A 55,492-nucleotide genomic window follows, 5' to 3' on the forward strand; every position below is an offset into this window, starting at 1 on the left:
CAGCACACAGCGGAACCCTTGGGTGCGCAGCGCGGCCACATCGGGGTAGAAGCTGTTGATGACATCGCAGCGATCCTTGGGCAGGGCCCGAAGGTCGCTATCGGCGCGCGGCTGGAACAGCGCAATGCGTCCCTCGGCAGGCAGCGTCAGTTCTGCGCTTTCAAGCGCGTGAGTCAGTCGGGATGAGGCCATGACACTGGGCGTGGACCACGCAAGCGCGTCCGACGCCTATTCCTTTTCCATGGTGCATTGCAGCGGATGTTGGTGACGGCGGGCGAAATCCATCACCTGCGCCACCTTCGTTTCGGCAATTTCGTGGGAGTACACGCCAACAACGGCGAGCCCCTTCTTGTGGACCGTCAGCATGATCTCGAAGGCTTGGCCGTGGGTCTTGCCGAAGAACCGTTCCAGCACATGCACGACAAATTCCATCGGCGTGTAGTCGTCGTTCAGCAACATCACCTTGTAAAGCGGTGGGCGTTTTGTCTTGGGCTTTGTCTCGACAACGACATCACTGTCGGACCCGCCGCCGGGGGCGTCGGGGTGATTGCTGGCCAGTCTCGTGGCGAAGATGAAGTTCTGCCCGGTCATTGCGCTCATCTGGCTTTGCTTGTGCGGTCCTGACCGCTCTATATAACCTCATTCACGCAAGTGAAAAGAGGTGCCGGGCGAACGAGGGGAAACATGGCGCGAAATCTTCTGACAATCGGCTTCGATGCGGATGACACGCTTTGGCATAACGAGCGGTTCTTTCAGATGACCCAGGAGCGATTCGCGGAGCTTCTGGCCGCCTATGCAGAACCTGACCATCTCATGGCGCGATTGTTGGATGCAGAGCGGCGCAACCTTGGTCAGTATGGATTCGGCGTCAAAGGCTTTGTTCTGTCGATGATAGAAACCGCGATCGAGGTGACCGAGGAGCGCGTCCCGGCCTCGGTGATCCGGCAGTTGGTCGATGCTGGCCAGGATATGCTGCGCCACCCGATCGAGCTTTTGCCCGCAGCGCGACAGGCTGTCGAAACGCTGGCACCTGATCATCATGTTGTGTTGATCACCAAAGGCGACCTGCTGGATCAAGAGCGTAAGCTGGCCCAATCAGGCTTGGGCGATCTGTTTGATTCAGTCGAGATCGTGTCGGACAAGACCAGGCAGGTCTATTCGCGGATATTCGACGCCGCAGGCGGGGCCGACCGGGCGCTCATGGTCGGAAACTCGCTGAAATCCGACGTGCTGCCCGCGATAGAGGCCGGTGCCCACGGGGTGCATGTGCCACATATGCTGACCTGGGCGTTGGAACATGCCGCCCCCCCGGCGACAGAGCAGAGGTTTCACCATCTCGATGACCTCAGCGGATTGGTGCCCTTGGTCGAAGAAATCGGCTGAACATCATCATTTCGGACTTGATCGTCTCCATGGTGTTGCGACTCACTTGGCCCGCAATATATCGTGTCGCGTTGCGTCGAGTATTAATAATTTCTTTATAATTGAACGCTTTATTCGCAGCAGTTGATGTGTTATGAATTAACGATAAAATAAAAAATGTTCACCGGAAAAATCCGGGAACGAGAGGCAGTAAAAGGCAGAAATCGTGACAGGACGGTGCAGGCAGCCGGGCCTATATGGCCTGTTCATACTCACTCTGATTTGGTTTGCGGTCCTTGTGCCGCTCAGCGCGGTGGCCGCACCCTATGCGGCCTTCGTCATAGATGCGCGAAACGGCGAGGTGCTTCATTCGCGCAATGCAGACACGCGGTTGCATCCCGCGTCTCTGACAAAGATGATGACGCTCTACATTGCATTCGAGGCCGTCAAACACGGCGAGATCAGCATGGATACGGAAGTGCGAATCTCGCGCCATGCCGCATCCGAACCGCCGTCGAAGCTGGGCCTGCGCGAAGGTCAGAAGATCAAGCTGCGCTACCTTGTGCGTGCCGCAGCGGTAAAATCGGCCAATGACGCAGCGACCGCCATAGGCGAGGCGATTTCCGGGTCCGAAGCGGCCTTTGCGCGGCGGATGAACCGCACCGCCAGCGCCATGGGCATGACCCGGACGACCTTCAAGAACGCGCATGGGCTGACGGAAAGCGGACATTTGTCCACCGCGCGGGACATGACCCTGCTGGGGCAGCATCTGCTTTATGATTATTCCGAATATTATAACCTGTTTTCCCGGCAGACCGCCGATGCGGGCATAAAGACCGTGTCGCATACCAATCGGCGTTTGTTGCAGTCCTACAGGGGCGCGGACGGGATCAAGACAGGATATACGCGTGCGGCTGGCTTCAATCTTGTTGCGTCGGCCCGGCGGGGCAACGAACGGGTGATCGCCACGGTGTTCGGCGGACGCTCGACGCTGACCCGCAACGCCAGAGTGGCCGAGCTTCTGGATATGGGATTCAAGCGCGCCCCGACCCGCGTCGCAATGCGCACCCCGCCGCGGCCTCCTTACAAGGGTGGTGTGGCCGAAAGCACGGCGGTTGCTTCTGTCGCTGCGTCAGGTGACCAGCAAGGCAAGTCGATCCGGATTGTCGCAGCAGCCGTCAAACGCAGCTTGCGTCCGAAATTACGCCCCGGCGTCGCGCCTGTTCTGGTGGCCAAGGCGGATATCGAGAATGCGTTGAAAGAAGCGCAGGCCGTCCGTCTGGACAATGGCTCTGCCACGGCACCGAAAAGATCGCCGAAACCTGTGACCCGCCCCGCCAATCTGGTCGTGGCATCGGTTGAGGATACTGTGGCCGTGGCCGCGCTGACGGCAAAGGCAGAAACGGACACAGAGGTTGTCACGCGTCTTTCTACGTCCGGCGGGCGTCATTGGGGGATCAATGTCGGCCGCTATCCCAGCCGCTATCAGGCGGAGCGCGTTCTGTTGAAGACCGCGCTGGCCGAGATGTCGACGCTGGATGGCTCATTGCGCAAGGTTGTCAGCAAATCAAGCGGACATGACGCCAATTTCATGGGGCTCACCCGCGAGATGGCCGATCTGGCGTGCCGCCGGTTGCAGGCGCGTCAGGTGACATGCTTCATGATCGGGCCGAACTGATTATTTGTTAGGCGTCTGCCTGCAAACAAAGCTGGCCGCGGGGCAGGGATTGCGCCGCGGCTTTTTCGTGTCGACGGGTGACAGGCGCGCAGCGGACAGTCTAGGCAATTCCCGGTTGCGCCGTGGCGTTCAGGGGTGCGCATCAAGGCCGCAACACGAGCGCCGACATCAGTCCTGCTTTGGTTGATCGTCATATTCGTCCGACAGGATACGGCGGGCATCGCCTTCGGGGTCGTCATATTGCCGGGATTTCACCGTATAGACAAAGAAGACGAGGCCGATTCCTCCCAACACCAGCGAAATCGGGATAAGATAGGCGAGAATGTTCATGGACGGCTCCGAAGCCTGAGGGCGTTGAGGCTGACGATGATCGACGATGTGGACATGGCCAATGCCGCGATCAGGGGCGTGGCAAGGCCCGCGACGGCCAATGGCACGGCGATGATATTGTACCAGGTCGCGATGCTGAAATTCTGACGAATCCGCTTTGTCGCAGTCCGGGCGGTGTGGATCGCCTCGGACAGCGGCGACAGATCCGTGCCCAGCAACACGATGTCTGAGGCCGCACGGGCCGCGTCCAGCGCCGATGCGGGCGAGATCGACACATGCGCGGCGGCAAGGGCCGCGGTGTCATTCAGCCCGTCGCCCACCATCAGAACCTTCGCGCCAGCCTTTGTCAGGGCCGCGATGCGCCCGGATTTCTCCTGCGGCAGACAGTTGGCCTGCCAAGTGTCTATACCCAGCCTGTGGGCAAGTCGCGCGACCGCGCCTTCGGTGTCCCCCGACATGACCATCACGCGCATGCCTTTGACCTTCAGCGCGGCCACCGCCTCTGCCGCGCCCGGCCGCAAGCGGTCTGTGAAGGTGACGGGTTGCGCCGGGGCGTCACCGATGCGAAGCCAAGCAGCCGTGCGATCAAGATCCTCGCCACCGGTCCAGCCTGCGCGACCCAGACGCACCGTTTGGCCATTCCAGACCGCTTGAGTGCCAAAGCCCGGCACTTCTGACAGGTTCTCGATCTGTGCGGGGACAATGCCTGCGGCCCGCGCCGCTGCGGTCAGCGCGACGGACAGGGGATGGCCGGACCCCTCGGCGAGGGCCAGCGCGACGCTTTGATCCGACGCAGGCAAACTCTCAAGGTTGGTCGGCTCGGGCGTGCCAGCGGTCAGCGTGCCGGTCTTGTCGAACACGACGGTATCGACCTCTGCCAGACGTTCCAGCGCCGTGGCGTCCTTGATCAGCAAGCCGCGACGGAACAGGCGGCCAGAGGCAGCGGTGGTCACGGCGGGAACGGCAAGCCCCAAGGCGCAGGGACAAGTGATGATCAGCACCGCAGCGGCGATGTTCAGCGCGGTGCGCGGGTCGAAGGTGGCCAGATACCAGCCTACAAAAGCCAGCGCCGACAGAATGTGCACACCCGGCGCATAAAGCTTCGCCGCCTTGTCGGCGAGCGAGGTATAGCGCGAGCGCCCCGATTCCGCGACCGCCACCAGATCGGCCATCCGGTGCAGCGAGGTGTCACGCCCCACGGCTGTGGCGCGGATCGTCAGCGGGCCGGTCAGGTTGACCTCTCCGGCACTGACGGCCTGTCCGGGTTCGGCGTAGATCGGCAGCGTCTCGCCGGTCAACAGGGATCGGTCAAGCTCGGACGTTCCCGCAGTGATCTCGCCGTCCACGGGCATCCGGCCACCGGGCCGCACACGGATCAGATCGCCCAAGCGCAACTCTGCCACCGGCACCTCTGTCTCGCTGCCATCAGGCCAGATTCGGCGGGCGCGGGGCACTTCAAGCGCCGCGAGTTCCTCGGCGGCGGAGCGGGCAATCGCGCGGGTCCGGTGGTCCAGATAACGCCCGGTCAGCAGAAAAAACGTCAGCGCGACAGCGGCGTCGAAATAGGCATGTTCGCCCGAAAGCGAGGTTTCCCACAGTGACGTAACAACCGCGAGCGCGATGGCCAGCGAAATCGGCACATCCATGTTCAGCCGCCCGACGCGCAGCGCACCCCATGCGTTGACAAAGAACGGTTTGGCGGAAAAGACGATGACTGGCAGGGCAATCGCCGCGGAAATCCAGTGGAACATGTCGCGGGTCGCGCCCTCGGCACCGGACCAGACGGCGACGGATAGCAGCATGACGTTCATCATCGCAAAGCCCGCCACGGCCATGCGCATCAGCAGATCGCGTCCCGCCCGGTCGGTCTGTGTGGCATGCAGGGCGGTGGCGTCCAGTTCATGGGCTTCATAGCCCGCGCTTTCAAGGCGGGCGATCAGATCCGGGGCGGTGATTTCCGGCTCGGCCACGATTTGGGCGCGCTTCAGCGTCAGGTTCACCCGCGCCTTGTGCACGCCGGGTGTGCCGTTCAGCACCTTTTCCACGGTCGAGATACAGGCCGCGCAATGGATCGTGGGCAAGGACAGCGCCAGATCGGCCTCCCTGACCGCGCCGTGATCGGCCAATGCCTCTGCCGCCGGGGCAGCGGCGCAGGCGGGACAGGCAGAGATCTGGGGACGCATGGCGGCGGTCATGTGTGTCAGCCCTTGACGTGGAGGATAACGCGCTGGGTGAACTCTGTCCCGTCAAGCGCGGTGGCTTTCATGCGGATGTTCCAATTGCCACCCGGCAGTGCCTCCGACGCGACATAGGCGGTGCCGTCGAACCGGAAATCGGGCGTGCGGTCATCCTTCACCTGGGTGGCACGGCCCAATGTGGCCTCCAGCGCGCTCAACTGCACGGGTTGGCCATCGGCATCGGTGATCGCCAGGATCACACGGTCACCTTCGGCATCGGCGCGCACGGTCCAGCCAAGCGCCTGCTGACTGGTGCGGCGGGTGTCGAAGGTCTGGCTGGCAACGTAAGAGTTCTTCACCTCCAGCCCCGGAAAGGTCCGCACCGCGTTCCATGCCAGCGCCAGATTGACAGCGATGATGACCCCGAAGGCACCACCGAAGATCGCCAGAACATGCCATCCGGTCAGTTTTGCTCCGCTCACCTGATCCTGCATCCCCATCAGTTTGTCCTTCCGTTGAAAACAGTGCCTTTACTGGCCGTGTCGCCGCTTGTCACATCCTCGACCCAGAAGCGAAATTCCGTGCGGTCCGCCTGTGCCGGGGCAGAGGCTTCGGGTGCGATCACATAGACCCGTTGCAAATAGGTGCTGTCGGCTGGCACCGTGATGGTCTGGGCCGATGCGCCTTCCAGTTCCACTTGCAGGGACGGCGCGCCGGTGGCCGTGATGCGGAGCGGTCGGGCTTCGCCCTGCTTGTTCAGCAACCTTACGTCATAAGTGTTGCGGATTGAACCATCGGACAAAATTACAAAGGTCGGATTGCGCACGGGTGCGACGGTCATTTCAATATCCGCCCGGATGAACAGCGCAAAGACAAGGCCAAGCCCGACCAGCGCCCAAAGCGCCGTATACAGGATGGTGCGCGGCCGGAAGATGTGCTTCCAGACCGGACGGGGTGCCTCGCCCGCCCGTTCGCGGTCCTCGTCCGACAATGCCAGATAGTCGATCAGCCCGCGCGGCTTGCCGATCTTGGCCATGACATCATCGCAGGCGTCGATGCAAAGCGCGCAGGTGATACATTCCATCTGCTGGCCGTCACGAATGTCGATCCCCATCGGGCAGACATTCACGCAGGCCATGCAGTCGATGCAATCGCCTGGGCCGTCCTGAAACTGTGCTGCATCCACCGGGGCGGCAGAGGCCTTGTCCGCCACGCCGGGATAGGGGGTCGGGGCGTATTTGGCCTGTCCGATCCCGGCCCCCGGCCCGCCTGCCTGACTGGCGGCTTCGGCGGCCATGACATCGGCCTTCTTCTTGCGACGGACATTGCCCTTGCCGCGCGGTTCGCCGCGCCAGACCCGGTAGCCGACGGTCAGCGTGTCCTCGTCCATCATCGCCGCCTGAATGCGCGGCCAGGGGCAGGCGTAGATGCAGATTTGTTCCCGCGCGAAGCCGCCGAAGAAGAAGGTGGTGACGGTCAGCACCAGCATGGTCGTGTAGGCCACGGGATGCGCGCTGAACGTCACGAGATCGCGCAGCAGCGTCGGCGCGTCGGTGAAATAGAACACCCAGGCACCGCCGGTGGCGAGACCGATCAGCAACCACAAGACCCATTTGGTCAGGCGCAATCTGATCTTGCGGAAATCCAGTTTCTTCTGGCGGTGCAGACGCAGGCGGGCATTCCGGTCGCCCTCGACCCAGCGTTCGACAAGAATGAAAAGGTCGGTCCAGACGGTTTGTGGGCAGGCATAACCACACCAGACCCGCCCAAGGGCAGAGGTGAACAGGAACAGCCCCAGCCCCGCCATGATCAACAGGCCCGCGATGAAGTAGAACTCATGCGGCCAGATCTCGATCCAGAAGAAGAAGAAACGCCGGTTGGCCAAATCCACCAAAACCGCCTGATCGGGCAGGATCGGGCCGCGATCCCAGCGAAGCCACGGCGTCAGGTAGTAGATCCCCAGCGTGAAGATCAGGATCACCCATTTGAGATTGCGGAACTTGCCTGAAACGCGGCGCGGAAAGATCGGTTCGCGCGCGGCATAAAGGCTTGGGGGGGCGTCGGGTTGAGTATCGGACACGGAATCACTCCGGCAAAGGGCGTATTTTCGTGCCCTTGTGTCAGCCTGGGCACGGGGTGGCCTTGACCTGTGTCAAATACTGACTCTGAAAGTCATCTATTGCGGGCTTCGCGCCGCAGCCACTGGATAAAGTCGCGAAGCGCAGGCCGGATGATGCCGGGGGCGGTGACAATATGATAGCCTTCGTCGAGCTTGTCCTCGAACAGCAGGCGCAAACGTCCGGCGCGAATGTCCTCTTCGACAGAAACGCGGGTGGAAACGGCGATACCTTGCCCGTTGCGCGCGCCATCCAGCATCAGGTTGCCGGGCACATGGATCACGCCCTTGACGCGCGTGTCAGTCACACCGTGGCGGGCCAGCCAGTGCGAGCTTTCGGTGGTGCCAAGCTCTTGCAACCAGGGATAGCCGGTCAGTTCCTGCGGGCGTGTGGGAAAGAAATCGCCGATCAGAGAAGGTGCCGCGACCACCATCAACGAGGAAGGCACCAGCATTTCGGCCTCCAGTCCTGGCCACTTTCCCGCCCCGTAGCGCAGCGCGACGTCCACGCCGCCCGGTGTCGGGTCGGTCAGGGCCGGGCTGGGATTGATCATGATGTCAATGTCGGGATGGGCCACCCGAAAGCTCGCCAGACGGGGCATCAGCCAGTGCGACGCAAAGCTGGGCGTTGTCGCGACTTGCAGCGCACGGTTGGCATCGGCACCGGTCAGCGCCTCGACCGTCTGCCAGATGCGGCCGAATCCGGCGGCCAGCGCATCGGCCAGTTGCTGACCCTCTGCCGTCAGTGCAAGGGTCCGGCCAGACCGGTCCAGCAGGCGCACATCCATATGCGTTTCGAGACTGCGTAATTGCTGGCTGATCGCGGCATGGCTGACATTCAGCGCCGATCCGGCGGCGACGACCGACCCCGTTTCAGCATAGGCCGAAAACGCCCGGAGGGCCGAAAGAGGGGGCAAGCTGCGCCAATCCACAATGTAATCCAATCTTACATATATGAAAGTTTACTGAGTCGCATAGAATCGCATTCTGGTCAATGATGAGCGTACGAACTCAAAACCAAGGAGGCCACGACATGTTTGGAATATTTTCACATAGCATAATGACTGCAACTCGCCAGATCCAAGCGCAAGAGCGTGGTGAGTCCGACTGGCATGCTCCGGCGCACTGGACGGTGCAGGACTCTGCCGACCCGCAGAGGCTGCCTCGGCTGGATGCGTCGGCCCTGATCCGGACGTAATCAGAGGCTCCTCCAGGTATCTGCATAACCGTGTGCTACGTCCGTCATGCGGTGCGCCAGAAACTGCGCCGACCGTTGCGTAGAAAGGCGCTGGCGCTGCCAGAGCGGTTTGACATGGATGGCAGGCATACTGTCCCCCGGCGTTCTGTCTGTGCGCCAGCCGCGTAGAGACGCATAACCGGATGGATCGCCAGCATATTGCCTGATCCAGCGAACAAGAACGGCGCGTGCAACTCTGCCCGCGCCGTTTGACGTGCTTCTGTCATGTGGGTGGAGCCGACCGAAAGCTGCGCTGCGCTGCAAAGGCTTTTTTCTGGTCTTTATCGCTGACCGGGCATCCGACAGCGACAATAATATTGAACGCCGGTATCCCTGGAAACGCGCGAACAGTTCGGGATACCGGCGTCACACCACCGGAGAAGGGACAACAAATCCGGTGGTATGCATGCAGGTCACTCAGGGGTTGCTTCGCCCCCACCCAGACCATGAACATAGCTTGCGACGGCGCGGATCTGTGCTTCGGACAGACGGTCCTGCCATTCGGGCATGACGCCGAAACGGGCGTTGTTGACGGTCTCCATCAACGCGTCGTAATCGCCGCCGTAAAGCCAGATCGCGTCCGCGAGGTTCGGCGCGCCCTGCGTGCGATCACCGGTGCCGTCCTCGGCATGGCAGGCTGCGCAGTTATCCATGAAAACACCCTCTCCGTCGGCCACCATCGAGGCATCCTGCGGAGTGCCCGACAGCGACATGACGTAGTTCACGACCTGCTCGATCTGTGCGTCCTCCAGCAATTCGTCACGCCCGAAGGCCGGCATTTCGGAATAGCGCGCATCGGGGTTTGTCTCGTTGCGGATGCCGTAGCTGATCGTCTCGTGGATCGCCTCGATATCGCCACCCCACAGCCAGTCATCGTCCAGCAGGTTGGGATAGCCCTTGGCCCCCGCCGCACCCGACCCGTGGCACTGCGCGCACCATGTGCGAAATACCGCCCCGCCCGCGTTCTGGGCATAGGTCTGAAGGTTGGGATCGGCGCTGATTTCCGTCAGCGGGGTCGCGGCCAGCTGTTCGTTGATACCGGCATTGCGGGCATCGACCGCGGCGATGTCCTTGGCCACTTCGCCACGGGTGGAATAGCCCAGAACGCCCGCCGTCGCCTTGGAGATCATCGGCCATGCCGGATAGGCGATGGTATAGGCAACGGCCCAGAAGATCGTTGCATAGAGCGTCCAGAGCCACCAGCGCGGCAGCGGGTTGTTGAATTCTTCGATCCCGTCCCAGCTATGCCCTGTGGTTTCCGGATCGCCCTTCTGCTTTTCGGGTGTCTTGCTCATTTCCTCGCCTCCTTGTCTTCGGCGGGTTTGTCTTCGTGCCGGAAAGGGATGTCTGCGGAGTCGTCATAGGTTTTCTTGGCACCGGGACGAAACACCCAAAGGATGACCCCTGCGAAAAAGACGAACAGAGCCAGCAACATCCAGCTGTCAGCGAATTGGCGGAGAAGCGAATAGGTTTCCATATCCAGCCCTCCCTAGCGGCTTGCATCGGGCGTGAAGGTCGAGAAATCGACCAGCGTGCCCAGCATTTGCAGGTAAGCGATCAGCGCGTCGGCTTCGGAAATGCCCGGTTGCCGGTCGAAATTGCTGATGGTCACCTTGTCGCCGTAGCGTTCCAGCAGCCCGTCATAATCGCTGTCGGGATCGGCCTGCGCGGTGAAATCACGCTGCGCTTCGGCGATCATCTCGTCCGTGTAGGGCACGCCGACATAGGCGTGGGTGCGCAGCAGGTCCGCAACATATTTGCCCTCGATCCGGGTGTCTTCGAGATACCCGTATTTGGGCATCACCGATTCAGGCACCACGGATTGCGGGTCGCGCAAGTGATCGACATGCCACTCGTCAGAATAGCGGCCACCGACGCGGGCCAGATCCGGCCCGGTGCGTTTGGACCCCCATTGGAACGGGTGGTCATACATCGATTCAGCGGCAAGGCTGTAATGGCCGTAGCGTTCAACCTCGTCCCGCATGGGGCGGATCATCTGGCTGTGGCAGACGTAACAGCCTTCGCGGACATAGATGTCGCGACCGGTCAGTTCCAGCGGGGTGTAGGGGCGCATGCCCTCGACCTTCTCGATCGTGTTGTCGAGATAGAACAGCGGCACGATCTGAACCAGCCCGCCGATACTGACCACCAGAAAGCTGAGGATCAGCAGCAGCGTTGCGTTCCGTTCGATCATGCCGTGACGGTCAAGGAAGGTCCGTCGGCGCGGGCGTGCCCCGATACCTGTGGCCGATGCCGGCATGGGAGGTTTCTTGTCGGTTGTCATTATCCTGGCCCTCCTTATTCAGCCGGGGTGGCGTGTGATGCAGCAACAGTCGCCGCGACAGCGGGGCTGCGTTTGACGGTCATCCACAGGTTGTAGACCATGATCAGCGCACCACTGAGGAACATGACCCCGCCCAGTGCCCGGACCACATACATCGGGAGTTTCGCGGCAACCGTGTCGGCAAAAGAGTTCACGAGGAAGCCGTTCGCGTCGACTTCGCGCCACATCAGGCCTTCCATGATGCCGGTGACCCACATCGACGCCGCGTAAAGGACGATGCCGATCGTGGCGAGCCAGAAGTGCCAGCTGACCAGTGACAGGCTGTACAGGCGCTCGCGGTTCCAAAGTTTTGGCACCAGGAAATACAGCGCGCCAAAGGTGATCATGCCATTCCAGCCAAGCGCGCCGGAATGAACGTGACCGATGGTCCAGTCGGTATAATGCGAAAGCGAGTTCACCGCGCGGATCGACATCATCGGACCTTCGAAGGTGGACATGCCGTAAAAGCCAAGCGACAGCACCAGCATCCGCAAAACCGGATCGGTGCGCAGCTTGTCCCACGCGCCAGACAGGGTCATCAACCCGTTGATCATGCCGCCCCAGCTGGGCATCCACAGAACGATCGAGAACACCATGCCCAGCGTCGCGGCCCAGTCGGGCAGGGCGGTATAGTGCAGATGGTGCGGACCGGCCCAGATATACAGGAAGATCAGCGCCCAGAAGTGGATGATCGACAGCTTGTAGCTGTAGACCGGACGCCCGGCCTGCTTCGGCACAAAGTAGTACATCATGCCGAGGAAGCCGGCCGTCAGGAAGAAACCCACGGCGTTGTGCCCGTACCACCACTGCGTCATCGCATCCTGAACACCCGAAAAGACCTGCACGGATTTCGACCCGAACACGCTGACCGGAATGGACAGGTTGTTGAACACATGCAGCATCGCCACGGTGATGATGAACGCCAGATAGAACCAGTTGGCGACGTAGATATGCGGTTCCTTGCGCTTGATGATCGTGCCCATGAACACGGCCAGATAGGCCAGCCAGACGACTGTCAGCCACAGGTCAACATGCCATTCGGGTTCGGCATATTCCTTGGACTGGGTGGACCCGAACAGATAGCCCGTGGCTGCCAGAACGATGAACAGCTGATAGCCCCAGAAGACGAACCATGCCAGATTGCCGCCCCAAAGCCGCGCCGCGCTGGTGCGTTGCACGACATAGAATGACGTCGCGATCAACGCGTTGCCGCCAAAGGCAAAAATTACCGCAGAGGTGTGCAGCGGGCGCAGCCGACCGAAGTTCGCGAATCCGTCAGCCCATTCGAAGTTCAGCGCCGGATAGGCCAGTTGGAAGGCAATGAACGTGCCCACCAGAAAGCCCACGATGCCCCAAAGCGCGGTGGCGATCACGCCGTAGCGGATGACCCCGTCCATATAGCTGGTTTGCAACACCGCAGGTGGCTCCGGCTCGTCTGTATGGCGCAGCGTCCACAGAAACAGGCCGCCCGCGACCAGCATGATGATGATGGCATGCACCATATAAGCCGCGTCTCGTGCATAGTTGGCCGCGATCATCGCAAACAGCGTGACCAGGCCAAGCACGATCAGCTTGAAGTAGTTTGTCATGGTTTGTCCCTTCGTCAGCCCTGCACACGAGTCACCCCCGCGCAGGGGTCTTCAATCGTGCGGGTTGTGCGCTTGCAGAAACGGATGCGCCTTGATCTAGGTCAACCTTTTTGCGACGCGTTGTTGATGCGGATCAAGGAGGTGCCGACCGGGAGGGTCTAGGCTTCGCGAGAGTATTACACCGCATGAGGAGGAATCATGGCCTACAAGACATTTTTGACAGTCCTGACCGACGACCGGTTGGCGGGCACGACGCTGACCCATGCCACAGCTTTGGCCGAAGCCTGCGATGCCCATCTGGACGTCCTGTGCTTTGGTGTGGATCGCAGCCAGACCGGTTACTACTATGCGGGCGCAAGTGCGATGATTGTGCAGGAAACAATCTCGCGCGCGACCGAAGAGGCCGAGGCGCTGGCAGAGTTTGCGCGCACGCAGCTTGATGGCCGGGACGGTCGCTGGGGGGTGGAATCAGGCGTTGCCCAGCTCGCCGATATCACGCGGCATGTTGCAGCGCGGGCACGGTTCTCCGATCTGGTCGTGGTGCCACGACCTTATGGCGACGAACGCGGCGCAGAGCTGGAGCCGGTGGTCGAGGGCGCGCTTTTTGAAGGGCAGACCCCGGTTATGGTGGTGCCGGACACGGGCACGCCAGTGCCGACGCCCAAACGGATCGTGCTGGCCTGGAATGAAAGCGCCGAGGCGCTGAACGCCGTTCGCGCCAGCCTTCCCCTGCTTCAATCCGCTGATATTGTGCATGTCGTTGTCATCGACCCGCCGACGCGTGGGCCGAACCGGTCCGATCCGGGCGGAATGCTGTCGCAGTATTTGTCGCGCCATGGGGTCACGGCGCAGATTGATGTGCTGTCCAAGACAATGCCGCGCGTGTCCGACGTGCTGGTGCGCCATCTTCGGGATGTCGATGCCGATATGATGGTGATGGGGGCCTATGGCCATTCGCGTTTCCGCGAGGCGATCCTGGGCGGGGCCACGCGCAATATGCTGGAAAATTGCCCGGTGCCGGTTTTCATGGCGCATTGACTGAAAATTGACGAGACGGCCGCGCGTGTCGCCGCGTCAGGTCTGTCCGGCAGATCGCTCAGGTGGCCGCATCGTCACCTGCTTCGTCCAGAAGGCGGCTTAGATCGGGGATTGTGACGCGGCGCTTGCCCTCAAGCGAGATCACCCCGTCCTTGCGCAGCGCGGACACCTGTCGGCTGACGGTTTCCAGCGTCAGTCCAAGATAATCCGCCATCGCTTCGCGTGTCAGCGGCAAGTCAAATACCACCGGCGCATCCTTGCTGCGCTGATGCAGAATGGCATCGCGCCGCGCGATGATCGACAGAAGCGAGGCGATTTTTTCGCGCGCGGTCTTGCGCCCCAGAACCAGCATCCATTCGCGTGCCGCGTCCAGCTCGTCCAGCGTCATCTCCAGAAGGCGATGTGCGATATGTGGGGTGTCTGCCATCAACCCCTCAAAGGGAGCCTTGCGAAAACAGCACATCAGCACATCCGTGGTGGCCGTCACGTCATAGGCAGCGACTGGCCGGCCGGGCCGCCCAACGAAATCGGATGGCAGCAACAGACCCACCATCTGTGTGCGCCCGTCCTCCATTGTCTGGGACAGTGTGGCAACGCCTGACACGACAGAGCCCACGAAATCCATTCGGTCGCCGCACCAGATGATGGTCTGGCCGGCCTCGAAACGTCGGTAATATTTGACCTCTTCCAGTCGCTGCAATTCGTCCGTCTCGCAGCGGGCACAGACCGCGCGGTGCCGGATCGGGCATTCCGCGCAATTCTGGGAGCCTGTGAGGATGGGTTCTTGCAACATCTTGAGATCCACATTTGATCTGGGTCAAAGACACCCAGCGCCCTGCGGTGAAGGTTAGGGGGTTGGGCGGTTGAAAACAACTCGCCCCAATGGGCCTTTTTGACGCGCGGCATCCGACCCTGCGGCATTTTTTCCAAGCTCGATGGATTTGCCATACGGAATTGCGACGTCAGCGGCGCAGAATTGACGTTCCTGTTAGGGCGCTATCGGGTTGCGGTCAGGGCAAACGCGCCCCGGGGGAACACCCGGGGCCTCCTGGTTCCTAGATCCCGCCCGTGACATGCGATGCGAAGGCCGCTGCCAGCAATTCGCGGGTGTAGTCGGTTTTCGGTGCCTCGAAGATCTCTTCAGCAGGGCCATATTCCATCACGTCACCCTGTTTCATCACCATCACCCGATGCGACATCGCGCGCACGACCTTCAGATCGTGACTGATGAACAGGTAGGCGAGGTCATATTTGCGCTGCAAGTCGCGCAGCAGGTTCACGATCTGCACCTGCACCGTCATGTCCAGCGCCGAGGTCGGCTCGTCCAGAACCACCAGCCGGGGCCGCAGGATCATGGCACGGGCAATGGCGATGCGCTGGCGTTGCCCGCCGGAAAACTCATGCGGGTAGCGGTGCATCGTGGCGGGGTTCAGCCCGACCTCTGTCATCACCTCGGCCACCAGTTCGCGCGATGGCCGTCCGTCTGGGCTACCGTGCACGCCCAGCCCTTCGGCGATGATCTGTTCGCAGGTCATGCGCGGCGACAGGCTGCCGAACGGATCCTGAAAGACGATCTGCATCTTGGCACGCAGCCGCCGCAGCTCTTTCGTGGACCATTTGCGCACGTCCTGCCCCATGAAGGTGATGGCACCTTCGGACTGGATCAACCGCATCATCGCCAGCGCCAGCGTCGTCTTGCCGGACCCGCTTTCCCCGACGATGCCCAGCGTCTCGCCCGCTCGGACAGAGATCGTCGCCTCGTTCACCGCCTTGACATGCCCCACGGTGCGTTTGAACAGGCCCTGCTGAATCGGGAACCAAACCTTCAGCTGTTCGGTTTCGGCCACCAGCTCTGCACCCTCCGCGACCGGATCAGGCGTGCCGGTGGATTCCGCACTCAGCAGCATTTGCGTATAGGGGTGCTGCGGATTGGCGAAAATCTCGGATGTGCGGCCTGCCTCGACAATCTCTCCGTCCTTCATCACGCAGACCCTGTCGGCAATGCGCCGCACGATGCCAAGGTCATGTGTGATGAACAGCAGGCTCATGTCGTAATCCTGCTTGAGATCGGCCAGAAGCTTCAGAATCTGCGCCTGAATGGTCACGTCCAGCGCCGTTGTCGGCTCATCCGCGATCAGCAGGTCAGGCCCGTTGGCCAGCGCCATGGCGATCATCACACGTTGACGTTGCCCGCCGGATAGCTGGTGCGGATAGGCCCCAAGACGGCTTTCCGGGTCGCGGATGCCGACCTTGTCGAGAAGTTCCAAGATGCGCGCGCGCGCCTTGTCTCCGGTCAGACCCTGGTGCAGCGCCAGCGATTCCGACAGTTGCTTTTCCAGCGTGTGCAGCGGGTTGAGCGAGGTCATCGGCTCCTGAAAGATGAAACTGATGTCGTTGCCGCGCACGTCGCGCAGCCTTTTGGGCGAGGCACCGATCATCTCCTGCCCGCTATAGATGACAGAGCCTTCGACAATGGCGCTGTCGCCCAGCAGCGACACGGTGGACAGGGCCGTGACCGATTTGCCGGACCCGCTTTCGCCGACCAGTGCCACGGTTTCGCCCTTCTCAATCGCGAAGGACACGCCCTTGACGGCGCGTGAAATCTGGCCGTCCTGCCGGAAGCCTACCGACAGGTTGTTGACCTCAAGGATGGTGCTCATGAAAAGGTTTTCCTGGGGTCGAACGCATCGCGCACGCCTTCAAAGATGAAGACCAAGAGCGACAGCATGGCGGCAAAGGTGAAAAAGGCGGTAAAGGCAAGCCATGGCGCTTGCAGGTTCTGCTTGGCCTGAAGGGTCAGTTCGCCCAGTGACGGTGCCGAAGAGGGCAGGCCGAAGCCGAGGAAGTCCAGCCCCGCCAGCGTGCTGATCGTGCCGGTTACGATGAAGGGCAGCATGGTCACGGTGGCCACCATCGCGTTGGGCAGCATGTGGCGGAACATGATCGTCCAGTTGCTGACACCCAAGGCACGGGCGGCACGGACATATTCCAGATTGCGGGCGCGCAGAAATTCAGCGCGCACCACGCCCACAAGCGCCGTCCAGCCGAACAGAACGGTCAGGAACACCAGCAGCCAGAAACTTCGCCCCAGAATGGCGAAGAGGATGATGATGATGTAAAGCGAGGGCGTCGCGCCCCAGATTTCGATCACGCGCTGAAAAATAAGATCCAGCCAGCCGCCGAAGAAACCCTGCAACGCGCCTGCAATGATACCCACGACAGAGGCCAGCGTGGTCACGATCAGGGTGAACAGGATCGACAGGCGGAAGCCATAGATCACGCGGGCCACGACATCGCGTTTGGTGTCATCGGTGCCCAGCCAGTTTTGCGCGTTCGGCGGCAGCGGGGCCGCGCCGGGCCGGTCCACCGTGGTCTGATAGCTGTAGGGGATCAGCGGCCACAGCATCCAGCCTTTGTGAAAATCACCCTCCAGCACCTCGCCCGCATCCACGCGTTCGATCAACTCGTCAGGCGTGTCGAAACACGCCTCCAGCCCGCCAGTGCGGACGAGGCATTTTACCTCTGGATCGCGGTAGATGGCTTCGGTTCGGAAATCGCCGCCGAAATCGGTTTCGGCGTAGAAGTTGAAGATCGGCGTATACAACTCCCCGCGATAGCTGACGAGGATGGGTTTTTCGTTCGCAATGAACTCGGCAAACAGCGACAGGCCAAAGACCACGGCAAAGATGATCAGCGACCAGAACGCGCGCCCGTTGCGCCGAAAGTTGCGCCAGCGCCGCTGGTTGAGCGGCGACAGCGTGAAGAACCCTTTGCGCGGGGCAGGGGCCACGGGCTTTCCGGGCATGGGTTCGGGGATCAGGTCGGGGTTTTGCACGGCCTCAACCCTCCCGCTTTTCAAAGTCGATGCGCGGATCGACGAACACATACATCAGGTCGGACAGGATGCCGACCAGCAGGCCCATCAGGCCAAAGACGAACAGCGTGCCGAAGATCACCGGATAATCGCGGGCGACGGCGGCCTCGAACCCCAAGCGTCCAAGACCGTCGAGCGAAAAGATCGTCTCGATGATGAGGGAGCCGGAAAAGAACACGCCGATGAACACCGCCGGAAACCCCGCGATGACGATCAGCATGGCGTTGCGGAAAACATGGCCATAAAGAACCGCGCGTTCCGACAGCCCTTTGGCACGGGCGGTCATCACATAGTGTTTCTTGATCTCGTCCAGAAAGCTGTTCTTGGTCAGCAGCGTCAGCGTCGCAAAGGCTGAGATTGTGGAGGCGAGAACCGGCAGGGTGATGTGCCAGAAATAATCCGCGATGCGCGCGGGCCAGGACAGGCTTTCCCAATTGTCGGACACAAGCCCCCGGAGCGGGAATATCTGCCAATAGGATCCGCCCGCGAACAGTACCAGCAACAGGATCGCAAACAGGAAGCCGGGGATCGCATAGGCCACGATGATCGCACCGGATGTCCATGTGTCAAAGGCCGTGCCGTCCTTGACCGCCTTGCGGATGCCCAGCGGGATCGACACGATATAGGCGATCAGCGTGGACCACAGGCCCAGCGAAATCGACACCGGCATCTTTTCGATCACCAGATCCATCACGCTGATCGAGCGGAAATAGCTTTCGCCGAAATCCAGCCGCATGTAATTCCACATCATCCCGATAAACCGTTCCAGCGGCGGCTTGTCGAAGCCGAACTCCTTCTCCAGCTTCTCGATGAATTCCGGCGGCAGACCGCGGGCACCCGCATATTGGCTGTCGCCGCCCGCCCCTTGGGTTTCCAGTTCCGAAGCAGGTGATCCGCCCGCTCCTGAAAAGCCGCCGAATACGTCACCGCCGCCTTCGATCTGGGCGATGATCTGCTCGATCGGGCCACCGGGGACAAATTGCACCAGCGCGAAGTTCATTACCATGATCCCGAACAGGGTCGGGATGATCAGCAGAAGCCGTCTGAAAATATACGCGCCCATGTTAACGAAGCGCGCCCTTGTCTTTCAGCGCCTGCGCCTTGTCAGCGTCGATCCACCACAGATCAAGGTAGCCCAGATCGTAGGGCGGCAGCGGGTCGGGATGCTCGTACATGTCGAAATAGGCCACCCAATGTTCAGCGATATAGCCTGTGGGAATCACGAAATACTCAAAGCGCAACGCGCGGTCCAGCGCCATCAGGGCGGCGTCCTGATCGGCCTGATTGGTGGTGTCGAACGATGCCTCGATGATCGCATCCACCAGCGGGCTGGCAAGGCCTGCGGGGTTGAACAGGCTGAATTCAGCTTCGCGCGAACCGTACATCTGGGACAGGCCGCCGCCGGTGGACAGGAAGGCACCGTATTGCGTGGAATAGATCACGTCATAGTCGCGTTCACGCCGCCGCAACGTGTATTGCGCGGGGTCGATCTTTTCATAAGCTGCGTTCACGCCCAGGATTTTAAGGTTCTGGACATAGGTTTCCACCATCGCTTCCAGCGTCGGGTCCATATTCGACGGGATCGGGATGCGCATGTCCAGCGTCTTGCCCTCCGCGTTACGGCGCAGGTTATCGTCGGCGATGGACCAGCCCGCCTCTTCCAGCATGGCTGCGGCGCGGCGCAGGTTGCCGCGATCATTCAGCCGCGCGGCGTCCGAGCTATGGCTTATTATCGGCTCTTCGTTCATCAATGCGTCCGGCACGACATCGCCAAGCGAGTCCAGAAAGGCCTTTTCCGCGCCCTGTGGCGTGGCCTTTGCCTCCAGCGGAGTGCCTTCGACGAACGAACTGCGCTGGCTGTAAAGCCCGTAACGCAGGGATTCGTTGGCCCATTCAAAGTTGAAAGCCAGGGCCAGTGCCTTGCGCACGTCCTTATCGGCAAATTGCGGCTTGGCGAGGTTGAAGACAAAGCCCGCCGCGTCGGGTGGGCTTCCGTCGGGCAGGGCCTCTTTCACCACGGTCCCGTTCTGCACGCGCGGGAAGTTATATCCGGTCGCCCATTGCTTGGGGTCGCCTTCGCTCTTGAACGTGTATTCGCCGGCCTTGAACGCTTCGAACGCGGCGGTGCTGTCGGCGAAATACTCGATCCGGATGGTGTCGTAATTGTGCCGCCCCTTGTTGAACGGCAAATCCTTGCCCCAGTAATCCGGGTTGCGTTTGTACACGATGCGGCGGTTCACCTCGTAGCTGTCAAGGATGTAGGGGCCGGATCCGATGGCCACCTCCAGCCGGGGTTCGTCCAGCCGACGTTTCGGATCCGCCTCGAACCAAGCCTTTGAAAAGGCCGGCGTGTTGCCCACGGTTTCGATCAGGCTGCGGCGGGTGATGCCTTCGGCAAAGGTGAATTTCACGGTGTGTTCGTCCAGCGCCTCGGCACCGGTGACCATACGCCCGACGGCCTGCGCGTAAGATGGCAGGCCCTGTTCGATGAACAGGCGGTGGCTGTAGACGACATCTTCGGCCGTGACCGGGCTGCCGTCAGAGAATACCGCCTCGGGGCGCAGATTGAAGATGACGTAATTCTTGCCCTCGTCATATTCGAGGCTTTCGCAAAGGACGCAGTAATATTGCCCGACGCTGTCGGCGGTGGATTCGATCAACTGGTCATATTGAATTGCTGTCAGCGCGCCCGCGCGTCCCTTGCGGGAATAGGGGTTGAGGCTGTCAAACGTTCCGGTGGCACCCAGCGACAGTTCCCCACCTTTGGGGGCGTCGGGATTGGCATAGGGCAGGTGATCGTAGTCAGCCGGATAATCCAGATTGCCGAAATAGGAATAGCCATGTGCGCGCGTCACGCCAGCGTCCTGAGCCTGCACCTGACCGGCCCAGAGGGCAATGCCCGCCGCCATCAGCCCGGCAGCGATGGCATGTGGGACCGACATCCCCTTGGAAATGCCGCTTTGCGCCTGCGCAGTCGTCCTGATCATCGGTTCACCTCCGGTTATGCAGTCAGCCCTTTGGACATTGGGCACAAGCTAAGGGGCGTGTCCAACCACATTCAAGTTGAGATTGCGTGATCGGCAGGCAAATTGCCGCCGCAGAAAAGAAAAGGGCCGCTGTCCTGGTGGACAACGGCCCTGTGCGCGCGGGTTCTGTGCAGCTTAGCCGCCGAGCGTATCGAGATACGCAATCAGGTCGGCGCGATCTTCGGGCTTCTTGAGGCCGGCAAAGCTCATCTTGGTGCCGGGCGCATAGCCTTTGGGGTTTTCGAGGAAACCGTTGAGATGCTCCGGTGTCCAGACATCCGCGACCTTTTCCAGCGCGCCGGAATAGGCAAAGCCATCGACGCTGTCGACTTCGCGGCCGACAACCTGGTACAGCGTCGGGCCGGTGCCGTTCGCGTCAGGTTCCACCTTGTGGCAAGCGCGGCACTTGCTGAACACTTTCGCGCCTTTTTCCGGGTCTGCCGCTTCGAGCAGGACTGCAAAGTCCACCTCTTCTTCGGGCTCCTCTGCGGCGCTGTCGCCACCGGTTTCGATGGCATAGCCCATCGCGTGCTCCTCACCGTGACCGGCTGGGCCGACATGGTACAGCGATTCCGCAGCCCATTTGCCGACAAGAAAGATCAGCAGGGCCCCGCAGAAAGCGCCGAGTATCTTGGTGAGTGTCATCGTATCCAGCATCGCTCGCCTGTCCGTATGAATAGGGTTTCGGCGCGTATCTACGGGTTCCCCTTCGCTGTGGCAAGGTGTAGAAGCCGCGACCAAACGCCCGAGAGGGATTAAACCTCAGGATTTTCGAGATGACCAGACGCATAGCCTTCCAGGGGGAACCTGGCGCATATTCCCACCAGGCCTGTCGCCAGGCCCGCCCGGAGATGGAGGCGCTGGCGTGTCGCACCTTCGAGGACGCGATCGAGGCGGTACGCGGGGGCGATGCCGATCTGGCGATGCTGCCGGTGGAAAATTCCACCTACGGGCGGGTTGCGGACATACACTCGCTGCTGCCGGGATCAGGGCTGCACATCATCGACGAGACATTTGTGCGGGTGCATATCAACCTGCTGGCCGTGCCCGGAACGCAGTTGAGTGCGGTCGAAAGCGCGATGAGCCACACAGTGCTTCTGGGACAATGTCATAAGTTCCTGCGCGAGCACGGCATTCACCGGGTGACTGGTGCGGATACCGCCGGATCGGCCAAGCATGTGGCCGAGGTGGGCGATGCGAAGATGGGGGCGCTGGCCTCGGAATTGGCGGGCGAGATCTACGGGCTGGACGTTCTGGCGCGCCATATCGAGGATGAGGGCAACAATACCACGCGATTCCTGATCATGTCAGCAGAACCGGATATGACACCGCGTGGCGCGCATGGCATGATGACATCTTTCGTGTTCCAGGTCCGCAACATTCCGGCGGCGCTGTACAAGGCAATGGGCGGATTTGCGACCAATGGCGTCAACATGACCAAGCTGGAAAGCTACATGGTGGGGGGGTCTTTCACGGCGACGCAGTTCTATGCCGATATCGAAGGCCATCCCGACGATCCGGCAGTGGCGCTGGCGCTGGACGAATTGGGCTATTTCACCAGTTATCTGGAAATTCTTGGCGTCTACCCACGCGATTCGCGGCGCGACTGACGGGGGCTGTTCCTGAAAGGAGCGGCCTTGCGGCCGCACAGGATGTCTCGCCTCCCGCCTGTCGGGCGGGAGGCTCGGCGCGCGTTGCGAGGCGACGTGCAAGTCTGACGTTTTCGCGGGGGATGGGTCAGATCAGAAGGCTGGCGGCACCTTCGTGTTTCAGAAGCCAGACTTTGGTTTCAATGCCATGCCGACCGGAGAAGCCGCCGAGATTGGTCGCTGCAAGGACGCGGTGGCAGGGGATGATCAGCGAAATCGGGTTGCCGCTGCAAGCCTGCCCGATTGCCTGTGCGGGAACGCCGAGCTCTTTCGCGAGGTCGCCATAGGTGCGGGTTTCGCCGAAGCGGATGGTCAGCATAGCATTACATGTCTGTTGTTGCAGGCTTGATCCGTCGGGGTTGAGGGGCAGATCGAAACTTGTCAGCTGTCCGTCGAAATAGGCGGTAACCTGCGCTGCGGCGCGTTGCAGCAAAGGTGTTTGATCCGTGCCGCCGCTGCCCCATTCGCTGCGCGTGATCCGACCATGTTCTTCGGTGATGGTGAAGGGGCCGGTGGGCGTTTGGACGGTCAGGCTGGGCATGTGCATAAAGTGGCGTCGGAAGCGCCACTTGGCAAGAACGGTTCAAAGCCGGGTCAGAACGACGCCCGCGATGATCAGCGTGGCGGCAAGCGCCTTGGTGCGGTCAATCCGGTCGCCCATGAAGAGCCAGCCCAGAAGCACGGCGAAGAGGATAGAGGTTTCGCGCAGCGCGGTCACCAGCGCGATCGGGGCCTGGGTCATGGCCCAGACGGCGATGGCATAGGCCGCGTAGGACCCGGCGGCGGCGAGACAGCCCAGAAGCCAGTCCCGTTTGCGGGCCTGAAGGACAGAGCGCCCGCGTAGCGCGATGCAGATGGGGGTGAAAAACATTCCGTCGAGGATGAAAAGCCATGCGACATACATTGCCGGATTCTCGGAGATCCGCGCGCCCAAGCCGTCCACCAGCGAATAGCCAGCGGTCATTAGCGCCGACCCCAGGGCCAGTGGGACAAGGCGGTGGCTTTCGCCGCTGGTGAAGACACCGCGGGCCATCATCAGGATGCCGCAGCCCAGAACGGCGATTGCAAGATATTCCAGCGGCAGGATGACGTCGGCGAGCAGGGCGGCAGAGACCAGCGTCACGACCAGCGGTGCCGCGCCACGGGCGATGGGATAGACGCGGCTGAGATCGCCCTGTTCGTAGGCATAGGCGAGGAACAGCTTGTAGCCGGAATGGAAGACACCGGAGGCCAGCAACCAGAAGCAGACCTCGGACGAGGGCAGGGGGTGGGCCAGCGCCACGATACCGCCCATGCCCATCTGCACCAGCGTCAGAATCAGCATCGACGTCATTTTGGACGCGCCGAGTTTGATCAGCGCGTTCCAGCCCGCATGCAGCAGGGCGGCGGCAAGGACCGCGAGGAATACCGTCAGGCTCATCGCGGTCCGCCTTTCGTTTCAGCGCGTCGGCGCGTCAGCCCAGTGCCGCGTCACAACGTGCGCAGGTGCCCGGATGCTTGTGGGTGCCGACATCCGGCAGGATCTTCCAGCAGCGTTGGCATTTCTCGCCTTCAGCCTTTTCGAACACCACGCCCACGCCGTCGATTTCCGGCAGGCGGAAGGATTCGCCGGGCTGTGGATCGCCAGTCAGGGAGATCGCTGAGGTGATGCAGATATCGTCGAAATTGACGGATTTCAGCGCCGCCAGCATGTCCTTGTCGCGCACATGCACGACCGGGGCGGCCTCCAGCGAGGCACCGATCACCTTGTCGGTACGCTGCACTTCAAGCGCGGCGGTCACGGCCCGGCGGGCCTGACGGACGCTGGCCCATTTGGCGGCCAGCGGTTCGTCCAGCCAATCGGCTGGCGTGTCCGGGAAATCGGTCAGGTGGACAGAGCTTTCCTCGCCGCCGAAGCGTTCCAGCCAGACCTCCTCCATCGTGAAGACGAGAACCGGCGCCAGCCAGCTTGTCAGGCGGTGGAACAGGATGTCCAGCACCGTGCGCGCGGCACGGCGGCGGTCTGTGTCGCCGTCGCAATAGAGCACGTCCTTGCGGATATCGAAGTAGAAGGAGGACAAATCCACCGTGGCGAAGTTGAACAGGGCCTGGAACACGCCCTGGAAGTCGAATTCCGCATAGCCCTTGCGGACCCGGTGATCGAGCTCGGCCAGACGGTGCAGCACCCAGCGTTCCAATTCCGGCATATCAGCAGGGGCGGTGCGGTCGGATTCCTCGAAATGCGACAGCGCGCCCAGCATGAAGCGCATGGTGTTGCGCAAGCGGCGATAGCTGTCTGCCGTGCCTTTCAGGATTTCCGGCCCGATGCGCTGATCGGCGGTATAATCGGCCTGTGCCACCCAGAGCCGCAGAATATCTGCGCCGTATTGCTTGACCACATCGTCAGGCGCGATGGTGTTGCCCAGCGATTTGGACATCTTGTTGCCCTTGCCGTCCAGCGTGAACCCATGCGTGACGACGTTGCGATAGGGGGCGCGTCCGATGGTGCCGCAGGCTTGCAGCATGGAGGAATGGAACCAGCCGCGATGCTGATCGGTGCCTTCCATATAGACATCGGCGATACCGTCTTCGGTGCCGTCCTCACGGTCGCGCAGCACAAAGGCGTGGGTGGAGCCGGAATCGAACCACACATCGAGGATGTCGAAGACCTGATCCCATTCGGCGGGGTCATAATCGCTGCCGAGGAAACGTTCTTTCGCGCCGGGCTTGTACCAGGCGTCGGCACCTTCGGCCTCAAACGCTTCAAGGATACGGGCGTTGACGGCCTCATCGCGCAGCAGGAAACCTTCGTCGGTGGGCAGCACGCCCTTCCGGGTAAAGCATGTCAGCGGCACGCCCCAGGCGCGTTGGCGCGACAGAACCCAATCGGGGCGAACCTCGATCATCGAAAACAGGCGGTTGCGGCCGGTCTGCGGCGTCCATTTCACCAGTTCGTCGATAGAGGTCAGCGCGCGTTCACGGATGGTCTTGCCGTAAGTGTCCTGCCCGTCGCCAACCTCGCGGTCGATGGCGGCGAACCATTGTGGCGTGTTGCGGAAGATCACCGGTGCCTTGGACCGCCAGCTATGCGGATAGCTGTGGGTCACACGGCCACGGGCGATCAGCCCGCCCACCTCGACCAGCTTGGCAATGACGGTGGGGTTGGCCTTGCCTTCCTTGCCCTTGCGGTCGAACACTTGAAGGCCGGCAAAGAACGGCACATGCGGCAGGAATTCGGATTCCTCGCCCACATTATGCGTCATCCGGTCCAGCCAGTTACGCTGCATGAAACATTCAAAGTCATCTGCACCGTGGCTTGGGGCGGTGTGAACGAAACCTGTGCCAGCCTCGTCGGTCACATGGTCGCCGTCGATCATCGGCACGTCGTAATCCCAGAAGCCGTCCGCCCCGTCCACGCCCGCAAAGGGGTGGGCCAGCGTCAGAGTGGACAGCTCCTCTGCCGATACATCCCGCAGGCGGCGATACATCGTGTCGTCCAGACGTGCGCTGCTCAGCACATCTTCTGCCAGCGCATCGGCCAGCAGATAGCGGTCGCCGATCTTGCACCAGCATTCCTCGGGGGTGCCGGTGACTTCATACAGGCCGTAGTTGATCTTGGGGTTGTAAGCGACGGCCTTGTTGGACGGGATCGTCCAGGGCGTCGTTGTCCAGATCACCACTTTGGCCGTCAGCAGGTCCGACGAGGCGAGCACGGAATCGGCACCCGCATAGTCGTCATCCTCGCCTTCGGGCATGGTGAAATCACCGCCCGAGACGACCTTGAACGGCACCCAGATCGTATGGCTTTTGTGATCGTGATACTCGATCTCGGCCTCGGCCAGCGCGGTCTTTTCGACCGGAGACCACATCACCGGCTTGGAGCCCTGATACAGCGTGCCATTCATCAGGAATTTCTGGAAATCCTCGGCGATGATCCGTTCGGCCCGGAAATCCATTGTCAGGTAGGGGCGTTCCCACTTGCCGGTGATGCCCAGACGTTTGAATTCGTCGCGCTGCACGTCGATCCAGCCCTCGGCGAACCGGCGGCATTCCTGACGGAAATCGACGACATCGACCTCGTCCTTGTTCTTGCCCTTGGCGCGGTATTGTTCCTCGATCTTCCATTCGATCGGCAAGCCGTGGCAGTCCCAGCCGGGAATATAGCGCGCGTCGCGGCCCATCATCTGGTGGCTGCGCACGATCATGTCCTTGATCGTCTTGTTCAGCGCGTGACCGATATGCAGATGGCCGTTGGCATAGGGGGGACCGTCATGCAGCGTGAACGGGGTCCGGTCCCCGGCATTTTCGCGCAGGCGGTCATAGATGCCGATTTTCTCCCAGCGGGCCAGCCATTCAGGTTCTCGTTTGGGCAGTCCCGCGCGCATCGGGAAATCGGTTTTCGGAAGGTTCAGCGTAGCTTTATAGTCGGGCGTCTCGGCGCACATCTTGGGCGTCCTTGAAAATCGTGTGAATTGTCTGGAAGGTCAGGGGCGGCGCGGCAGTGCATACGCCTTGTCCCGGCGGCTCGCGTGTCAGAGCGCCGGGCATATAATTCGAATGATGATCGCGAGGCCATGCGTCATGAGGCAGGTTATAGGCGCGCGATGCGCGGGCGTCCAGTGGCCGTGTCACCTGACTGGATCAGGCGATGACGACAGCCTGACCCGCATGTGTTTGCGCATCTTCTGGCGCAACTGGCGGAAAACGGCGCGCGGAGACGGTGGTTGCGGCAATGTCCCGCCGGTTCCGGCGGCTGCCACTGACGCGGCAAGAGTCGGCGCATGGGGTGCCGCGTTTTCGGCAGGGTCTGGCCGATCCGTGACGATTGCAAAACGGCGTCGAACCATTCGGCCATCTGCGCGCTTTGCTTACAAGCGGTCGGACTTTCATGGGAACGCCTCATTCGACCGCATCCAATGAAGGAGAACCCAGATGGCCTATAAAGAGACAGATACTCACCTGCGCGAGCCGCGCGAAATCCGCACGACCCGGTCCGGCGGCAACGTCGTGATCGCCCTTGTCGTCGCAGTTGTGGTGATCATTGCCGTGCTGGTCGGTGCCTCGTTGATCAGCGGTTCGCCAGAACCCGCGCCGGTCCTGACAGATCCGCCCGCGCCCGCAAGCACCCCGATGATCGAGAGCGGTGCCGATGCGACTGCACCAGCGGCAAACGGCAATGGTGAGGCCGCAGCGCCGGTGACGGAGACTGGCAATACCCAAGCCACGACAAACGGTGCCGAGGCAGGGGGATCAGCGACGGCGGCCGACGACGCGGCCCCGGCTGACAATGGCGTCGCTGCCGAGGAACAACCAGCGCCTGCCGAGTAATTCGGTTGCCAATGGCGATGCTGTAGATACGCAGCGTTTGCCATTCGAGAATTGCCCGTAAAGATCAAGCGGGGTGCATTCGGATGATGCGCCCCGCGCTCTGCTGGTTGCTGGCGGCGGAACAAGCAGAACCCTGCTGCTAACCGACGGCTCCGCACGGATACCCTGCCAGGATCCGCCACCGATGCCGTTCGGCACACGGACCAGCCCTGCCATGTCTGCGGATGCAAGCGTCAGTCCTTGTCCTGCCGGAATAATCCGGTCAGCGCGGATTTGACCATACTGCGCACCGGTGGGCGTGGTTCGCGGGTGAAGGGCAGCGGGCGGCAGACCTCCATCGCCGCGGCACCGACACGGGCGGTCAGCGCGCCGTTGATCAAGCCTTCGCCAAACCGCCGCGACAGTTTTGCAAGTAGTCCGCCGCCCAACACCGGTTCCAGCATGTCGTCGCCCACCGCCACCGCACCGGTGGCAACCAGATGCGCCATCACGGCGCGGGTCAGTCGCCAGCTTCCCAAAGTGCCCGACCGGCCGCCATAAATCTCGGCAATGCGCCGGATCATCCGGATATTGGCCGTAAGCGCCGACGCGACATCCGCCAAAGCCAGCGGCACCAGCGCGGTGACAGTGGCCACCTGACGGGCCGCGGCCTCGACCTCGGCTCGGGCGGCGCGATCCAGGGGACGCAGAAGTTCTGCTTCGGCCAGCCCCAGCAGGGCACCTGCGTCAAACTGCTCTGCCCCCAAATCCTCGACGCGTTGTCGGCCCCAGAGGGTATCCTCACGCCCCGAATAAAGCGCGGTCAGCTCCTTGATGACAATTCGCGCGCCGCCAAGGTCATCCTCTGCCAGCGCCTGCGCTGCGCGCCGGTGCAGCTTGTCAATTCGCGCCAGCCGCGAAAAGACCGACAGTTCCTTGATCGCAATCGCCAGCAGCACCAGCACAAACAGACCAAATAGCACAGTCACCGCCCAGCCCAGCAGCGGCACCCGCGCAATGAGACCAGCGGCAAAGTTCCACGCCGCCACCGAAACCACGGTGCCGATGACCGCCATCAACAGCCCCCAGAACCACCGTGCCAAGGGCGAGGAACGCCGACCGGCAAGCGCCGCGACCGTCGCCATTGCCTGACCGCGCGGGCCGGGTTCGCCCGTGTCGGGCACCGGCGGGGCTTCGGCGGGCGAAGGCCCGCTACCCTTGCCATCAAGGTCGATCAGTACAGGGCCATCCCGGTCACTCATTTCTTGCCCTTTCGCCTCCAGATATAAGTGATATCAGGCAGCTTTTCTTCATTCGAATGGCCGTCGGTTCGGCTGTCCTCGATGAAACCCTCGCGAAGGTAGAATCGCTGCGCCGCGATATTATGCTGGAAGGTCCAGAGTTTCAGCCTGTCGCGGCCAATCTTGGCGTCATCCAACAACATGCGCCCGACCCCGGATCCGCGTGCCTGCGCGCTGACGTAAAGCGCGTGGACATAACCCTCTTGCCGGGCAATGAACCCCAACACCAACCGGTCCTCACAGGCGACGGTCACCCATCCGCAATCGATCATCTTGGCGCAATAGCTGATATCCTCGGCCGCGGAATGCAGGTGCGGCTTCCAATCGTTGGCGGCGTTGCCATCGCTCATCAACCCACCGATCTTGCCTGCATCCAACGATCGGGCCGGGCGCAGGATGATCGTCATAGCCGGTCTCCGAACAGGAATTGTGCGGCCTTGTCCAGCCGGATATGCGGCGGGCCTTCGTCCGGTTTCAGGGTCAGCGGCGCGGGGGCGAACCGCATGATCTGGTAATCCTGATCCAGCCACGCATCGGCTCCCTGACGCGCGGGCCCCAGCAGATGACCGGGATCGTCGGGCAGGGCACCGGGGTAGAACGCCGCCTCTTTTCCGCTGTCGAGCAACCGCCCACGCACGCAATTCAGCGTCCGCCCGTCATGCTGGATCGTTTCCTCGACCGTGGCGCGCAGCGCGGCCAGCGACATGGCAGAGGTTTCCGCCCCGGCAAAGCGTGCACGGTCGCGGGCTTCGCGCGTCAGCGCCTCCATGATCGCGGTCAGGCGGGCATGTTGGGTGTGATGCAGGTGGTCGGCCTTGGTGGCGGCAAACAGGATCTTCTCTACCCGTTTGCCGCGGAAAATCTGTGTCAGAAAGGCGTTCCGACCGGGCCGGAAAGACGACAGGATATCCGCCATCGCCAACCGCATATCCTCGACCGCGGCGGGGCCGGAATGGATTGCGCCAAGCGCATCGACCAGCACCACCTGTCGGTCGATCCGGGCGAAGTGGTCGCGGAAAAAGGGCCGCACGACCCGCGCCTTATAGGCCTCGTAGCGCCGCTCCATCTCGCGCCACAGCGATTTTCGCGGCGCTCCGCCGGGATCGGGCAGCGGTGCAAATGTCAACACCGGAGATCCCGCCAGATCCCCCGGCAGCAAAAAGCGCCCCGGCGTGCAATCGGAATAGCCATCCTGCCGCGCCTGGGTCAGATAGCCAGTGAAACTGCGGGCAAGCGCCTGCGCGTCGGTTTCGTGCAATTCCGCAGCGGCATCAGTTCCACCGGAGAGCGCGATGAACTCCGCCGCCTGTTCGCGTCGGGTGATCCGGTCCAAGGTCTCGCGTGACCAATCGGCATAGGATTTCTCCATCAACCCCAGATCCAGCAGCCATTCGCCGGGATAATCCACGATGTCCAGATGCACTGTCCGTGGCCCCTGCAAACCGGCCAGCAACCCGCTGGGCTGTACCCGCAAGGACAGGCGCAGTTCCGAGATCATCCGCGTGCTGTCGGGCCAATGCGGTTCGCGCGCCGTCAAGGCGGCCAGATGCGTCTCGTATTCAAAACGGGGCAGGGTGTCGTTGGGCTGCGGCTGCAAATAGGCGGTGGTGATGCGCCCGTCAGCCGCCGCCAGCAACTGCGGCATCCGGCCCCGGTCCAGCAGGTTCGCGACCAGCGACGTGATGAACACGGTCTTGCCCGCCCGCGCCAGGCCGGTGACGCCCAGCCGGATCACCGGTTCCGAAAACGGGCTGGCCAAGCTGTCCGCCAAGGTCTCGACCCCGCGCGTCAAACCGTCTGCCAGCGTCGAGATTACCACAAGCCTGCCCCTTCTTACCCTCTTTGCGCGCAAGATAGGCGTACCCCGCGCCAAGCACCAGTGCAACGGACAGGGATTGTGCCGGGCGGCGCGGCGCGCTATCTGCGCCGCCATGCCCAGATATGCGCTTTTGGTGGAATATGACGGCGGCCCGTTTTCGGGCTGGCAACGACAGGTCGGCCTGGCTTCGGTGCAGGGCGCGATAGAGGATGCCCTGGCGAAACTGGAGCCGCGCGCCCACAGGATCGCCGCCGCCGGGCGCACCGATGCGGGGGTCCATGCGCGGGGGCAGGTGGCGCATTGCGATATGGACAAGAACTGGGATCCGTTCCGCCTGTCCGAAGCGGTGAACTACCACCTGAAACCCGCCCCCGTGGCAATCCGCGCCTGCGTGGCGGTGGAGGACGACTGGCATGCCCGCTTTACGGCAACAGAGCGCCGCTACCTGTTCCGCATCCTGTGCCGCCGCGCGCCCCTGACGCTGGAGGCGGGGCAGGTCTGGAGGGTCGGCCTCGCCCTCGATGTCGACGCCATGCAAGAGGCCGCAAAGCGGCTGGTCGGGCATCACGACTTCACCACGTTCCGTTCGACAATATGCCAGGCCAGATCGCCGCTGAAGACCCTCGACAGGCTCGACATTCACAAGGTTGACACAGGTGCCGGTCCAGAGGTTCACTTCGACGTGCGGGCGCGCTCCTTCCTGCACAATCAGGTGCGCAGCATCGTGGGCACGCTGGAACGCGTCGGTGCCGGCAGATGGTCGCCAGACGATGTCAGTGCAGCACTTGAAGCACGCGAACGTGCGGCCTGCGGCCCGGTGAGCCCGCCGGAAGGTCTGTACCTGATGGGCGTTGGCTACCCCGACGACCCGTTCGCCTGACATCGCAGACAACGCCGCCCGCGGCCGTCCCTTCTTCTTGGCACAAATACTCCGGGGAGCGCGAGGGGCTGGCCCCTCGTTCCCGGACAGGGCCACAAGGGCCGAATTCTCAGCTATTGCGACTCCCGAAAACGCCCGTGACAACATTTCGGTCGCAAACCGGGCGACGGCGCAAAAATCCTCTGGTGCATTCGGGCACGCGCATATAAATACCCCTGCATGACCGATACGCGCCAAAACACCTTGATCCGACGTCGACGCTGCTGCGTCTGACGTCCCGCGCCTGTCGTTCCCGCGTCCATTGCCGGCGCAAACCTTCCTCATCAGATTGACTTGAGCCTGCCCATGCGGCACTCAAAGAGCTTCATTCACAAGGATGCTGTCCATGATCCCGTCCGTTCTGCCCACCTATGCGCGTGCGCCTTTGTCCTTCGTCAAGGGCGAAGGCCCCTGGTTGACCGAGGCCGACGGACGCCGATTTCTTGATCTGGGTGCCGGAATTGCCGTGAATGTTCTGGGCCACGCCAACCCCGATCTGACCACCGCGCTGACCGAGCAGGCGAACAAGGTCTGGCACGTCTCCAACCTTTACAGCATCCCCCAGCAGCAAGACCTGGCTGACAAGCTGGTGGCGGCGACATTTGCCGACACGGTGTTCTTCACCAATTCCGGCACCGAGGCGTGCGAGCTAGCCGTCAAGATGGCGCGGAAATACTGGTACGAAAAAGACCAGCCCGAAAAGGTGGAGATTGTGACTTTCTCGGGCTCATTTCACGGACGGTCCTCGGCGGCCATCGCGGCCTCGGGGTCGGAAAAGATGGTCAAGGGCTTCGGCCCTGTTTTGCCGGGCTTTGTGCATGTTGACTGGGGCGACCACGACGGGTTGCACGCGGCCATCAATGACAACACTGCCGCCATCCTGATCGAGCCCGTACAGGGCGAGGGCGGTATCCGCCCGCTTCCCGATCAATGCCTGAAAGGGCTGCGCGCGCTGTGCGATGAGAAAGGCATCCTGTTGGTGTTGGACGAGGTCCAATGCGGCATGGGCCGGACCGGGAAGCTGTTCGCGCATGAATGGGCCGGTGTGACGCCCGACATCATGATGGTCGCCAAAGGCATCGGCGGGGGCTTTCCTCTGGGGGCTGTGCTGGCGACGCAAGACGCGGCATCGGGCATGGTGGTGGGCACGCATGGATCGACCTATGGCGGCAACCCGCTGGCCTGCGCGGTCGGCGGCAAGGTCATGGAAATCGTCTCTGACCCTGAATTTCTTGCAGATGTGCGCAAACGGTCCGGACTGCTGCGGCAAAAGCTGGAAGGGCTGGTTGCCTCTCATCCCGATGTTTTCGAAGGCGTGCGCGGGTCTGGCATGATGCTGGGACTGAAATGCAAGGTTGCGCCTGCCGATCTGGTCAAGGCGGGCTATGACAATCTGGTGATCCTTGTGCCTGCCGCCGATAATGTGGTGCGCCTTCTGCCGCCACTCAATCTGACGGAAGACGAGATCGCCGAGGCGGTGACACGGATTGATGCAGCGGCAAGCACCGTCGGGGCCGATGTATGAGTTCCGCCCGGTGACACGCGCCGATTACGATATGCTGCGCGGATGGCTGGGACAGGCGCATGTCGCACCTGTCTGGGGGCCGCCGGAGCACGAAATCGCGCTCATCGACGCCGATATCGACGGCGGCGACTGTCAGATGCATGTCGTGTCTCAGGATGGTGTGGCGTTTGCGTTCATTCAGGATTGGTGTCCCCATCTGGCAGGCGTGCCGCATTTCACTGATACGGTGCCGCGCACGCGTGCCGTGGACACCTTCCTTGGTGTCCCAAGCTTTCTTGGGCAGTGCCATGCCAAGGCCTATGTTCGTCAATATGCACAAACCTTGCTGGATGGCGGCGCGGCTGAGGTCGTGACCGATCCGCGCCTGACCAACCCGCGTGGCATCGCGATTTTTCGCGGCGCAGGGTTCATACCCGGCGAGGTTCGTCCCTGCGAGGATGGCGAACTGGTGCAGAACATGCATTTCCGACGAAGCTGAACCATTCTACCGTGCAACATCATCCCCCGGCGCGCGCGCCCCGGCGACAGGTCGGCATTTTTTCGGCAGACAGCAAAGCGAACCCATATATGACCCATTTCCTCGATATTCACACCACTGCGCCGGAGGACCTTCGGCAGATCATTGATTCCGGCAAGGCGATGAAAAAGGCGCGCCTCGGCCGCCCGAAGGGCACCCCGGATGACGAGCAGCCCCTTTCAGGGCAGATGGTCGCGCTGATCTTTGAAAAGCCCTCGACCCGGACGCGTGTCAGCTTTGACGTCGGGGTGCGTCAGATGGGCGGGCAGACGATGGTGCTGTCGGGAACGGATATGCAGCTGGGCCATGGTGAAACAATCGCCGATACGGCCCGCGTGCTGAGCCGCTATGTCGATCTGATCATGATCCGGACATTTGAAGAGGCGACATTGCTGGAAATGGCCGAACATGCCGATGTGCCGGTGATCAACGGGCTGACAAACCGGACGCATCCCTGCCAGATCATGGCCGATATCATGACGTTCGAGGAACATAACGGTCCGATCGCAGGCAAGAAGGTTGTCTGGTCGGGCGATGGCAACAATGTCTGTGCGTCCTTCATTCACGCCGCCGGGCAGTTCGGCTTTGATTTCACCTTTACCGGGCCACAGACGTTGGACCCCGAACCCGGCTTCATTGAAGAAGCGCGGGCCAAAGGCGTCCGCGTCGAGATCGAGCGCAACCCGATGACAGCGGTTGAGGGGGCGGATCTGATCGTCACCGACACCTGGGTCAGCATGCATGATCCGCAATCCGCCCGTGAGCGGCGGCATAATCAGCTGCGCGGCTATCAGGTGAACGAACGCCTGATGGCCAACGCAAAGCCTGACGCGCTGTTCATGCATTGCCTGCCTGCGCATCGCGATGATGAGGCCACGTCCGAGGTGATGGACGGCCCGCATTCTGTGATCTTTGACGAGGCCGAGAACCGTCTGCACGCGCAAAAGGCTGTCATGCGCTGGTGTCTGGGCGTCTGAGCGCCCGCCCTTGTGAGAGCGTGTCGCCGGACCGCGAGGCACCGGCTCAGGGCCGGTGCGGGTGGCGCTGTAACTGTGGCGTGTCGGTTTGTTGGGATGTTTGGTCGGGCTGTGGCTAAAATCCATTGGACAAGATCACCGCCCCCATTCCGCGTCTGGGGGTCGATGCCCTATTGCCCGCGTGGCTTGGCCCGCAGCGTCGGATCGGCCTGGGTGGGATCGTCAGGCCAGGGATGTCTTGGATAACGGCCGCGCATGTCCTTTCGGACATCCTCATAGGAGGTTGCCCAGAATCCCGGCAGGTCCATGGTTGTCTGCACCGGTCGGCCTGCCGGGGACAACAGCGTAACCCGCAGCGGTTGTCCCCCGACGGTGGGATGTGTCGTCTGGCCGAACATCTCTTGCAAGCGCAAGCTGATCTCCGGTGCCGCGCCGGAATAGTCGATCGGGATGCTGCGTCCGAGAGGCGTTGTGAAATGCGCAGGCACGGCCCGGTCCAGCGCCTGCATGTCGTCCCAACCCAGCATCGCCCGCAATGCATCGAGCAGATCGAAGCGTTTCCAGTCCTCGGCAGTTCTGATGCCGGTGAGGTAGGGCAGCAACCAATCTTCCAGACCCGCCATCAATGCGTCTTCGGACATGTCCGGAAGGCGCATCCCATCCGCACGGGCGAGCGTCACCCGTGCCCGGAACAGTTGCGCCTTGGTCGAGAAGGCAAACCCCAACTCGCGCACCCCGTCCAGCATTGCCCGCGCGATGGCGTCTGCCGGGGCGTCCTTCCACAGCCGGTCATCCAGCGCCAGCGCGCCGTAGCGTTCCTGCTGGCGGGCGACCACGCGCCGTTCGCGCCGTGACCATTCACACAGATCGACCCAGGTGATGCGCTCAGCGAAAAGCCCGCGCAACTCAGCCTCGGACAGGGCGATGGCCTGCCGAATGCGCGCCTCGCGCGGGTTGCCGTCGGTGTCGGTCACGACGATCAGGCGTTGTCCGGCCAGCGGATCAGCCTCGTTCATCACCGCACCCTTGCCGCCTGACAGCACAAAGCGCGGAGCCTCGCCCTTGCGTCGAAGCCCCACGCGGTCAGGGTAAGCCAGCGCCACCATGCCGGCGGATGAGAGCGGACCAGCGGGCTTGGCGGATCGCGCCAGGCGTTTTGCCTCGGCGCGAATGCGCGACAACGTGGCGCGGTCGGCAGGCCAGGGCCGCCGGTCTGCATAGGCCTTCGGATCGGCCAGCGCTTCCAGCCGCAGCGACAGATCCGCGGGCGCACCGCGCAACGGATCACGCTCGGCCAGCAAGGCGGCGAGCGGGGCCGCATCCTGCCCGGCTGTCACCAGCATGTGACCAAGGCGCGGATGCAGTGGCAGCGCGGCCAGCGCCTTGCCATGGGCCGTGATGCGGCCCGCGCCATCCAGCGCCCCCAGCATCCGCAACAGCGCCTGCGCCTCGGCGAGCGCGCCGGGGTTGGGCGGGGTCAGAAACGGCAACTCGGACGCCTTCGCCCCCCATGCGGCCAGTTCCAGCGCCAACCCGGTCAAGTCCGCGGTCTCGATCTCGGCCGGCGGATAGGCGGCCAGCGCGCCTTCTTCGCCCTTGGACCACATCCGGTAGGCCACACCGTCGGCGACACGTCCCGCGCGCCCGGCGCGTTGCGTGGCCTCGGCGCGGGTGACGCGTTCCGTGACCAGCCGCGACATGCCAGAGCCCGGATCGAACCGCGCCCGCCGCGCGCGCCCCGCATCGATCACCACGCGCACATCCTCGATCGTCAGCGAGGTTTCTGCGATGGATGTAGCCAGCACGATCTTGCGGCGGGTGGGGTCGGCTCGGATTGCCGCGCGTTGGTCGGCGAAAGGCATCGCTCCGTAAAGCGGGCGCAGCACGCAGCCCTTTGGCAGACGGCCTGACAAGGCAGTTTCGACCCGCCGGATCTCGCCTTCGCCCGGCAAGAAAACCAACACCCCGCCGGTTGTTTCGCCAAGCGCCGTCACCACCTGTTCCGCCACGGCCTGCTCCAGCCGGGCGCGCCGGTCCAACGGTCTGGCCAAATGCCGCGTCTCGACCGGATAGCTCCGCCCCTCCGACGTGACCACCGGCGCGTCCATCAGACCTGCCACCGGCCCTGCATCCAGTGTCGCCGACATTGCCAGCAACAGCAGATCGTCGCGCAAAGCCTCGGCGATCTCCAGGCACAGCGCCAGACCGAGATCGGCATTCAGCGACCGTTCATGGAATTCGTCAAAGATCACCGCACCAACGCCCGACAACTCGGGATCGGACTGAATCATGCGCGTCAAGATACCCTCGGTGACCACTTCGATCCGCGTGGCGTGGCCGGTTTTCGCCTCGCCACGAATGCGGTAGCCCACCCGTGCTCCGACCGCGTCGCCCAGCGATTCTGCCATGCGCTCCGCCGCGGCACGCGCCGCCAGCCTCCGCGGCTCCAGCATCAGAATGCGCCCCTGCGTCAGGCCCGCCTCCAGCATCGCCAGAGGAACCCGCGTTGTCTTGCCCGCCCCCGGCGGGGCTTGCAGCACCGCGCGCCCGCGCTTTGCAAGCGCGGCAATCACCTGGGGCAAGACATCATCAATAGGCAGCCGATCCATGCCCAGCCTTATGGAACGCACCCCCGCCGCCGTAAAGCCCGCGCGATCCTGCTTCTTCTTGGTCAAAATACTCCGGGGAGCGCGAGGGGCTGGCCCCTCGCTCCTGTCCCATCTGGGCGCACCAACGCTGGTCATCTGGACAATCATGCCGCAAACCATGCAAATGGTGCCAAAGCAGCGAATGAGGGCGGCATGGATATTCCAGACACGGCGCAACGCATCCTTGCAGGCGAACGTCGCGCCTTGGCGCGGGCGATCACATTGGTGGAAAGCGGGCGCGATGATCATCGCAAGCTCGCGGCGGCCTTGCTGGACGAACTCAAAGGTGCAGGCCGTCAAGCGTTGCGTATCGGCCTTTCGGGAACACCGGGCGTGGGCAAATCGACCTTTATCGAAACGTTCGGCTGCTTCCTCACCGCCAAGGGCCTGAAAGTGGCTGTTCTGGCGGTCGATCCGTCCTCTGTCCGCTCCGGCGGGTCCATTCTGGGCGACAAGACCCGGATGGACCGGCTCAGCCGCGACGCCAATGCCTTTATTCGCCCCTCACCCAGCCAAAGCCAGTTGGGCGGCGTCGGGCGCCGGTCGCGCGAGGCGGTGGCGCTGTGCGAGGCAGCGGGCTTTGACGTGGTGCTGATCGAAACCGTTGGGGTGGGACAATCCGAAACCATGGTGGCCGAGATGGCCGATCTTTTCGTGCTGCTGCTGGCACCCGCGGGCGGCGACGAATTGCAGGGTGTCAAACGCGGCATCATGGAAATCGCGGATATCATTCTGGTCAACAAGGCGGATGGCGACCTGAAAACGGCAGCCACGCGCACCTGCGCCGACTATTCCGGCGCGTTGCGGCTGTTGCGCAAACGCCCTCAGGATCCGGACGGATTTCCCAAGGCAATGACGGTCTCGGCGCTGGAGGATGCAGGCATCCAAAAAGCCTGGGACGAGATGAATGCCCTGACGGATTGGCGTCGCGACGCGGGGCATTTCGACAGCCGCCGCGCAGCACAGGCCCGGTTCTGGTTCGAGGAAGAAGTACGCCAATCCTTGCTGTCACGTCTGCGCCGCGAACCCATCAAGGGCGCGTTGGAAACGCTTGCCCGACAGGTTGAAACAGGACAGGCAACGCCCTCGGGCGCGGCGGTGGAACTTATGCAGACCTATCTGGGCGGCTGACCCCGTGGCGCGGACCGAAGAGCGCATCTTCAATGGCGGTCACATCCGCGCCAGCCTGTTCAATCCTGATGCTGCCCGCCTGATTGTCACGTTCCGGCAAAGAGTGGCTGATCCGGGAACGTTCAGCGAGGCCCGCCCGGTTCACAGCTTCATCCGCCACAACCATGCGCATCTGCACCTTCAAAGCCAGCACAACGATTGGTACATCAATGCCGACACGCTGGCGCTTGCAGACGTTCTGCGGGATGTGACGGCACGCTACAGACGTGTCTCTGCCATCGGCTTTTCGATGGGAGGCTATGCGGCGCTGCGATTTTCCAAACCGTTGCGGCTGCGGCAGCTGGTCGCCGTCTCGCCGCAATTCACGATCTCGCCAAGGGTGCTGCCGGGGGATGCGCGCTATCGTGATTGTGCGGGCGGTTTTGATGATGCCCTGGGCAGTCTGGACGCCACGGCGCGGCGCGGCCTGCAAGGGGTGATCCTGTGCGATCCGTTCAAGCGGCTGGATGTGGTGAATGCCGAAATGATCCAGACGGTGTTTCCCAATCTACACATCTGCCGCCTGGGCGGTGGCGGGCATCCGGCAAGCCGCGTCCTGCGGCAGGGCGGGCATTTCGGCGATTTGCAGAAACTTCTGCTGTCAGGCGAGGTAGACCCGGCGCGCGTCATCGCGCTGCATCGGACCAGCCGCCGCGAATCGGACCATTACTGGGCGCATATCGCGAAGGTTGCGGCGCGCAGACAGCGGCCGGAATTGGCAGAGTTCGCGGCTGAACGGGCAGCCAGGCTGATTGCTGTCGCACAAGCAGGGCGGAATCCGCCTGATGCCTCTTGACGGGCTGGGGCATAGGCCCTAATGACACCCAACCAGTTTCCGGGCGCTGCTGCGGCAGTGCCTTTTAATATTGGCGAAAGCGAGGCTTTTGCCGGAACCAGACGAGGATGGACACATGTCGCGCCGTTGCGAATTGACCGGAAAAGGCCCGATGACTGGCAACAATGTCAGCCATGCCAACAACAAGACCCGCCGTCGTTTCCTGCCGAACCTGAACGACGTCACGCTGCAATCCGAAGCGCTGGGGCGTGGCATCAAGCTGCGTATCTCGGCTTCGGCACTGCGCAGCGTCGATCACCGGGGTGGGCTGGACGCATATCTTGCGAAAGCCAAGGACGACACGCTTTCGGCCACCGCGCTGAAAACGAAAAAAGAGATCGCAAAGGCGCTGGCCGCAACGGCCTGACAAGCTTATGATCGAGGGACAATATGCAGCCTCGCCTTTATCGGCGGGGCTGTTTCCTTTTGTCGCGTCGAACACCTGGATCTGCTGGCTAGAGTGACGCCATGACACCGGTTTTCCGCAGCCTTTTCGCAGTGATGCTTGCGCTGGTTCTGACGCTGACGGCGCAGAGCATGGCTTTGGCGCGCGGGCAGACCATGGTGGCGGGGCAGATGGTGCTGTGCACCGGGGCCGGCGTCGTGACGGTGCAGGTTGATGCCGAAGGCAACCCGGTTTCTCCGTCGCATATCTGCCCCGATTGCGCGCTGAACCTGTTGATGGCTGTGGCTGCGGACCCGGTAGAGGTGCTGCCGCACCGCGTGAGAGAGACGCTGGCCTTTCGCGCGGCACTGGTGCGTGTGGGAGGCGTGGACAGTTTTGCGCCAAAAGCGCGGGGGCCGCCGCCGCGCGATCTGTCAAAACCCGTCTGAGTTATCATATCTACTGACTTCCCAATTACTGACAGGAGAGACCTCATGTCTTTCATTTCCCGCGCCGTCCTGGCGCTTGCTTTGACTGCCACGCCGCTGTTTGCCGACACTACCGTGATGCATGCGCATGATTCTTATGCGCGCGTGTCTGGTCCCGGTGCCAAATCGGGGGCTGCCTTCATGATGCTTGAAAACCATGGCGATGAGGCTGACCGGCTGATCGGAGTGGCCTCTGATGTGGCCGAAAAGGTGGAGCTGCACACCCATATCGACGGCGGCGATGGCGTGATGCAGATGCGTCATGTGCCGGATGGGATTCTTGTGCCTGCTGGCGGTGTTCATATGCTGGAACGCGGCGCGGATCATGTGATGCTGATGGGGCTGAAGCACCCGCTGGCGCAAGGCGACACTGTCACGCTGACCCTGACCTTCGAGAAGGCAGGTGAGGTGGTGGTCGAGGTGCCTGTTGATCTTGACCGCTGAATGTTTTCGGGCCGGGGGGACGTTTCTCCTCGGGCGACGCTGCCGCCGTCGGTGAAACGTGGGCCGGGCCTTCGGGTCCGGCCCTGGCGCGCGTGGAGAGCGCCAGATGCAATTATGGCTGTTCGGTCAGGTCGCGAGGGGTGATGAAAGCGTCGACCGTGCCGCTATTGAGCGCCAGGTCGGTCCATCGCGATACATCGAAACCGGCCACAAGCGTCGCGCCGGTCGGATAGGCCCCGAAACGCGGATGGTCAGGCCGGTGCGCCAACACTTTGGACGCAAAACTTCCGATCCCCGGATTATGTGCGAGAATGAGAACCGTATTCCCGGACGCCCCTTGCAGTGACCGCAGCAGCGTTTCGGGGGAGGCATGATAGAGGTCCTCCGGATAGGCGACGGATGCACTCAGTTCCAGAAGGTCCAGTGTCTCGCGGGTGCGCGTCGCGGTTGAGCACAGCACCTTGTCCGGGAGATAACCGTTGCTGCGCAGCCAGGCACCGAGGGCGCGAGCGTTGCGCCTGCCGCGGTCATTCAGCGGGCGGGCGTGGTCCGGCTGGGTAAAGTTGTCCCAGCTGGATTTGGCGTGACGCATGAGGATCAGGCGCATGTCTGTCCTTTCAGGAAGGCGGCCATGTGAAAGGCGGATTGTGCCGGATCACGGCCCAATCGCAGGGAGGCCGGGCATGCCTGTCGCACAAGGCAGCCCATTCGGCAGGCCTGCCCCTGTGCCGAGCGCATATGGGTCGCGCATTTGGCGATGTCATAATCCAGATCGGGGGCCAGCGCGCCCACAGGGCAGGCAGTGGTGCAGGGTGCTGCGCAGGACGTACAGGGGGAGGGTGGTGAGGATGGCAGATCCAGCCGGTCCTGTATTGCGAGGGCAGCACGGAAGCTGACAAGGAGGCCCGCCTGATCCTGCACCAGCAGCCCGGAGGGCGAGACGTGGCTGCGGCCCGAGGCGAGCGCCCAGGCAATGAAGGGCGGCCATGGCGGGCCGTCAGAGGGGTAAATGGCCTGCGCACCGATCTCTTGCGCCAATGCGCCAGCCTGCCGTTTTGACCAGCGGTCGAGAGGGTGCGGCGCGCCGTCGGATTTCTCTGGCGATGCGCTGAAGGCGGACCAGAAGCGCGGCTCGTCCGGGCCGAGCAGGAAAAGTGTCTGACACCCTTTGGGTGCGGCATCGTCGTGGCCGGGGTGAAACGCCCCGCGAATCGCCAGTGAACGGCTGGCTGCCAGCGTCTCGATCCGCGCATAGCCTGTCGCGGAAGCGGGGCGTGCCGCGGTCACTCTGGCGTAGGTGCCGGGCTTGGCCGTCGGATGAGCGACCCTGCGCCGTGATCGGTGAACAGCTCCAGCAAGCAGGCGTTGGACACGCGTCCGTCCAGAATGACCACGGCACGCACGCCCTGTTCGATGGCTTTCAGTGCGGTTTCGGTCTTGGGAATCATGCCGCCCGCGATCGTGCCATCCGCTGTCATGCGGCGCACGTCATCGGGGGTCATGGCGGTGACGACCTCGCCCGAGGTATCCTTGACGCCGGACACGTCGGTCAGAAGCAGGAGCCGGTCGGCCTTGAGCGCGCCTGCGATGGCACCCGCCGCAGTGTCGCCGTTGACGTTGAACGTCTCCAGCGGGTCCATGCCGGTGGCCACGGGGGCAACGACCGGGATGATCCCGGCCGCAAAGAGATCACGCAGGACCTGCACGTTCATCTCGATCGGGCGGCCGACAAAGCCCAGTTCCGGGTCGTCCGCCTCGCAGACCATCAGGTCGTCATCCTTGCCCGACAGCCCGACGGCGCGGCCGCCTTCGTCCATGATCGCCTGAACGATGCGTTTGTTGACAAGGCCGGTCAGGACCATCTCCACCACCTCGACCGTGGCCTGATCGGTGACGCGTTTGCCCCGGACGAATTTGGACTCGATGCCAAGGCGCCCCAGAAGGTCATTGATCATCGGGCCGCCGCCATGCACCACCACCGGGTTCACGCCGACCTGGCGCATCAGCACGATGTCACGGGCGAATTCAGCCATCGCATCGGCGTCGCCCATCGCGTTGCCGCCGAATTTCACCACCACGATGGCACCTGAATAGCGCTGCATGTAGGGCAGGGCTTCTGACAGCGTTCGGGCGGTGGTGATCCAGTCCTGGTTCATGGTGCGCTTCTTCATCCTTGGCATCCCTGTCGGTCTGCAACGTTTATCGGATGCACAGGCAGAGGGTGCAAGGGGTGCTTTGGGCCGTGTCACGCTGAATGGCTGATGGTAGAGGGGTTTGGCGCGTGCAGGAGCGAGGGGCCGGCCCCTCGCGCTCCCCGGAGTATTTTTGCCAAGAAGAAGGGGGGTCAGTCGAGACCGGCAATGATGCTGCGCAGGGTTTCCAGGCCATCGGATTTTTCCGAGGAGGTCACGACGATTTCCGGGTAGGCGGCCGGATGCTTGGTGAGTGCCGTGCGGACCTGGGTCAGGGTTCTTTCCTGTTCTGCGGATTTGACCTTGTCGGCCTTGGTCATCACCACCTGGAAGGTGACGGCGGATTGATCAAGCAGGGTCATGATTTCCTCGTCGACGGCTTTGACGCCATGGCGTGTATCCACGAGAACGAAGGCGCGGCGCAGGTTGGCGCGGCCAGAGAGGTAGCGCTTCAGCAGGCGCTGCCATTTTTCGACCACCGCCAGCGGCGCATTGGCATAGCCATAGCCGGGCAGATCTACGAGGTAATGGCTGTCGGACTGGGTGAAGAAGTTGATCTCTTGTGTGCGTCCGGGCGTGTTGGAGGCGCGGGCAAGCGCCTTGGTTCCGGTCAGGGCATTTATCAAGGTGGATTTGCCGACATTTGAGCGTCCGGCAAAGCACACCTCTATCCGATCGGCATCGGGCAGGCCGTCCATTGCCACCACGCCCTTGAGGAATTGCGATTCGGCGGCAAAGAGCAGCCGTCCCTTTTCGCGGGTCACGGCGTCAGGCTCTTCCGCGAGGGGAAAGGGGAGTTGCATTACGAGGCCTCCAAACTGTCGCCGATGGCGATTTTTCCCGAGGTGGTCACCTCGGCATAGATGCCCATGTCGGTATGGCCCCATGTCTTGAGCGCGCCAAGCGTATCGGCATCGCGTATCCCGGTGTCGGGATTTGCCGTGGTGGCCATGCAGCGGGTGATCGGTTCCCGGATACGCAAGCTGACATTACCGACGCGGATCTCTTGGCCGATCCAGTCAAACTCTTTCCAGGCATCCAGCCCGTCAAGCCAGAGGTTTATCCGCCAGCGCCGGACATCAAGGCTCTGACCCAGTTTCTGTTCGATCGCGCGATGTGTGGCGAGATTGCCGATGGATATGGACGGGAATGCGCTGTCGGTCATGCCGCGCCCCGGCACACGGATCACCCGTGCAGAGGCCGCGCGGTCTGCGGGCATGACAGGGCGTGCCCAGTCGATCAGGCGGGCACCTTCCTCATCGGGGCGAACCGTCAATCTTGGCAAGTCGGGATGGGTCAGGGTCAGCGTCGACGTTTCTTCGTCAAGCCGCGCGCTGATCGCCATCAACCCCGGAGCCTTTGACCCGCGTGAAAAATTTGCGCAAGGCACCCAAGCAGATCCGTCGGCTTTGGAGGCTTCATGCGCAACGGCCCAGGTTCTGTCCCAGGGCAGTGTCTGGCCAGCCGTGAGGCTGACCTGCGACAATGCCTCATGCCCATGGGATTTGACCGGGTGCCGCCAGATCTGCGCGAGCTGCCCCATCACTTCTCGTCCGGCTTTGGCTTTTTCTTGAAGGAAGACATGATGTTGCCAAAGACATTGGGCTTATAGCCCTGACTGCGCATGATAAGATATTGCTGCGTGAAGGTGATCGTGTTGTTGGCAATCCAGTACAGGACCAGACCGGAGGCAAAGGTTCCCAGCATGAACATGAATACCCAAGGCATCCAGGCAAAGATCATCGCCTGGGTCTTGTCGGCGGGTGCCGGGTTCAGTTTCTGCTGCAACCACATGGAGATGCCCAGCAGGATCGGCAGAATGCCGAGGCTGACGATCGCGAAGATCGAACTTGGGTCCGGCGGGGCGTAGGGCAGTAGGCCAAAGAGGTTCAGGATCGACGAGGGATCAGGCGCGGACAGGTCCCGAATCCAGCCGATCCAAGGGGCGTGCCGCAGTTCCAGCGTGACGAAGATCACCTTGTAGAGCGAAAAGAATATCGGGATCTGCAAGAGGATCGGCAAACAGCCCGAGGCGGGGTTCACCTTCTCGCGCTTGTAGAGCGCCATCATTTCCTGCTGCATCTTCTGGCGGTCGTCGCCCGCCTTTTCCTTGAGCGCCTCCATCTGCGGCTGAAGCTCTTTCATCTTCGCCATGGAGACATAGGATTTATAGGCCAGCGGGAAAAGCAGTGCCTTGATCAGGAAGGTCAGCAGGATGATCGACCAGCCCATGTTGCCGATCATCGCGTTCAGCCAGTGCAGGACCGCGAAGATCGGCTTGGTCAGGAAGAAGAACCAGCCCCAGTCGATGGAATCGACGAAGCGTTCAACGCCTCCCTTTTGATATTCGCGGATGGTTTCCCATTCTTTGGAGCCGGCAAAAAGTTGTGTTGAGACTTCGGAAGTCTCACCCGGTGCAAGCGTGATTGTCGGGCGCACCGCCTCTGTCTGGTAGATGTCGCGCCGGTCGTCATATTTCACGACCGACTTGTAGGCGGCACCGGGGGTCGGAACGAGCGTTGACATCCAGTAGTGATCGGTAAACCCGACCCAGCCGTTGGAGGCGACCTGGGTGACATCCGCACGGGCCCCTTCATTGGCGTTGACTGCAAAATCGACAATATCGTCATAGTCGATCTCGGACAGTTCGCCATCCGCCATCGCCACGACACCTTCGTGGAGAACAAAGAAATTCTTCAGATCCTGGGGTTCACCGTGGCGGGCGAGAATGCCGTAAGGGGCCAGCGCTGTCGTGTTACCCGAGGTGTTCTCAACCGTCTGCGTCACGGTAAACATGAAATCGTTATCCACCGCGATGGTGCGGCGGAACGCCAGGCCAGCCGGGCTTTGCCATGTCAAGGTGATGGGGGTTTCAGGGGTGAGCGTTGCCGCGCCTTCTGTCTGCCACAGCGTGTTGGCACCTGGCACGTCATCAATCGACAGGCCGGAACCGGGTGCCCAGCCAAACAGTGCGTAATAGGGCGCATCAGAACCGACGGGGCGCAACATGTGAACAGTTTCAGCGCCGGGGTCCAAAGTGACCCGGTAGTCGCTGAGGAACAGATCATCAATGCGGCCACCTGCCAAGGAAACGGATCCGCTCAGCCGCGGCGTTTCGATCGCGATCCGCGGCGCTTCGTCGGCGTTTTGCGGTGTAGCGGCTTCGGCAGCATCTGCGTTCGTGCCAGAGGATGGCGCTGCCAGGGGCACCGCTGCTGTATCTGATGCAGCGTCCTGTTGCGTGACAGCCGGGGCGTTTGGATCAGGGGTGGCCTGCTCGGGCGGCGGAAAAAGTACGAACCAAGCCAGGATCACCGCGAAGCTGAGCGCCGTCGCAAGAATGAGGTTTTTATTCTGATCGTCCATGGGGGAACGCCACCTGTGCCTGTTCCTGAAATTAGGCTTGGGTTCAACAGACCCTAGGGGGAAAGGTCAAGCGGATTATCCGGCAAAGCGGCGTGAGTCGGCGGTGTCTTCGCGCTTTCAAGCACAAGTTTTGTTGACCATGCGGCGTGTTTGGTCCGCACGGGGCAGGTTTTGTCGTCGACGTTCCGCAGCGCCGATGCACTGAAAAGCGTTGCGTGGGGGGCATTGGCGCGGTGGATGCGACGTTCTTGTGTATCACCGGTTTCTGTGTGGCTGCCGATGCGAGTGTCGGTCCGGTGCGCACTGGCGATGCATTAGGCGTCTGGTCGCGCTGCTATCCGGTGGCCCGAGGCAGGCGCGGTGCCTGTACCAGTTTTGTATTATGAGCCTCGATCCATTGGGGGAGACGGTCAGCGGGCATCGGGCGGGCGATCCCAAATCCCTGGACATGCGTACATCCCAATTGCGCCAAAAGCGCATGTTCGCCCACGGTTTCGACGCCCTCGGCGACAGTATCCAGCCCAAGGCGCTCTGCCATGCCGATCACGGCGGCGACCACAAGACGTTGATCGTCATCAGTATCCAGACGGGTGATGAAGCTTCGGTCAATCTTGAGGCGCGAGACATCGAACCGGCGCAAAGCACTGATCGAGGCCTGACCGGTGCCGAAATCGTCAAGATCAATGCCACAGCCCAATGCCGCCAGCGCACGGATATTGCGAGCGATCACATCATCAGGACCGTTTGCCACGACATCTTCCAACACTTCGATATTCAGTCGTTGAGGCGTAAGATCAAAGCGGTCAAGCTGCCATGCCAAACGCTCGGTCAGGCGCGGATCATCGAGGTCCTGCGTGGTCATGTTGATGCTCGCAGTGGCAATGGTCAGCCCGGCATTGTCCCAGTCGCGCATCGCCTTTAGCGTTTCCTGCAACATGATTTCGGCCAAGTGTGGCAGCAGACCGGCTGCGTCGATCGTGGGAAGGAAGGCGGCGGGGGGAAGGATTCCGCGATCAGGATGACGCCAGCGGGCCAATGCCTCTACCCCGGTCACGCGCCCGGTTTCGGTGCTGATCTGCGGCTGGAACCACGGTACGATCTCACCCGTTTCGAGTGCTGCGCGGATGTCGGATTCGAGAGGGTCGGCATCGGTATTCGTGTTCCGACTGTGCCGAGACCAGGCGCGAATTGCCGAAGGACCGTTGGAACGTGCCTCTGCCAACGCGGCCTCGACATTCGTCAACAGGCGCTCGCCGGCATCGTTTTCCTCAAGGCGGGAGGACAGGCTGAGGCCGACGGAGCAACTTGGATAGATGGCAATTCCGTCAATGGCTACGGGTTCTTCGGCGGCGGCCTGGACGCGAGTCGCAAGTTGCAGGGCGCTTTCCAGATCCAGGCGCATCACAGGGCCAAGCAATATTGCGATTTGATCACTTTCCAGAACATAAATGTCGTCGCCGGGGCGCAATACGCTGCGCAACCGTTCCGCCGCCGCATCACGCAGCTTGATAATGGTTTCAGGGCCATGTCGGCTCGTCAGTGCCTGCGTGTTCTCGAATCCCAGCAGCAGACAGGCAGTCACCTTTTTCTGGCTGCGGGCGATCGACAGAACCTCGGATGCCAGCGGATGCAGCATGTTCAGGGTGATGACTTCGGATACATGTACGCCACCAGTGTCCGCATCGGTCGCACGGAAAAAACCTGCCAAAGAGAGAATGAAAGGCAGGCCAAGCGCGACAATCAGCATCGCCATTTCACCCAGCAACCAGAAGGTCGCCAATGCCATAGCCGGGACAAACGCAACAACCTGCGGCCCTTGAAACGCCGCGCGAAGATGTTTGTTGCCGCGAAAAATCTTCCTGACGAAGTTGCTCATCCTGCCCCCATGGTGGCGTTGTCAGCCGGTCCCATTTTGATGGGTGGACAATAGCGCGCCGGGGGTGATGCAAAGATTAACTCAGGCGAGGAATCTCTGGCGAATTCTCTTCAATTACGTCTGTATTGAGCGCCAAGCCAACAAAATCAAAGAGTTTCGGATCCAGAAGATGCGAGGGGCGCGCATTGGTCAATGCACGGAACATCACCTGCCGTCTGCCGGGGCTGTTCTTTTCCCAACCGTCCAGGATTTGTTTGACCTGCTGCCGTTGAAGACCGTCCTGGCTGCCGCAAAGGTCGCAGGGGATGATCGGATAGTTCATCGAGCGGGCAAATTTCTCGCAATCCGCCTCTGCGACATGGGCCAGGGGGCGATAGAGGAACAGGTCGCCCTCTTCGTTGACCAGCTTTGGCGGCATTGTCGCCAGCCGCCCGCCATGGAACAAATTCATGAAAAATGTCTCTAGAATGTCATCCCGGTGATGACCCAGCACAACGGCAGAGCAGCCTTCCTCGCGCGCAATGCGGTACAGATGGCCGCGACGCAGCCGCGAACACAACGCGCAGAACGTGCGCCCGGCGGGTATCTTGTCCATGACGACGGAATAGGTGTCCTGATATTCGATCCGGTGCGGAACCTGCATCTTCTTCAGAAACTCTGGCAGAATGGTGGCGGGAAAGCCGGGTTGCCCCTGATCCAGATTGCAGGCCAGCAGGTCCACGGGAAGCAATCCGCGCCATTGCAGTTCGTACAGAACGGCCAGCAGGGTGTAGCTGTCCTTGCCGCCGGACAGGCACACAAGCCATTTCGGGCGGGCGGCACCATCGCGCGCCTCGGGTGGCACCATGCCGTATTGCTCGATCGCCTCGCGGGTCTGGCGGACAATGCGCTTGCGCAGCTTTCTGAATTCGGTGCCTGACGGGGCACCGTGAAACAAGGGGTGAATGTCGTCGGACTCGTCAAGCATGGTTTGGACCTTCGGCAAAGTCGGTGTGTGATAGCGCGGACAAGGGGGATTCGGCCAGCGGACTCGCGGCTATCGTCGGCGTTCGGGCACGTTATCGACGCCAGACCCGCCCCAAGGATGGCAGCGGGCGATGCGGCGCGCCGCCAGCCAGCTACCGCGGAGGCCACCGTGCTTTTCCAAGGTTTCCAGCGCATAGGCAGAGCAAGTGGGATGATAGCGGCAGCCATGCCCGACCCATGGTGAAAACAACAGCCGATAGGCGCGCACGGGCAGGGCGGCAACATGGGCCAGCGGGGTCATTTGTGCAACTTTGCAAGGGCGCGGGACAGATCGGCTTTCAGCGCCTCGAAGGGGCGCGCGGCCGTGGCCTCGGCCCGGCCGATCAAGACGTAGTCATGGCCCGGCAGCCCCTCGCGCGTCAGGACGGTCCGGGCAGCCTCGCGCAACCGGCGTTTGGCGCGATTGCGGGCAACGGCGTTGCCGACCTTCTTGGAACAGGTATAGCCCACGCGAATCGTCGGATCCCCGTCGCCGCGAGCCCGCGCCTGAACCATCATCGAGGCAGTGCCTTGCCTGCGTGCGCGGGCAGCCGCCAGAAAATCCGACCGATTTTGCAAGACGACAAGGCGCGGACACGACGAAGCCGCCGCTGGCTTGACCGTGTTTTTGGCAGAATTGCCATCCACGGAAGCCACCGGCGGTGTCATATCGTCCATCCCGAGACGCGGATTACGCGCTCAGCGACTTCCGGCCCTGCGCGCGGCGCGCGTTCAGGATCTTGCGGCCGGCCTTGGTGGCCATGCGCGCACGAAAGCCGTGGCGGCGTTTGCGAACCAGGTTCGAGGGTTGAAAGGTGCGTTTCATCGCTCCGTCTCCGTCTGAGTCTTGGCCCGAGGCGCGAGACTCGTTTCGCAGGGCCGTTTATTCGAAGCCCGTGCTATAGGCAGGTGTTGCGGATAAGTCAAACGCCGCAAACGGGTTTTGCAATATTTTCCGTCAGGACGTGGCGCGGAATGTTTCAATACCCCGCACAAGCGCAGAAATCACTGCCAAACCTGTCACTGTGGATCAAGCGCCCGTGAGGCGGGTATCGTTTCTGCATCGCTTTGCGCATGTATCTGTCACCATGCCCAAGATCAGGAACCCGGATATGAGCGATATGACCGAAACGAAATTCCCCAGCGCGGCCCGGCATTTGCCGCTGATCGTGATTCTGGTCGTGGCGATTGCGGGCTATTTCATGCTGCGCGACTACCTGACCTTTGAAACGCTTCGGGCGAATCGAGAGGCTTTGCTGGCGTATCGGGATGCGCATTTCGTGCTGCTCGCGCTTGGGTTTGTCGCGACATATATCACCATTGTGGCCTTTTCGCTGCCGGGGGCTGCGGTTGCCTCTGTCACCGGGGGGTTTCTGTTCGGGCTTTGGGCGGGAACGGGGTTCAACGTGATTGCGGCGACCATCGGTGCCGCGGCCATTTTTCTGGCGGCGCGCTGGGGGCTTGGGCAGGCCCTGAGCGCCAAGATCGACGCATCGGAAGGCAAGTTGAGCAAGCTGCGTGAAGGCCTGCGCGAGAACGAGATCAGCGTGTTGTTCCTGCTTCGGCTGGTGCCGGCGGTGCCGTTCTTCGTGGCCAATCTGTTGCCTGCGCTGGTGGGGGTGAAGTTCCGTAACTTCCTGTGGACCACGGCGTTGGGTATTATCCCCGGTGCGATTGTGTTCACCTCGATCGGGGTGGGCGTGGGCGAGGTTTTTGACCGTGGCGACACCCCCGATCTGAGCCTCTTGTGGGAGCCGCAGGTGATCGGACCCATTCTGGGGCTGGCGGCGCTGGCGGCGCTGCCCATTGTGATCAAGTCAATTCGCGGGCGGAAGGACATCTGATGAAGCGCATCGAAACAGATCTACTGGTCATCGGGGGTGGTTCTGGCGGTCTGTCTGTTGCATCCGGCGCTGTCCAGATGGGTGCCAAGGTGGTGCTGCTGGAAGGTGGAAAGATGGGCGGCGATTGCCTGAATTACGGCTGCGTGCCCTCCAAGGCGCTGATCGCCAGCGGCAAGGCGGCTTATGGCATGGCCCATGCCGAGGTTTACGGCGTGGCGAATGCACCCCCACAGGTGGATTATGCCGCGGCCCAAGACCATGTGGCCGATGTGATCAGCCAGATTGCCCCGGTGGACAGTCAAGAGCGGTTTGAGGGGCTGGGTGTCACGGTCATCCGTGAATACGGCCATTTCCTGTCCATCAACGAGGTGCAGGCGGGCGATTCCGTTATTGCCGCGCGCCGGATCGTGATCGCTACAGGTTCGTCGCCACTGGTGCCACCGATTCCCGGACTGGATAAAGTGCCGCATCTGACCAACGAGACGCTGTGGCAGTTGCGCGAGCGTCCCGGCCATCTGCTGATTATCGGTGGCGGACCGATCGGCATGGAGATGGCGCAGGCCCATCGGCGTCTCGGGTCCGACGTGACCGTGATCGAAGGGGCAAAGGCGCTTGGCAAAGACGATCCCGAAATGGCCGAGATTGTGCTGGAAAAACTGCGCGCCGAAGGCATCGAGATCGCCGAAGAAGCGATGGCGCAGGAAATTCGTGGAACGGAGGGCGCGATAGAGGTGGAGGTCAAGGATGGTCGTGTGTTTCGCGGCACGCATCTGCTGGTCGCGGTAGGCCGCAAAGCCAATACCGAAAAGCTGAACCTTGCGGCGGCGGGGGTCGAGACGACGCGCGCGGGGATCAAAGTTGATGACAGTCTGAAAACCACCAATCGGCGGATCTATGCCATTGGCGACGTGGCGGGCGGGCTGCAATTCACCCATGTCGCGGGCTACCACGCGGGTGTCGTCATTCGCTCTGCCCTGTTCGGATTGCCGGCCAAGACCAAAACCGCGCATATCCCATGGGCCACCTATACCGATCCGGAACTGGCGCAGGTTGGTCTGACAGAGGCTGAGGCCCAGAAAAAACACGGGGCTGGGTTTGAAACCGTCCGCTTTCACTACAGCCACAATGACCGCGCAATCACAGAACGCAAAACAGTCGGTCTTATCAAGGTCATGGTCGTCAAGGGGCGGCCGGTTGGGGTGTCTATCGTCGGGCATCAGGCGGGTGAATTGATCAACCTTTGGTCGCTTGTCATCGCCAATGGGCTGAAAATGAGTCATGTTGCCAATATGGTTTCACCCTATCCAACCATCGGGGAGGTTAACAAACGGGCCGCGGGAGCCTATTTCTCTCCCAGATTGTTTGAAAGCGACATGGTCAAGCGTGTCGTGGGGCTTGTGCAGCGCTGGCTGCCCTGAGGGATTGTGTCTTACCGCCTATGTTGAATTCGCTCTCCGGCCGTTTCCTGATCCTGACGACGATCTTCGTGATGCTGGCGGAGGTGCTGATCTTTCTGCCGTCTGTCGCGCGGTTCCGAGAGGATTTTCTGCTGGCCCGGCTGGAACGCGCGCAGATCGCGTCGCTCGCACGGCTGGCAAATGACAATATCGGTGTCGATCTCGAAGAAGAGCTGCTGCTGAACGCCGGCGTTTTCAATGTGGTGCTGCGACGGGACGAGGCGCGACAGCTGGTGCTGTCCTCGCCAATGCCCGGCGCTGTCTGGGCGACGTATGATCTGCGCGATCCTTCCGCGAGCACGCTGATCCGGGATGCGGTTGCGCAACTGGCCGACCCCGAGCCGAGGATGATCCGCGTCATCGGCAATCCGTTGCGCGATGCCGGGTTGCTGTTAGAAGTGACAATGGAAACCGCGCCGCTGCGAATGGCGATGATCGACTACGGGTTGCGCATTCTGGCGCTGTCGGCGGTGATCTCGGTGATAACGGCGATGCTGTTATTTCTTGCCGTGCGCCGATTGTTGGTCAAGCCGATCAAGAAACTCGTGCATGAGATGGCGAGCTATGCTGCCGCGCCCGAAGATGCGCGGCGTATCCTCCGCCCGACCGCTGGGGTCCGCGAATTGCGCGAGGCCGAAGAAGCGTTGCAAACGCTGGAAACACAGCTGACTGCGGCGCTGAAGCAGAAAGAGCGGTTGGCGCAACTGGGCGGCGCTGTGGCCAAGATCAGCCATGACCTGCGCAATATCCTGACCTCGGCGCAGTTGTTTACGGACCGTATCGAAACATCCGAAGACCCGACCGTGCAGCGGCTCGCGCCAAAGCTGGTGAATTCGATCGCGCGGGCAGTGTCGTTATGCGAAAGTACGCTTGCCTTCGGACGGGCCGAGGAACCCGCGCCGACGTTGACGCGGTTCAATCTGGCAGAACTCGTCGGTGATGTGCTGGACGGCGAACGACTGGCTATCGGCGACCACGACCTGAGCCTGTCCGAGGATATTCCCGCGCAGATGATGATCCGCGCGGATGCCGAGCAACTGTACCGCGCACTTTCCAACCTTGTGCGAAACGCCCGTCAAGCGATCGTCGGAACCGGAAAGCCGGGCGAGATCAACATTGCCGCCCGCGAAGACGAGACGACCTGGTATATCGACATCACCGATACCGGCCCCGGCCTGCCGCCCAAAGCGCGCGAACACTTGTTTCAGGCGTTCCATGGCGGTGCCCGGAAGGGCGGATCCGGGCTTGGCCTTGCCATTAGCCAGGAATTGCTGCGAGGCCACGGCGGTGCGCTTCGTCTGGTTTCAAGCGATGAGGCAGGATCCCGCTTCGAAATCAGCTTGCCCATGCAAGACGTGCTCGATGATTGAAATTTCCTGTATTTTGCCCCTTGCAAAGCCCGGCACCGGAAGGTAATCCCGCCCCAACGGACCGATAGCTCAGCTGGATAGAGTACCTGACTACGAATCAGGGGGTCGGGGGTTCGAATCCTCCTCGGTCCGCCACCATCATTTTATAAGACGTCAGACGAAATTAACTTTTGCGTCATAAACTGACCCAAAAACAGCGAACCGGATGTTTGTGGCCAGGGCGCGAGTATATGAGTCAATCGCCCTTGCCGTAGCTCACTATACTTTTGTTGGCAGACTCATTACGGACCGGGTAATTTGCGGCCAAAACATGAATTTGTGTGGCAATGCCGTATAAACAGGGCGCACGCCCGGAACGACCGAGGTCAAACCATGAACCGAACTAAGTTTATTGTCCTTTTCGCTTTCGCACTCGTTGCCGGTTGCAGCAATGGCGCAGGTGGACGGACGTTGGTTGAAGGTGCCGGGCAGGATGAGCTTTTGAAGCTGCGAGGCGGTCCCGGACTTGGCTTCAGGGTAATTCTGGGCTTGCCGGACGGCACCGAAGTGATCCGCCGCGATTGTGTGACCGAGTTGGGCCAGCTTTGGTGTCGCGTCTCTTTGGCGCAGGCACCGTCAGTCACGGGTTACGTTTCTGCCGACTATCTCTCGCCGCGTTGACGGTTTGCGTCCATGCGGTTTGCGTCTGCCGCTGAACATGGGGACCCCTGCGACAGTCTGATGATCCCGGATCGACGGCAGGCCCGCCAACTGGCGCCTCCGAAAATCTATCCATTGCGTGTTTCGTCGAACCGGTATTCTTCGACGATCGCGCCAAGATGGTCTGCGGCATTTCCCAGATTGAATGCCGCAGGTTGTACGCCATCGCCTCGGCCGTAATAGGATGATTGCGCACGAGCAGAGGTGATTTCTGTGGCGCTCTTGCGGTGACAGCAGCGCAACCAGAGAGTTCAAGACAAGAAGACCCTCAGAGATTCAACGAATCTTAATGTAGCGCGTGTCAAGCTGGCCCTGAGAATAGGGATGAAATTGATGCATGGCCTAATCAACCGGACGATTCAGTGTTTTGTGCGTGACACATATGGCCCACAGGTTTGGGACCGTATAGCGCACCGCACGGATAGCGGGGTTCTCAGCTTCGAGTCTATGTTGGTTTACGAAGACGACTTGACCAGCGTTTTCCTTGATGCATGCAGTGCCGAACTGGCAAAGCCCCGCGCTGGCCTGTTGGAAGATATGGGGACATATCTTGTGTCCCACCCCAATAATGAATCCCTGCGACGGCTGTTGCGCTTCGGGGGCGGAGATTTCATCGAATTCCTGCATTCACTGGACGATCTGCCGGAACGGGCGCGACTTGCCGTTTCTGACCTTGAACTGCCAGAGCTGGAGCTTCACGAGTTCGGGTCGGTCGAATTTCGGCTGATCTGTCGTTCCCGGATACCGGGTTTTGGACATGTGCTGGTTGGTTTGCTCCGGACTTTGGCGGATGATTACGGCACGCTTGCCTGCCTCAATTTCGGAAAAGGCGATGGGACGGAAGAATTTGTTGAGATCACTCTCTTCGAGACGGAATATTCGGTTGGCCGCAGTTTCGATCTGGGCGCGCGTGTCAATCATGCGGGCGGAGGCGATGTAGATGGCGTCTGACCGTATTCTTGATATTCTT

57 protein-coding genes and 1 tRNA gene (2 of these 58 running past the window's edge) are annotated in these 55,492 nt (G+C 61.8%); 22 read left to right on the forward strand and 36 right to left on the reverse strand.

The annotated features are described in order from the left end of the window. Positions 1 to 192 carry the beginning of a class I SAM-dependent methyltransferase gene (locus DMZ65_RS06340; RefSeq protein ID WP_116598037.1) on the reverse strand. Its footprint begins 798 nt before the window's first position, so 192 of the gene's 990 nt are visible here — the first part of the coding sequence; it begins with the start codon at positions 190 to 192; its stop codon lies off the left edge, out of view. Positions 193 to 228: 36 nt separating this feature from the next. Then, a complete protein-coding gene (gene clpS, locus DMZ65_RS06345; protein ID WP_412780474.1) occupies positions 229 to 591 on the reverse strand; it encodes an ATP-dependent Clp protease adapter ClpS in 363 nt (120 codons plus the stop codon). A gap of 93 nt (positions 592 to 684) precedes the next feature. On the opposite strand from clpS, the gene DMZ65_RS06350 reads away from it, so the two are divergent. Next, positions 685 to 1,383 (forward strand): HAD family hydrolase, encoded by a 699-nt coding sequence (locus tag DMZ65_RS06350; RefSeq protein ID WP_116598038.1) that lies wholly within the window; start codon positions 685 to 687, stop codon positions 1,381 to 1,383. A gap of 277 nt (positions 1,384 to 1,660) precedes the next feature. Further along, positions 1,661 to 3,040 carry a D-alanyl-D-alanine carboxypeptidase family protein gene (locus DMZ65_RS06355; protein ID WP_332871564.1) on the forward strand — a complete coding sequence of 460 codons (1,380 nt, stop codon included), beginning with the start codon at positions 1,661 to 1,663 and terminating at the stop codon, positions 3,038 to 3,040. A 168-nt stretch (positions 3,041 to 3,208) separates the two neighbouring features. On the opposite strand, the gene ccoS is transcribed toward DMZ65_RS06355, so the two are convergent. The 5 genes from ccoS to DMZ65_RS06380 all read right to left on the reverse strand — a co-directional run bounded on the left by ccoS (position 3,209) and on the right by DMZ65_RS06380 (position 8,595). Next, the gene (ccoS, locus tag DMZ65_RS06360) at positions 3,209 to 3,370 is read right to left on the reverse strand and encodes a cbb3-type cytochrome oxidase assembly protein CcoS (protein ID WP_116598040.1); all 162 of its coding nucleotides are present in this window, start codon (positions 3,368 to 3,370) and stop codon (positions 3,209 to 3,211) included. After that, entirely contained in the window at positions 3,367 to 5,565 is a 2,199-nt protein-coding gene (locus tag DMZ65_RS06365) for a heavy metal translocating P-type ATPase (RefSeq protein ID WP_116598041.1), read from the reverse strand. Before DMZ65_RS06365 ends, ccoS begins: the two co-directional genes overlap by 4 nt. 5 nt (positions 5,566 to 5,570) lie before the next feature. Next, complete coding sequence (locus DMZ65_RS06370) at positions 5,571 to 6,047, reverse strand: FixH family protein (RefSeq protein WP_116598042.1); 477 nt, start codon at positions 6,045 to 6,047, stop codon at positions 5,571 to 5,573. Beyond that, a complete protein-coding gene (locus tag DMZ65_RS06375) occupies positions 6,047 to 7,627 on the reverse strand; it encodes a 4Fe-4S dicluster domain-containing protein (RefSeq protein WP_116598043.1) in 1,581 nt (526 codons plus the stop codon). The genes DMZ65_RS06370 and DMZ65_RS06375 overlap by 1 nt, the downstream gene beginning before the upstream one ends. A gap of 92 nt (positions 7,628 to 7,719) precedes the next feature. Further along, positions 7,720 to 8,595 (reverse strand): LysR family transcriptional regulator, encoded by an 876-nt coding sequence (locus DMZ65_RS06380; protein WP_116598162.1) that lies wholly within the window; start codon positions 8,593 to 8,595, stop codon positions 7,720 to 7,722. Positions 8,596 to 8,723: 128 nt separating this feature from the next. On the opposite strand from DMZ65_RS06380, the gene DMZ65_RS06385 reads away from it, so the two are divergent. Beyond that, positions 8,724 to 8,861 (forward strand): hypothetical protein, encoded by a 138-nt coding sequence (locus tag DMZ65_RS06385; RefSeq protein WP_157960575.1) that lies wholly within the window; start codon positions 8,724 to 8,726, stop codon positions 8,859 to 8,861. A gap of 44 nt (positions 8,862 to 8,905) precedes the next feature. On the opposite strand, the gene DMZ65_RS06390 is transcribed toward DMZ65_RS06385, so the two are convergent. From DMZ65_RS06390 to ccoN, 5 genes are all read right to left on the reverse strand, one after another. Next, the gene (locus DMZ65_RS06390) at positions 8,906 to 9,127 is read right to left on the reverse strand and encodes a hypothetical protein (protein WP_116598045.1); all 222 of its coding nucleotides are present in this window, start codon (positions 9,125 to 9,127) and stop codon (positions 8,906 to 8,908) included. 186 nt (positions 9,128 to 9,313) lie between these two features. Further along, positions 9,314 to 10,195, reverse strand: a complete 882-nt coding sequence (ccoP, locus tag DMZ65_RS06395) for a cytochrome-c oxidase, cbb3-type subunit III (RefSeq protein ID WP_116598046.1) — start codon at positions 10,193 to 10,195, stop codon at positions 9,314 to 9,316. Then, positions 10,192 to 10,377, reverse strand: coding sequence for a cbb3-type cytochrome c oxidase subunit 3 (locus DMZ65_RS06400; RefSeq protein WP_116598047.1), 186 nt, complete (start codon positions 10,375 to 10,377; stop codon positions 10,192 to 10,194). The genes ccoP and DMZ65_RS06400 overlap by 4 nt, the downstream gene beginning before the upstream one ends. A 12-nt stretch (positions 10,378 to 10,389) precedes the next feature. Beyond that, the gene (ccoO, locus tag DMZ65_RS06405; RefSeq protein WP_116598048.1) at positions 10,390 to 11,160 is read right to left on the reverse strand and encodes a cytochrome-c oxidase, cbb3-type subunit II; all 771 of its coding nucleotides are present in this window, start codon (positions 11,158 to 11,160) and stop codon (positions 10,390 to 10,392) included. 38 nt (positions 11,161 to 11,198) lie between these two features. Then, entirely contained in the window at positions 11,199 to 12,812 is a 1,614-nt protein-coding gene (ccoN, locus tag DMZ65_RS06410) for a cytochrome-c oxidase, cbb3-type subunit I (protein WP_116598049.1), read from the reverse strand. 198 nt (positions 12,813 to 13,010) lie between these two features. Here ccoN and DMZ65_RS06415 point away from each other — a divergent pair, with 198 nt between their 5' ends. Next, entirely contained in the window at positions 13,011 to 13,850 is an 840-nt protein-coding gene (locus tag DMZ65_RS06415) for a universal stress protein (protein WP_116598050.1), read from the forward strand. Positions 13,851 to 13,908: 58 nt separating this feature from the next. Here the strand turns inward: DMZ65_RS06415 and fnrL are convergent, their stop codons facing one another. From fnrL to DMZ65_RS06445, 6 genes are all read right to left on the reverse strand, one after another. Further along, entirely contained in the window at positions 13,909 to 14,643 is a 735-nt protein-coding gene (gene fnrL / locus DMZ65_RS06420) for a transcriptional regulator FnrL (protein WP_116598051.1), read from the reverse strand. A 262-nt stretch (positions 14,644 to 14,905) separates the two neighbouring features. Continuing rightward, positions 14,906 to 16,510: an ABC transporter ATP-binding protein gene (locus tag DMZ65_RS06425; protein ID WP_116598052.1), complete on the reverse strand. Its 1,605-nt coding sequence runs from the start codon at positions 16,508 to 16,510 to the stop codon at positions 14,906 to 14,908. Then, positions 16,507 to 17,655, reverse strand: a complete 1,149-nt coding sequence (locus tag DMZ65_RS06430; protein ID WP_116598163.1) for an ABC transporter permease — start codon at positions 17,653 to 17,655, stop codon at positions 16,507 to 16,509. Before DMZ65_RS06430 ends, DMZ65_RS06425 begins: the two co-directional genes overlap by 4 nt. Before the next feature lie 34 nt (positions 17,656 to 17,689). Beyond that, entirely contained in the window at positions 17,690 to 18,787 is a 1,098-nt protein-coding gene (locus DMZ65_RS06435) for a microcin C ABC transporter permease YejB (RefSeq protein ID WP_116598053.1), read from the reverse strand. A gap of 1 nt (position 18,788) precedes the next feature. Next, the gene (locus DMZ65_RS06440) at positions 18,789 to 20,711 is read right to left on the reverse strand and encodes an extracellular solute-binding protein (RefSeq protein ID WP_116598054.1); all 1,923 of its coding nucleotides are present in this window, start codon (positions 20,709 to 20,711) and stop codon (positions 18,789 to 18,791) included. A gap of 174 nt (positions 20,712 to 20,885) precedes the next feature. Next, the gene (locus DMZ65_RS06445) at positions 20,886 to 21,407 is read right to left on the reverse strand and encodes a c-type cytochrome (protein WP_116598055.1); all 522 of its coding nucleotides are present in this window, start codon (positions 21,405 to 21,407) and stop codon (positions 20,886 to 20,888) included. A 119-nt stretch (positions 21,408 to 21,526) separates the two neighbouring features. Between DMZ65_RS06445 and DMZ65_RS06450 the strand changes: the two genes are divergently transcribed. Continuing rightward, positions 21,527 to 22,360 (forward strand): prephenate dehydratase, encoded by an 834-nt coding sequence (locus DMZ65_RS06450; protein WP_116598056.1) that lies wholly within the window; start codon positions 21,527 to 21,529, stop codon positions 22,358 to 22,360. A 127-nt stretch (positions 22,361 to 22,487) separates the two neighbouring features. On the opposite strand, the gene DMZ65_RS06455 is transcribed toward DMZ65_RS06450, so the two are convergent. The 3 genes from DMZ65_RS06455 to ileS are packed head-to-tail and all read right to left on the reverse strand — an operon-like array spanning position 22,488 to position 26,823. Beyond that, complete coding sequence (locus DMZ65_RS06455) at positions 22,488 to 22,940, reverse strand: methylated-DNA--[protein]-cysteine S-methyltransferase (RefSeq protein ID WP_116598057.1); 453 nt, start codon at positions 22,938 to 22,940, stop codon at positions 22,488 to 22,490. A 42-nt stretch (positions 22,941 to 22,982) separates the two neighbouring features. Continuing rightward, positions 22,983 to 23,819, reverse strand: a complete 837-nt coding sequence (locus DMZ65_RS06460; protein ID WP_116598058.1) for an EamA family transporter — start codon at positions 23,817 to 23,819, stop codon at positions 22,983 to 22,985. Positions 23,820 to 23,853: 34 nt separating this feature from the next. Then, the gene (gene ileS / locus DMZ65_RS06465; RefSeq protein WP_116598059.1) at positions 23,854 to 26,823 is read right to left on the reverse strand and encodes an isoleucine--tRNA ligase; all 2,970 of its coding nucleotides are present in this window, start codon (positions 26,821 to 26,823) and stop codon (positions 23,854 to 23,856) included. A 487-nt stretch (positions 26,824 to 27,310) separates the two neighbouring features. On the opposite strand from ileS, the gene DMZ65_RS06470 reads away from it, so the two are divergent. Beyond that, positions 27,311 to 27,706, forward strand: coding sequence for a hypothetical protein (locus DMZ65_RS06470; protein ID WP_116598060.1), 396 nt, complete (start codon positions 27,311 to 27,313; stop codon positions 27,704 to 27,706). A 233-nt stretch (positions 27,707 to 27,939) separates the two neighbouring features. On the opposite strand, the gene DMZ65_RS06475 is transcribed toward DMZ65_RS06470, so the two are convergent. The 3 genes from DMZ65_RS06475 to DMZ65_RS06485 are packed head-to-tail and all read right to left on the reverse strand — an operon-like array spanning position 27,940 to position 30,805. Next, complete coding sequence (locus DMZ65_RS06475; RefSeq protein ID WP_116598061.1) at positions 27,940 to 28,947, reverse strand: YcjF family protein; 1,008 nt, start codon at positions 28,945 to 28,947, stop codon at positions 27,940 to 27,942. Beyond that, a complete protein-coding gene (locus tag DMZ65_RS06480) occupies positions 28,944 to 29,393 on the reverse strand; it encodes a GNAT family N-acetyltransferase (protein WP_116598062.1) in 450 nt (149 codons plus the stop codon). The genes DMZ65_RS06475 and DMZ65_RS06480 overlap by 4 nt, the downstream gene beginning before the upstream one ends. Beyond that, a complete protein-coding gene (locus DMZ65_RS06485) occupies positions 29,390 to 30,805 on the reverse strand; it encodes a YcjX family GTP-binding protein (RefSeq protein ID WP_116598063.1) in 1,416 nt (471 codons plus the stop codon). Before DMZ65_RS06485 ends, DMZ65_RS06480 begins: the two co-directional genes overlap by 4 nt. A 112-nt stretch (positions 30,806 to 30,917) precedes the next feature. On the opposite strand from DMZ65_RS06485, the gene truA reads away from it, so the two are divergent. The 4 genes from truA to argF all read left to right on the forward strand — a co-directional run bounded on the left by truA (position 30,918) and on the right by argF (position 34,743). Continuing rightward, complete coding sequence (gene truA / locus DMZ65_RS06490) at positions 30,918 to 31,685, forward strand: tRNA pseudouridine(38-40) synthase TruA (RefSeq protein WP_116598064.1); 768 nt, start codon at positions 30,918 to 30,920, stop codon at positions 31,683 to 31,685. A 385-nt stretch (positions 31,686 to 32,070) separates the two neighbouring features. Continuing rightward, the gene (locus DMZ65_RS06495; protein WP_116598164.1) at positions 32,071 to 33,249 is read left to right on the forward strand and encodes an aspartate aminotransferase family protein; all 1,179 of its coding nucleotides are present in this window, start codon (positions 32,071 to 32,073) and stop codon (positions 33,247 to 33,249) included. Further along, complete coding sequence (locus DMZ65_RS06500) at positions 33,215 to 33,727, forward strand: GNAT family N-acetyltransferase (RefSeq protein ID WP_116598065.1); 513 nt, start codon at positions 33,215 to 33,217, stop codon at positions 33,725 to 33,727. The genes DMZ65_RS06495 and DMZ65_RS06500 overlap by 35 nt, the downstream gene beginning before the upstream one ends. 89 nt (positions 33,728 to 33,816) lie before the next feature. Further along, complete coding sequence (gene argF, locus DMZ65_RS06505) at positions 33,817 to 34,743, forward strand: ornithine carbamoyltransferase (protein WP_116598165.1); 927 nt, start codon at positions 33,817 to 33,819, stop codon at positions 34,741 to 34,743. 170 nt (positions 34,744 to 34,913) lie between these two features. Here the strand turns inward: argF and hrpB are convergent, their stop codons facing one another. Beyond that, positions 34,914 to 37,352: an ATP-dependent helicase HrpB gene (gene hrpB / locus DMZ65_RS06510; protein WP_116598066.1), complete on the reverse strand. Its 2,439-nt coding sequence runs from the start codon at positions 37,350 to 37,352 to the stop codon at positions 34,914 to 34,916. Between the two features lie 192 nt (positions 37,353 to 37,544). Between hrpB and meaB the strand changes: the two genes are divergently transcribed. The 5 genes from meaB (at position 37,545) to DMZ65_RS06535 (ending at position 40,713) form a co-directional block, all read left to right on the forward strand. Further along, on the forward strand, positions 37,545 to 38,522 hold the full coding sequence (meaB, locus tag DMZ65_RS06515; RefSeq protein WP_116598067.1) for a methylmalonyl Co-A mutase-associated GTPase MeaB: 978 nt from the start codon (positions 37,545 to 37,547) through the stop codon (positions 38,520 to 38,522). A 4-nt stretch (positions 38,523 to 38,526) separates the two neighbouring features. Further along, positions 38,527 to 39,357, forward strand: a complete 831-nt coding sequence (locus DMZ65_RS06520; protein ID WP_198662635.1) for an alpha/beta fold hydrolase — start codon at positions 38,527 to 38,529, stop codon at positions 39,355 to 39,357. Between the two features lie 115 nt (positions 39,358 to 39,472). After that, positions 39,473 to 39,763, forward strand: coding sequence for a 50S ribosomal protein L28 (rpmB, locus tag DMZ65_RS06525; protein WP_116598068.1), 291 nt, complete (start codon positions 39,473 to 39,475; stop codon positions 39,761 to 39,763). Between the two features lie 101 nt (positions 39,764 to 39,864). Beyond that, entirely contained in the window at positions 39,865 to 40,230 is a 366-nt protein-coding gene (locus DMZ65_RS06530; protein WP_116598069.1) for a hypothetical protein, read from the forward strand. 45 nt (positions 40,231 to 40,275) lie between these two features. After that, entirely contained in the window at positions 40,276 to 40,713 is a 438-nt protein-coding gene (locus tag DMZ65_RS06535; RefSeq protein ID WP_116598070.1) for a copper chaperone PCu(A)C, read from the forward strand. Between the two features lie 112 nt (positions 40,714 to 40,825). Here DMZ65_RS06535 and DMZ65_RS06540 read toward each other — a convergent pair whose 3' ends face one another. The 11 genes from DMZ65_RS06540 to rpmH all read right to left on the reverse strand — a co-directional run bounded on the left by DMZ65_RS06540 (position 40,826) and on the right by rpmH (position 49,978). Further along, complete coding sequence (locus DMZ65_RS06540) at positions 40,826 to 41,320, reverse strand: SixA phosphatase family protein (RefSeq protein WP_116598071.1); 495 nt, start codon at positions 41,318 to 41,320, stop codon at positions 40,826 to 40,828. Next, entirely contained in the window at positions 41,311 to 42,000 is a 690-nt protein-coding gene (locus DMZ65_RS06545; RefSeq protein WP_232824905.1) for a ferredoxin, read from the reverse strand. Before DMZ65_RS06545 ends, DMZ65_RS06540 begins: the two co-directional genes overlap by 10 nt. Then, on the reverse strand, positions 41,997 to 42,884 hold the full coding sequence (argB, locus tag DMZ65_RS06550; protein WP_116598072.1) for an acetylglutamate kinase: 888 nt from the start codon (positions 42,882 to 42,884) through the stop codon (positions 41,997 to 41,999). Before argB ends, DMZ65_RS06545 begins: the two co-directional genes overlap by 4 nt. Before the next feature lie 173 nt (positions 42,885 to 43,057). After that, positions 43,058 to 43,708, reverse strand: a complete 651-nt coding sequence (gene yihA, locus DMZ65_RS06555; RefSeq protein WP_116598073.1) for a ribosome biogenesis GTP-binding protein YihA/YsxC — start codon at positions 43,706 to 43,708, stop codon at positions 43,058 to 43,060. Beyond that, positions 43,708 to 44,448, reverse strand: a complete 741-nt coding sequence (locus DMZ65_RS06560) for an MOSC domain-containing protein (protein ID WP_116598074.1) — start codon at positions 44,446 to 44,448, stop codon at positions 43,708 to 43,710. Before DMZ65_RS06560 ends, yihA begins: the two co-directional genes overlap by 1 nt. Further along, positions 44,448 to 46,271, reverse strand: coding sequence for a membrane protein insertase YidC (yidC, locus tag DMZ65_RS06565; RefSeq protein ID WP_116598075.1), 1,824 nt, complete (start codon positions 46,269 to 46,271; stop codon positions 44,448 to 44,450). The genes DMZ65_RS06560 and yidC overlap by 1 nt, the downstream gene beginning before the upstream one ends. A gap of 334 nt (positions 46,272 to 46,605) precedes the next feature. Then, complete coding sequence (locus DMZ65_RS06570; protein ID WP_198662636.1) at positions 46,606 to 48,057, reverse strand: putative bifunctional diguanylate cyclase/phosphodiesterase; 1,452 nt, start codon at positions 48,055 to 48,057, stop codon at positions 46,606 to 46,608. A 166-nt stretch (positions 48,058 to 48,223) separates the two neighbouring features. Further along, entirely contained in the window at positions 48,224 to 49,114 is an 891-nt protein-coding gene (gene ttcA, locus DMZ65_RS06575) for a tRNA 2-thiocytidine(32) synthetase TtcA (RefSeq protein ID WP_116598077.1), read from the reverse strand. A 69-nt stretch (positions 49,115 to 49,183) separates the two neighbouring features. Next, positions 49,184 to 49,414: a membrane protein insertion efficiency factor YidD gene (gene yidD, locus DMZ65_RS06580; RefSeq protein WP_116598078.1), complete on the reverse strand. Its 231-nt coding sequence runs from the start codon at positions 49,412 to 49,414 to the stop codon at positions 49,184 to 49,186. Next, positions 49,411 to 49,821, reverse strand: coding sequence for a ribonuclease P protein component (gene rnpA, locus DMZ65_RS06585; protein ID WP_116598167.1), 411 nt, complete (start codon positions 49,819 to 49,821; stop codon positions 49,411 to 49,413). Before rnpA ends, yidD begins: the two co-directional genes overlap by 4 nt. 22 nt (positions 49,822 to 49,843) lie before the next feature. Next, positions 49,844 to 49,978, reverse strand: a complete 135-nt coding sequence (gene rpmH / locus DMZ65_RS06590; protein WP_084350332.1) for a 50S ribosomal protein L34 — start codon at positions 49,976 to 49,978, stop codon at positions 49,844 to 49,846. A gap of 286 nt (positions 49,979 to 50,264) precedes the next feature. On the opposite strand from rpmH, the gene DMZ65_RS06595 reads away from it, so the two are divergent. The 7 genes from DMZ65_RS06595 to DMZ65_RS06625 all read left to right on the forward strand — a co-directional run. After that, complete coding sequence (locus DMZ65_RS06595) at positions 50,265 to 50,996, forward strand: TVP38/TMEM64 family protein (protein ID WP_116598168.1); 732 nt, start codon at positions 50,265 to 50,267, stop codon at positions 50,994 to 50,996. Next, positions 50,996 to 52,414 carry a dihydrolipoyl dehydrogenase family protein gene (locus DMZ65_RS06600; protein ID WP_116598079.1) on the forward strand — a complete coding sequence of 473 codons (1,419 nt, stop codon included), beginning with the start codon at positions 50,996 to 50,998 and terminating at the stop codon, positions 52,412 to 52,414. Before DMZ65_RS06595 ends, DMZ65_RS06600 begins: the two co-directional genes overlap by 1 nt. Positions 52,415 to 52,434: 20 nt before the next feature. Then, the gene (locus DMZ65_RS06605) at positions 52,435 to 53,823 is read left to right on the forward strand and encodes a sensor histidine kinase (protein WP_116598080.1); all 1,389 of its coding nucleotides are present in this window, start codon (positions 52,435 to 52,437) and stop codon (positions 53,821 to 53,823) included. A gap of 58 nt (positions 53,824 to 53,881) precedes the next feature. Further along, positions 53,882 to 53,958: transfer RNA gene (locus DMZ65_RS06610), tRNA-Arg, on the forward strand. A 237-nt stretch (positions 53,959 to 54,195) separates the two neighbouring features. Continuing rightward, on the forward strand, positions 54,196 to 54,483 hold the full coding sequence (locus DMZ65_RS06615) for an SH3 domain-containing protein (protein ID WP_116598169.1): 288 nt from the start codon (positions 54,196 to 54,198) through the stop codon (positions 54,481 to 54,483). Positions 54,484 to 54,855: 372 nt separating this feature from the next. Beyond that, on the forward strand, positions 54,856 to 55,473 hold the full coding sequence (locus DMZ65_RS06620) for a heme NO-binding domain-containing protein (protein WP_116598170.1): 618 nt from the start codon (positions 54,856 to 54,858) through the stop codon (positions 55,471 to 55,473). After that, positions 55,463 to 55,492: the 5' portion of a GGDEF domain-containing protein gene (locus DMZ65_RS06625; RefSeq protein WP_116598081.1), read on the forward strand. Its footprint extends 954 nt past the window's final position; only the first 30 of its 984 coding nucleotides appear in the window; the start codon lies at positions 55,463 to 55,465; its stop codon lies beyond the right edge, outside the window. Before DMZ65_RS06620 ends, DMZ65_RS06625 begins: the two co-directional genes overlap by 11 nt.

It is taken from the genome of Primorskyibacter marinus, from assembly GCF_003313245.1.
In the GTDB taxonomy this organism is placed as follows: Bacteria; Pseudomonadota; Alphaproteobacteria; order Rhodobacterales; family Rhodobacteraceae; genus Primorskyibacter; species Primorskyibacter marinus.

Coding starts and splice junctions, on each gene's coding strand:
- clpS (WP_412780474.1), bottom strand. CDS start 591: ATGACCGGGCAGAACTTCATCTTCGCCACGAGACTGGCCAGCAATCAC.
- DMZ65_RS06350 (WP_116598038.1), top strand. CDS start 685: ATGGCGCGAAATCTTCTGACAATCGGCTTCGATGCGGATGACACGCTT.
- ccoS (WP_116598040.1), bottom strand. CDS start 3,370: ATGAACATTCTCGCCTATCTTATCCCGATTTCGCTGGTGTTGGGAGGA.
- DMZ65_RS06365 (WP_116598041.1), bottom strand. CDS start 5,565: ATGACCGCCGCCATGCGTCCCCAGATCTCTGCCTGTCCCGCCTGCGCC.
- DMZ65_RS06370 (WP_116598042.1), bottom strand. CDS start 6,047: ATGGGGATGCAGGATCAGGTGAGCGGAGCAAAACTGACCGGATGGCAT.
- DMZ65_RS06385 (WP_157960575.1), top strand. CDS start 8,724: ATGACTGCAACTCGCCAGATCCAAGCGCAAGAGCGTGGTGAGTCCGAC.
- DMZ65_RS06390 (WP_116598045.1), bottom strand. CDS start 9,127: ATGACAGAAGCACGTCAAACGGCGCGGGCAGAGTTGCACGCGCCGTTC.
- ccoP (WP_116598046.1), bottom strand. CDS start 10,195: ATGAGCAAGACACCCGAAAAGCAGAAGGGCGATCCGGAAACCACAGGG.
- DMZ65_RS06400 (WP_116598047.1), bottom strand. CDS start 10,377: ATGGAAACCTATTCGCTTCTCCGCCAATTCGCTGACAGCTGGATGTTG.
- ccoO (WP_116598048.1), bottom strand. CDS start 11,160: ATGCCGGCATCGGCCACAGGTATCGGGGCACGCCCGCGCCGACGGACC.
- ccoN (WP_116598049.1), bottom strand. CDS start 12,812: ATGACAAACTACTTCAAGCTGATCGTGCTTGGCCTGGTCACGCTGTTT.
- DMZ65_RS06415 (WP_116598050.1), top strand. CDS start 13,011: ATGGCCTACAAGACATTTTTGACAGTCCTGACCGACGACCGGTTGGCG.
- fnrL (WP_116598051.1), bottom strand. CDS start 14,643: ATGTTGCAAGAACCCATCCTCACAGGCTCCCAGAATTGCGCGGAATGC.
- DMZ65_RS06425 (WP_116598052.1), bottom strand. CDS start 16,510: ATGAGCACCATCCTTGAGGTCAACAACCTGTCGGTAGGCTTCCGGCAG.
- DMZ65_RS06430 (WP_116598163.1), bottom strand. CDS start 17,655: ATGCCCGGAAAGCCCGTGGCCCCTGCCCCGCGCAAAGGGTTCTTCACG.
- DMZ65_RS06435 (WP_116598053.1), bottom strand. CDS start 18,787: ATGGGCGCGTATATTTTCAGACGGCTTCTGCTGATCATCCCGACCCTG.
- DMZ65_RS06440 (WP_116598054.1), bottom strand. CDS start 20,711: ATGATCAGGACGACTGCGCAGGCGCAAAGCGGCATTTCCAAGGGGATG.
- DMZ65_RS06445 (WP_116598055.1), bottom strand. CDS start 21,407: ATGCTGGATACGATGACACTCACCAAGATACTCGGCGCTTTCTGCGGG.
- DMZ65_RS06450 (WP_116598056.1), top strand. CDS start 21,527: ATGACCAGACGCATAGCCTTCCAGGGGGAACCTGGCGCATATTCCCAC.
- DMZ65_RS06455 (WP_116598057.1), bottom strand. CDS start 22,940: ATGCCCAGCCTGACCGTCCAAACGCCCACCGGCCCCTTCACCATCACC.
- DMZ65_RS06460 (WP_116598058.1), bottom strand. CDS start 23,819: ATGAGCCTGACGGTATTCCTCGCGGTCCTTGCCGCCGCCCTGCTGCAT.
- ileS (WP_116598059.1), bottom strand. CDS start 26,823: ATGTGCGCCGAGACGCCCGACTATAAAGCTACGCTGAACCTTCCGAAA.
- DMZ65_RS06470 (WP_116598060.1), top strand. CDS start 27,311: ATGGCCTATAAAGAGACAGATACTCACCTGCGCGAGCCGCGCGAAATC.
- DMZ65_RS06475 (WP_116598061.1), bottom strand. CDS start 28,947: ATGAGTGACCGGGATGGCCCTGTACTGATCGACCTTGATGGCAAGGGT.
- DMZ65_RS06480 (WP_116598062.1), bottom strand. CDS start 29,393: ATGACGATCATCCTGCGCCCGGCCCGATCGTTGGATGCAGGCAAGATC.
- truA (WP_116598064.1), top strand. CDS start 30,918: ATGCCCAGATATGCGCTTTTGGTGGAATATGACGGCGGCCCGTTTTCG.
- DMZ65_RS06495 (WP_116598164.1), top strand. CDS start 32,071: ATGATCCCGTCCGTTCTGCCCACCTATGCGCGTGCGCCTTTGTCCTTC.
- DMZ65_RS06500 (WP_116598065.1), top strand. CDS start 33,215: ATGCAGCGGCAAGCACCGTCGGGGCCGATGTATGAGTTCCGCCCGGTG.
- argF (WP_116598165.1), top strand. CDS start 33,817: ATGACCCATTTCCTCGATATTCACACCACTGCGCCGGAGGACCTTCGG.
- hrpB (WP_116598066.1), bottom strand. CDS start 37,352: ATGGATCGGCTGCCTATTGATGATGTCTTGCCCCAGGTGATTGCCGCG.
- meaB (WP_116598067.1), top strand. CDS start 37,545: ATGGATATTCCAGACACGGCGCAACGCATCCTTGCAGGCGAACGTCGC.
- rpmB (WP_116598068.1), top strand. CDS start 39,473: ATGTCGCGCCGTTGCGAATTGACCGGAAAAGGCCCGATGACTGGCAAC.
- DMZ65_RS06530 (WP_116598069.1), top strand. CDS start 39,865: ATGACACCGGTTTTCCGCAGCCTTTTCGCAGTGATGCTTGCGCTGGTT.
- DMZ65_RS06535 (WP_116598070.1), top strand. CDS start 40,276: ATGTCTTTCATTTCCCGCGCCGTCCTGGCGCTTGCTTTGACTGCCACG.
- DMZ65_RS06540 (WP_116598071.1), bottom strand. CDS start 41,320: ATGCGCCTGATCCTCATGCGTCACGCCAAATCCAGCTGGGACAACTTT.
- argB (WP_116598072.1), bottom strand. CDS start 42,884: ATGAAGAAGCGCACCATGAACCAGGACTGGATCACCACCGCCCGAACG.
- yihA (WP_116598073.1), bottom strand. CDS start 43,708: ATGCAACTCCCCTTTCCCCTCGCGGAAGAGCCTGACGCCGTGACCCGC.
- DMZ65_RS06560 (WP_116598074.1), bottom strand. CDS start 44,448: ATGGGGCAGCTCGCGCAGATCTGGCGGCACCCGGTCAAATCCCATGGG.
- yidC (WP_116598075.1), bottom strand. CDS start 46,271: ATGGACGATCAGAATAAAAACCTCATTCTTGCGACGGCGCTCAGCTTC.
- DMZ65_RS06570 (WP_198662636.1), bottom strand. CDS start 48,057: ATGGCATTGGCGACCTTCTGGTTGCTGGGTGAAATGGCGATGCTGATT.
- ttcA (WP_116598077.1), bottom strand. CDS start 49,114: ATGCTTGACGAGTCCGACGACATTCACCCCTTGTTTCACGGTGCCCCG.
- yidD (WP_116598078.1), bottom strand. CDS start 49,414: ATGACCCCGCTGGCCCATGTTGCCGCCCTGCCCGTGCGCGCCTATCGG.
- rnpA (WP_116598167.1), bottom strand. CDS start 49,821: ATGACACCGCCGGTGGCTTCCGTGGATGGCAATTCTGCCAAAAACACG.
- rpmH (WP_084350332.1), bottom strand. CDS start 49,978: ATGAAACGCACCTTTCAACCCTCGAACCTGGTTCGCAAACGCCGCCAC.
- DMZ65_RS06595 (WP_116598168.1), top strand. CDS start 50,265: ATGAGCGATATGACCGAAACGAAATTCCCCAGCGCGGCCCGGCATTTG.
- DMZ65_RS06600 (WP_116598079.1), top strand. CDS start 50,996: ATGAAGCGCATCGAAACAGATCTACTGGTCATCGGGGGTGGTTCTGGC.
- DMZ65_RS06605 (WP_116598080.1), top strand. CDS start 52,435: ATGTTGAATTCGCTCTCCGGCCGTTTCCTGATCCTGACGACGATCTTC.
- DMZ65_RS06615 (WP_116598169.1), top strand. CDS start 54,196: ATGAACCGAACTAAGTTTATTGTCCTTTTCGCTTTCGCACTCGTTGCC.
- DMZ65_RS06620 (WP_116598170.1), top strand. CDS start 54,856: ATGCATGGCCTAATCAACCGGACGATTCAGTGTTTTGTGCGTGACACA.